The 57,304-nt window shown below is 70.4% G+C and carries 51 protein-coding genes (2 of these 51 running past the window's edge); 30 read left to right on the top strand and 21 right to left on the bottom strand.

The annotated features are described in order from the left end of the window. Together BDW27_RS20930 and BDW27_RS27570 are read left to right on the top strand one after the other, a co-directional pair. Positions 1 to 774, top strand: the 3' portion of a protein-coding gene (locus BDW27_RS20930) for a bile acid:sodium symporter family protein (RefSeq protein WP_110051203.1). Its footprint begins 180 nt before the window's first position; the window shows 774 of its 954 coding nt (coding positions 181-954); its start codon lies beyond the left edge, outside the window; it ends in the stop codon at positions 772 to 774. A gap of 76 nt (positions 775 to 850) precedes the next feature. Beyond that, positions 851 to 1,015: a hypothetical protein gene (locus BDW27_RS27570; protein WP_017547035.1), complete on the top strand. Its 165-nt coding sequence runs from the start codon at positions 851 to 853 to the stop codon at positions 1,013 to 1,015. Between the two features lie 786 nt (positions 1,016 to 1,801). Here the strand turns inward: BDW27_RS27570 and BDW27_RS20925 are convergent. From BDW27_RS20925 to BDW27_RS20915, 3 genes are read right to left on the bottom strand one after another with little or no spacing between them, the layout of a single operon-like run. After that, positions 1,802 to 2,458 carry a hypothetical protein gene (locus BDW27_RS20925; protein WP_110051201.1) on the bottom strand — a complete coding sequence of 219 codons (657 nt, stop codon included), beginning with the start codon at positions 2,456 to 2,458 and terminating at the stop codon, positions 1,802 to 1,804. A 48-nt stretch (positions 2,459 to 2,506) separates the two neighbouring features. After that, on the bottom strand, positions 2,507 to 3,436 hold the full coding sequence (locus BDW27_RS20920; RefSeq protein ID WP_110051199.1) for a 5'-methylthioadenosine/S-adenosylhomocysteine nucleosidase: 930 nt from the start codon (positions 3,434 to 3,436) through the stop codon (positions 2,507 to 2,509). Next, positions 3,433 to 5,175, bottom strand: a complete 1,743-nt coding sequence (locus BDW27_RS20915) for a hypothetical protein (protein WP_017547038.1) — start codon at positions 5,173 to 5,175, stop codon at positions 3,433 to 3,435. Before BDW27_RS20915 ends, BDW27_RS20920 begins: the two co-directional genes overlap by 4 nt. 88 nt (positions 5,176 to 5,263) lie before the next feature. Between BDW27_RS20915 and BDW27_RS20910 the strand changes: the two genes are divergently transcribed. After that, positions 5,264 to 5,977, top strand: coding sequence for an NUDIX domain-containing protein (locus BDW27_RS20910; RefSeq protein WP_017547039.1), 714 nt, complete (start codon positions 5,264 to 5,266; stop codon positions 5,975 to 5,977). A 94-nt stretch (positions 5,978 to 6,071) separates the two neighbouring features. Here BDW27_RS20910 and BDW27_RS20905 read toward each other — a convergent pair whose 3' ends face one another. The 4 genes from BDW27_RS20905 to BDW27_RS20890 all read right to left on the bottom strand — a co-directional run bounded on the left by BDW27_RS20905 (position 6,072) and on the right by BDW27_RS20890 (position 10,716). Continuing rightward, positions 6,072 to 6,950, bottom strand: coding sequence for a hypothetical protein (locus tag BDW27_RS20905; protein WP_110051196.1), 879 nt, complete (start codon positions 6,948 to 6,950; stop codon positions 6,072 to 6,074). A gap of 460 nt (positions 6,951 to 7,410) precedes the next feature. Further along, positions 7,411 to 8,715: a 7-cyano-7-deazaguanine synthase gene (locus BDW27_RS20900; protein WP_110051194.1), complete on the bottom strand. Its 1,305-nt coding sequence runs from the start codon at positions 8,713 to 8,715 to the stop codon at positions 7,411 to 7,413. A 17-nt stretch (positions 8,716 to 8,732) separates the two neighbouring features. Next, positions 8,733 to 9,293 (bottom strand): hypothetical protein, encoded by a 561-nt coding sequence (locus BDW27_RS20895; protein ID WP_233515861.1) that lies wholly within the window; start codon positions 9,291 to 9,293, stop codon positions 8,733 to 8,735. 211 nt (positions 9,294 to 9,504) lie between these two features. Beyond that, entirely contained in the window at positions 9,505 to 10,716 is a 1,212-nt protein-coding gene (locus tag BDW27_RS20890; RefSeq protein WP_110051191.1) for an MFS transporter, read from the bottom strand. A 573-nt stretch (positions 10,717 to 11,289) separates the two neighbouring features. Between BDW27_RS20890 and BDW27_RS20885 the strand changes: the two genes are divergently transcribed. Continuing rightward, positions 11,290 to 11,805: a lytic polysaccharide monooxygenase auxiliary activity family 9 protein gene (locus tag BDW27_RS20885; RefSeq protein ID WP_017547044.1), complete on the top strand. Its 516-nt coding sequence runs from the start codon at positions 11,290 to 11,292 to the stop codon at positions 11,803 to 11,805. A gap of 140 nt (positions 11,806 to 11,945) precedes the next feature. Further along, on the top strand, positions 11,946 to 12,305 hold the full coding sequence (locus BDW27_RS20880; protein ID WP_110051189.1) for an MmcQ/YjbR family DNA-binding protein: 360 nt from the start codon (positions 11,946 to 11,948) through the stop codon (positions 12,303 to 12,305). Between the two features lie 115 nt (positions 12,306 to 12,420). On the opposite strand, the gene BDW27_RS20875 is transcribed toward BDW27_RS20880, so the two are convergent. Continuing rightward, positions 12,421 to 14,202 (bottom strand): PhoX family phosphatase, encoded by a 1,782-nt coding sequence (locus BDW27_RS20875; RefSeq protein ID WP_110051187.1) that lies wholly within the window; start codon positions 14,200 to 14,202, stop codon positions 12,421 to 12,423. Between the two features lie 181 nt (positions 14,203 to 14,383). Here BDW27_RS20875 and rpmG point away from each other — a divergent pair, with 181 nt between their 5' ends. From rpmG to BDW27_RS20850, 5 genes are all read left to right on the top strand, one after another. Then, positions 14,384 to 14,548, top strand: coding sequence for a 50S ribosomal protein L33 (gene rpmG, locus BDW27_RS20870; RefSeq protein ID WP_017547047.1), 165 nt, complete (start codon positions 14,384 to 14,386; stop codon positions 14,546 to 14,548). 28 nt (positions 14,549 to 14,576) lie between these two features. Then, on the top strand, positions 14,577 to 14,822 hold the full coding sequence (locus tag BDW27_RS20865; protein ID WP_017547048.1) for a type B 50S ribosomal protein L31: 246 nt from the start codon (positions 14,577 to 14,579) through the stop codon (positions 14,820 to 14,822). An 87-nt stretch (positions 14,823 to 14,909) separates the two neighbouring features. After that, positions 14,910 to 15,080 carry a 50S ribosomal protein L32 gene (gene rpmF / locus BDW27_RS20860; protein ID WP_110051185.1) on the top strand — a complete coding sequence of 57 codons (171 nt, stop codon included), beginning with the start codon at positions 14,910 to 14,912 and terminating at the stop codon, positions 15,078 to 15,080. A gap of 121 nt (positions 15,081 to 15,201) precedes the next feature. After that, a complete protein-coding gene (locus BDW27_RS20855) occupies positions 15,202 to 17,607 on the top strand; it encodes a lysylphosphatidylglycerol synthase transmembrane domain-containing protein (protein ID WP_017547050.1) in 2,406 nt (801 codons plus the stop codon). Between the two features lie 1,202 nt (positions 17,608 to 18,809). Beyond that, positions 18,810 to 19,562 (top strand): MerR family transcriptional regulator, encoded by a 753-nt coding sequence (locus BDW27_RS20850; protein WP_110051183.1) that lies wholly within the window; start codon positions 18,810 to 18,812, stop codon positions 19,560 to 19,562. A gap of 332 nt (positions 19,563 to 19,894) precedes the next feature. Here the strand turns inward: BDW27_RS20850 and BDW27_RS20840 are convergent, their stop codons facing one another. Further along, complete coding sequence (locus BDW27_RS20840; protein ID WP_110051182.1) at positions 19,895 to 21,679, bottom strand: acyl-CoA dehydrogenase; 1,785 nt, start codon at positions 21,677 to 21,679, stop codon at positions 19,895 to 19,897. 117 nt (positions 21,680 to 21,796) lie between these two features. Between BDW27_RS20840 and aroQ the strand changes: the two genes are divergently transcribed. Next, the gene (gene aroQ / locus BDW27_RS20835; RefSeq protein WP_017547055.1) at positions 21,797 to 22,264 is read left to right on the top strand and encodes a type II 3-dehydroquinate dehydratase; all 468 of its coding nucleotides are present in this window, start codon (positions 21,797 to 21,799) and stop codon (positions 22,262 to 22,264) included. Between the two features lie 13 nt (positions 22,265 to 22,277). Here aroQ and BDW27_RS28180 read toward each other — a convergent pair whose 3' ends face one another. Next, positions 22,278 to 22,766, bottom strand: a complete 489-nt coding sequence (locus BDW27_RS28180) for a hypothetical protein (RefSeq protein ID WP_370446539.1) — start codon at positions 22,764 to 22,766, stop codon at positions 22,278 to 22,280. 234 nt (positions 22,767 to 23,000) lie between these two features. Next, on the bottom strand, positions 23,001 to 23,621 hold the full coding sequence (locus BDW27_RS20825; RefSeq protein WP_110051180.1) for a histidine phosphatase family protein: 621 nt from the start codon (positions 23,619 to 23,621) through the stop codon (positions 23,001 to 23,003). Positions 23,622 to 23,781: 160 nt separating this feature from the next. Between BDW27_RS20825 and BDW27_RS20820 the strand changes: the two genes are divergently transcribed. Next, the gene (locus BDW27_RS20820) at positions 23,782 to 24,987 is read left to right on the top strand and encodes an aromatic acid exporter family protein (RefSeq protein WP_110051238.1); all 1,206 of its coding nucleotides are present in this window, start codon (positions 23,782 to 23,784) and stop codon (positions 24,985 to 24,987) included. Between the two features lie 141 nt (positions 24,988 to 25,128). Here BDW27_RS20820 and BDW27_RS20815 read toward each other — a convergent pair whose 3' ends face one another. After that, positions 25,129 to 27,414 (bottom strand): FdhF/YdeP family oxidoreductase, encoded by a 2,286-nt coding sequence (locus BDW27_RS20815; protein WP_199560724.1) that lies wholly within the window; start codon positions 27,412 to 27,414, stop codon positions 25,129 to 25,131. Between the two features lie 151 nt (positions 27,415 to 27,565). Between BDW27_RS20815 and BDW27_RS20810 the strand changes: the two genes are divergently transcribed. From BDW27_RS20810 to BDW27_RS28035, 3 genes are all read left to right on the top strand, one after another. Then, on the top strand, positions 27,566 to 28,504 hold the full coding sequence (locus BDW27_RS20810) for a LysR family transcriptional regulator (RefSeq protein ID WP_017547060.1): 939 nt from the start codon (positions 27,566 to 27,568) through the stop codon (positions 28,502 to 28,504). A gap of 177 nt (positions 28,505 to 28,681) precedes the next feature. Then, the gene (locus BDW27_RS20805; protein WP_110051179.1) at positions 28,682 to 30,040 is read left to right on the top strand and encodes an OFA family MFS transporter; all 1,359 of its coding nucleotides are present in this window, start codon (positions 28,682 to 28,684) and stop codon (positions 30,038 to 30,040) included. Positions 30,041 to 30,114: 74 nt separating this feature from the next. After that, positions 30,115 to 30,243, top strand: coding sequence for a hypothetical protein (locus tag BDW27_RS28035; protein WP_255352590.1), 129 nt, complete (start codon positions 30,115 to 30,117; stop codon positions 30,241 to 30,243). A gap of 17 nt (positions 30,244 to 30,260) precedes the next feature. Here the strand turns inward: BDW27_RS28035 and BDW27_RS20800 are convergent, their stop codons facing one another. Further along, a complete protein-coding gene (locus tag BDW27_RS20800) occupies positions 30,261 to 30,854 on the bottom strand; it encodes a hypothetical protein (protein WP_110051177.1) in 594 nt (197 codons plus the stop codon). Positions 30,855 to 31,045: 191 nt separating this feature from the next. On the opposite strand from BDW27_RS20800, the gene BDW27_RS20795 reads away from it, so the two are divergent. After that, entirely contained in the window at positions 31,046 to 31,528 is a 483-nt protein-coding gene (locus BDW27_RS20795; RefSeq protein WP_110051175.1) for a hypothetical protein, read from the top strand. A gap of 75 nt (positions 31,529 to 31,603) precedes the next feature. Here BDW27_RS20795 and BDW27_RS20790 read toward each other — a convergent pair whose 3' ends face one another. From BDW27_RS20790 to BDW27_RS20765, 6 genes are all read right to left on the bottom strand, one after another. Beyond that, positions 31,604 to 32,086 (bottom strand): YbaK/EbsC family protein, encoded by a 483-nt coding sequence (locus BDW27_RS20790; RefSeq protein WP_017547064.1) that lies wholly within the window; start codon positions 32,084 to 32,086, stop codon positions 31,604 to 31,606. Positions 32,087 to 32,497: 411 nt separating this feature from the next. Beyond that, complete coding sequence (locus tag BDW27_RS20785; RefSeq protein WP_233515866.1) at positions 32,498 to 33,094, bottom strand: YdcF family protein; 597 nt, start codon at positions 33,092 to 33,094, stop codon at positions 32,498 to 32,500. Between the two features lie 132 nt (positions 33,095 to 33,226). Beyond that, entirely contained in the window at positions 33,227 to 34,525 is a 1,299-nt protein-coding gene (locus tag BDW27_RS20780; protein WP_110051172.1) for a YeeE/YedE family protein, read from the bottom strand. 544 nt (positions 34,526 to 35,069) lie between these two features. Continuing rightward, positions 35,070 to 35,807, bottom strand: coding sequence for a DUF4097 family beta strand repeat-containing protein (locus BDW27_RS20775; RefSeq protein ID WP_017547067.1), 738 nt, complete (start codon positions 35,805 to 35,807; stop codon positions 35,070 to 35,072). Beyond that, a complete protein-coding gene (locus BDW27_RS20770; RefSeq protein WP_110051170.1) occupies positions 35,804 to 36,439 on the bottom strand; it encodes a TetR/AcrR family transcriptional regulator in 636 nt (211 codons plus the stop codon). The genes BDW27_RS20775 and BDW27_RS20770 overlap by 4 nt, the downstream gene beginning before the upstream one ends. Positions 36,440 to 36,551: 112 nt before the next feature. Continuing rightward, positions 36,552 to 37,436: a family 16 glycosylhydrolase gene (locus BDW27_RS20765; protein WP_199560722.1), complete on the bottom strand. Its 885-nt coding sequence runs from the start codon at positions 37,434 to 37,436 to the stop codon at positions 36,552 to 36,554. Positions 37,437 to 37,901: 465 nt separating this feature from the next. On the opposite strand from BDW27_RS20765, the gene BDW27_RS20760 reads away from it, so the two are divergent. The 14 genes from BDW27_RS20760 (at position 37,902) to BDW27_RS20695 (ending at position 54,959) form a co-directional block, all read left to right on the top strand. After that, positions 37,902 to 38,900 (top strand): substrate-binding domain-containing protein, encoded by a 999-nt coding sequence (locus tag BDW27_RS20760; protein WP_110051169.1) that lies wholly within the window; start codon positions 37,902 to 37,904, stop codon positions 38,898 to 38,900. A gap of 49 nt (positions 38,901 to 38,949) precedes the next feature. Beyond that, entirely contained in the window at positions 38,950 to 40,473 is a 1,524-nt protein-coding gene (locus BDW27_RS20755) for a sugar ABC transporter ATP-binding protein (protein ID WP_017547071.1), read from the top strand. Between the two features lie 14 nt (positions 40,474 to 40,487). Then, positions 40,488 to 41,498: an ABC transporter permease gene (locus BDW27_RS20750; RefSeq protein WP_017547072.1), complete on the top strand. Its 1,011-nt coding sequence runs from the start codon at positions 40,488 to 40,490 to the stop codon at positions 41,496 to 41,498. 21 nt (positions 41,499 to 41,519) lie between these two features. Continuing rightward, positions 41,520 to 42,611, top strand: a complete 1,092-nt coding sequence (locus BDW27_RS20745) for a zinc-binding dehydrogenase (protein WP_110051167.1) — start codon at positions 41,520 to 41,522, stop codon at positions 42,609 to 42,611. After that, complete coding sequence (locus BDW27_RS20740) at positions 42,608 to 43,822, top strand: hypothetical protein (protein ID WP_110051166.1); 1,215 nt, start codon at positions 42,608 to 42,610, stop codon at positions 43,820 to 43,822. The genes BDW27_RS20745 and BDW27_RS20740 overlap by 4 nt, the downstream gene beginning before the upstream one ends. A gap of 53 nt (positions 43,823 to 43,875) precedes the next feature. Beyond that, entirely contained in the window at positions 43,876 to 44,631 is a 756-nt protein-coding gene (locus tag BDW27_RS20735; protein WP_017547075.1) for an SDR family NAD(P)-dependent oxidoreductase, read from the top strand. A 25-nt stretch (positions 44,632 to 44,656) separates the two neighbouring features. Continuing rightward, a complete protein-coding gene (locus tag BDW27_RS20730; RefSeq protein WP_110051233.1) occupies positions 44,657 to 45,388 on the top strand; it encodes a FadR/GntR family transcriptional regulator in 732 nt (243 codons plus the stop codon). Continuing rightward, positions 45,385 to 46,530, top strand: a complete 1,146-nt coding sequence (dgoD, locus tag BDW27_RS20725; RefSeq protein WP_017547077.1) for a galactonate dehydratase — start codon at positions 45,385 to 45,387, stop codon at positions 46,528 to 46,530. The genes BDW27_RS20730 and dgoD overlap by 4 nt, the downstream gene beginning before the upstream one ends. A gap of 11 nt (positions 46,531 to 46,541) precedes the next feature. Continuing rightward, positions 46,542 to 47,411 carry an SMP-30/gluconolactonase/LRE family protein gene (locus tag BDW27_RS20720; RefSeq protein ID WP_233515860.1) on the top strand — a complete coding sequence of 290 codons (870 nt, stop codon included), beginning with the start codon at positions 46,542 to 46,544 and terminating at the stop codon, positions 47,409 to 47,411. Beyond that, entirely contained in the window at positions 47,408 to 48,388 is a 981-nt protein-coding gene (locus BDW27_RS20715; RefSeq protein ID WP_017547079.1) for a sugar kinase, read from the top strand. Before BDW27_RS20720 ends, BDW27_RS20715 begins: the two co-directional genes overlap by 4 nt. Then, entirely contained in the window at positions 48,381 to 48,977 is a 597-nt protein-coding gene (locus tag BDW27_RS20710) for a bifunctional 4-hydroxy-2-oxoglutarate aldolase/2-dehydro-3-deoxy-phosphogluconate aldolase (protein ID WP_017547080.1), read from the top strand. Before BDW27_RS20715 ends, BDW27_RS20710 begins: the two co-directional genes overlap by 8 nt. Before the next feature lie 264 nt (positions 48,978 to 49,241). Next, a complete protein-coding gene (locus BDW27_RS20705; protein ID WP_017547081.1) occupies positions 49,242 to 49,940 on the top strand; it encodes a response regulator transcription factor in 699 nt (232 codons plus the stop codon). Continuing rightward, on the top strand, positions 49,937 to 53,959 hold the full coding sequence (locus BDW27_RS20700; protein WP_233515859.1) for an MMPL family transporter: 4,023 nt from the start codon (positions 49,937 to 49,939) through the stop codon (positions 53,957 to 53,959). The genes BDW27_RS20705 and BDW27_RS20700 overlap by 4 nt, the downstream gene beginning before the upstream one ends. 151 nt (positions 53,960 to 54,110) lie before the next feature. After that, the gene (locus tag BDW27_RS20695) at positions 54,111 to 54,959 is read left to right on the top strand and encodes a transporter substrate-binding domain-containing protein (RefSeq protein WP_110051163.1); all 849 of its coding nucleotides are present in this window, start codon (positions 54,111 to 54,113) and stop codon (positions 54,957 to 54,959) included. Positions 54,960 to 55,001: 42 nt separating this feature from the next. Here BDW27_RS20695 and BDW27_RS20690 read toward each other — a convergent pair whose 3' ends face one another. Then, positions 55,002 to 56,429, bottom strand: coding sequence for an acyl-CoA synthetase (locus BDW27_RS20690; RefSeq protein ID WP_110051161.1), 1,428 nt, complete (start codon positions 56,427 to 56,429; stop codon positions 55,002 to 55,004). Between the two features lie 595 nt (positions 56,430 to 57,024). Continuing rightward, positions 57,025 to 57,304, bottom strand: the end of a protein-coding gene (locus tag BDW27_RS20685; RefSeq protein WP_017547086.1) for a shikimate dehydrogenase. The gene runs 638 nt beyond the window's last position; the window shows 280 of its 918 coding nt (coding positions 639-918); its start codon lies beyond the right edge, outside the window; its stop codon occupies positions 57,025 to 57,027.

The following is a 57,304-nucleotide window of genomic DNA, read 5'->3' as shown; positions in this document are numbered from 1 at the left end:
GCCGTCGTCGCAAAGCACCCCAAGGCGGTCCTCCTCGGTGTGGCCGCCCAGTACACGGTCATGCCGCTGCTGGGCTGGGGCATCGCCCACGCGTTCGGGCTTCCGCCGCTGCTGGTGGTCGGCATGATCCTGGTCGGCGCCTCCCCGGGTGGCACCGCGTCGAACGTGATCGTCTACCTCGCTCGCGGAGACGTCGCGCTTTCAGTGGCGATGACGTCCATCTCCACCATGCTGGCGCCCTTCGTTACGCCCCTGCTCGTCCTGGGGCTGGCCGGATCGACCCTGCCGATCTCCGCCGGTGACCTCTTCCTGTCCATCCTCCAGGTCGTGCTGCTCCCCGTCGTCGGTGGTCTGCTGCTGCGCCTGTTCGCCGACCGCTACGTGGTCCCGATCCTGCCCCTGATGCCGCTGGTTTCGGTGACCGGCATCGTCCTGGTGGTCTCGGGCGTGGTCGGCGCCAACTCCGACGCCGTGCTGACCACGGGTCTGCTCCTGGCACTGGCCGTCATCCTGCACAACACCCTGGGTCTGTTCCTCGGTTACCTCGTCGGGTACTTCGGGCGCCTGCCCGACTCCGCCCGCCGCGCGGTCAGCGTGGAGGTCGGTATGCAGAACTCGGGTCTGGCCGCGAGTCTGGCCACCACCCACTTCGAGCCCATCGCCGCGCTGCCTGGTGCGCTGTTCTCGGTCTGGCACAACCTGTCCGGAGCGGCGGTGGCCACCTTCTGGGCGCGGCGGGCACCCAGCGACGCCGAGGAGCGCGAAACCGTCTGACCGGGGACGCTTGCTCCGTGCCCGGCCCTCGTGACAGGCTCTGCCTTCGACATCCCCCGGACCGAGGACGGAACACGTGGCCGCCCGAAAGAAGAAGCGCAAGCCCGGACGCGGGAGGAACGACATCCGCCGGGGACCCACGCGCGATCCCGGCCCCACGGGGAACGTGGGCTGCGTCTTCATTCTGATCGCGATGGTGGGCATCGGACTGGTCGTCCTACTGCTGGAGCTTCTCACTTAGTCGCGGAATCGTCCCGTTAGCGTCCGGATCATTCGCAAAGGGGCGTGTCAGCGCACTGGTGTGTTCCACCTAATAGCCGATTCCACACCTGCGGTACCTGACCTGAACCGGCCACCAGTCGTCACGCGAAGTAGTCACGCGGGCACGACCCGACTGTGAAGCTGTTCGCATGCGACACTTCGCCCCCTGTTCCGGCCTGCTCGTGCTCGCCCTCCTGTCGACCCCCGGCCAGTTCACCGAACGCCTCGTCGCCTCTTCGCCGCCCCCGAACCCGCCGAGTGTCGCAGCGCCCCTCCAGTGTCCGGGCCGTCTCCGGGTGCCACGCCCCCGCAGGCCTCCGTGCTGCGGATACCGGTGACCCCGCGGGGCCCAGAAAACCGCTGACCCCCGTCGCTGCGCGACGGGGGTGCCAACTCGGGAATCTGCGGGAGAAACTCGGGGCTCAAGGACCGGATGGGCCCCGCCTGGATCGGGACCCCACAGGGCACCCGAGCCACCAGGCGCCCCGCACGTCCCAACCTCCGCGTCGCGAGTAGCGCCTGGGAGGATGGGACTTCCCCGAGAATCGCAAGGACTCCCGTGGTTGGAGTACCCAAAGGGTTTCGGACCCCGATCCTGGAAAATTCCAGAACCATTTCCGAACCCTGTGGAACCAAGATCACAGAACAACGAACTCGGACGCAATCCATTAAAAAAGGGTCGTTTCCAGGGTTTCACCCCTCTGGAAACGACCCGGCCCAGAAGCTCCGCAGGCCGTGGAAAGGTGGTTCTCCGCCCAGGTCCTCCTCACCCGTCGCCACCACGTGCGGCCGCGCTGTTGGCCCATGCGAACTCGAACAGTCCGAGGGCCGCGTCGTACAGCGTTCCCGAGGAGGTCAGATGGAGGCAGGGGGAGTGGCGGCCGTGTTCGTACCTGCTGTAGAAGGTGAGATAGGCGCCCGTGTCGGTGGCGATGATCCGGAAGGTGTTGGGCAGGTCGAACAGGCGCAGATCCAGAGCGGGGTTGCGGCGGCCGACTCGGTCCAGGTAGTCGATGTTGACTCTGACCTGCGCCCGTAACAGTTCCGGCCCGAAACCAGGATCCGTGTGACCCAGGTCCGTCCCCCGGTTGGCCAGCCAGGAGCCCGAGGCCGAGTCCGGGTCGGGTAACAGTACCTGGACGGGAGTGGGGGAGCCCGACCACAACGGGGCGAAGGTGTCCCTGGTGAGCACGTTGCCCCGCCCCACCAGAACCTTCACCCACCGGGCCCGGGCCAGATCCCGCGCCAGGTCCGCCTCGGAGGACCCCTGCCGCCCGTACAGCCGTGTGATACCGGTACCCGTGAGCCGGGAGAGCAGGCCCACGAGCCACCAGCGTGGTCTGCCGACGCGGAACCACCCTGCGACAAGGACGAGTACGGTGGCCAGCAGCGAACTGAGCACTCCGAGCAGGAAGGCGGTCATGGGGATCCCTTCGTCGCGGGGCGGACCAGCGGGACGGAGCCGCGCGGTTCAGCACAGGTAGGGAAGGAGTTCCTTCACCACGTGGGCCGCGTTGTGTGCGGCCAGGTCATGGCCGTCGTCGTTCTTCTCCTGGTCGGCGTTGTCGGAGATACCCCGTACCACCACCCAGTCGGGGTTGGGCTCCTCACCCACGGAGTTTTCCTGCCAGTACTGGCTGAGCCCGCCGGACTCCATGTCCACCGCCAGGACCTTGTCGTTGTAGCCCTCCAGGAAGCGGTGGACGTCGCTGTCACCATCGGCGATGACCGCCTCACCTGAGCCGATGAGCCCCGGGTGTACCTCGAAGGTCCGTTTGCGGTGACCGTCCGCCTGACCGCGGATCATCGCCGGTTCGCCCCGGTCGGTGAAGTAGACGTTCACCGCGTGCACGATCCGGGCGGGGGCCTGCCGTTCCTCGCCCCTCCTCTGGGCGTCGCCCTCGCCCCTGATCTTGCGTGAGTCGTAGTAGACGATCCGGGTGGAGACGATGACGTTGCCGATGCGCGCGTACTCGGGATGCAGCCCACCCCCGATGCCGACGAGGATCCACAGGCGAGGGGAGAAGTGGCGTCGCAGGTGGTCCAGAGCGGACATCACGGATCGCTGACCGGGGCTGTGGGTCTGCGTCGCGACGACGGAGACGGTACCGGCGTCGGTGGTGACCTTTCCCGTGGAGAAGAACAGCCCGTCGATCTTCTCCCTGCTCCTCAGTCCGAGCTGCTCGGTGACCGCCCGCATCTCCTTGGACAGGAAGGTGACCACCCCGACGTCCCAGCTCTGTGGTTTCTCCTCCACAGGCCGGGTGTCCACAGCAGAGAGGGGAGAAGACGGCGACACCCCGTGGTTGTTGACCTGTGTTCCGCTACCGAGGTTGTTGTTGCTGATGTCGTTGGTGCCGCCGAAATTGACGATGCCGCTGTTGTTCGGGAGGTTGTTCACGTCTGGTCTCCGTTCTGTGAAGTTCCCGGCCCCTGCTGGGGGCCGTGGTTGTTGACCTGGGTTCCGTCACCGAGGTTGTTGTTGCTGATGTCGTTGGTGCCGCCGAGATTGACGATGCCGCTGTTGATGATCTGCATCGCGCGATCGTCGAACTCGGAGATGTCGACCCCCCGAGAGTGGAGGAAGTCGCTGGTGGCCTTGAGCAGTCGCAGCTCGACGTTCTTGATGTGGCTGAGGACCTGGGTCTTGTCCAGCTGGACCTTGCTCCATTCCTGAGCGCGCTCCTGGCGGATGCTGAGACGGCTGCCGATGCAGACGTTGCGGATGGGGGAGAGGGTGAGCTCTCGCCGGTACATGAAGAGGGCCTTGGCCAGGAGGGCGGGGTAGCGCACCACGCGCCAGAGGTCGGTGGTCTCACGCGGGAGCCCGCGCAGGGCCCTGAACGCGGCCCATGCCACGGCCCGCTTGCCGTGCTGGCCGAACTCCTCGGCCTTCCGGAAACTGTCCGGGGTCCGGGTCAGGGCGCAGGCGGCGAAGAAGAGGTTGAGGGTGCGCCCCCGCAGGGTGGCATGCAGGAGGACCGTGGCCACCAGCTCGGAACCCGCGTCCGGGACGCTCACTTCGAGGAAGTGTTGGTGGGTGGGGCTCTGCGCGTTGATGAGGCGTCGCATCTTCAGCGGGTCGACCCTGCCGATCAGGGAGCGGTCGGTGGAAACGTCCGTGGACGCGACGAAGACCCGGTCCCGCACGTCCACGGGGAGTCGGACGTCCTCCTCGTCGTCGCGGAGCTGGAGGACTGCCTCGCGCAGGTGATCGATGAGTTCGTCGGTCCGGAAGGGAGGGTGGCGGTGTTCCCGCTCATGGAGGGGCTGGGTGTCCCCTCCCGGGCGCAGGAGCTGGATGCCCATCGGTGGGTTCCACTGGTGTATGAGCTCGCCCGCGCCGACGAAGGGTGACTCGTCACCGAAGAGCGTGAAGAGGGGGCTGTCCTCCTTCTCCTCCTTCCCCTGGTGCGCCGGACGGCGGTAGACGACGCAGGGATGCTTCTGCTGCTCGGCGACGACCGTCTCCCGCTTCGTGAGACGCCTCGGTCGTAGTCCGACTCCGGGCCTGTGGACGCGGTTGACGCGTAGCTGACTGACGACGCCCACGAACACCGCGACACCCAGGACGGCGGCTCCCGCGTACCCCGCGATCATGGCCTGCGTGTGAAAGGAGAACACCAGGACGATCATGGTGCCCCCGACGGCCAGGCCCGCGAGCCCGACCCTCTTGAGAGTGCGGACCTCGCCCATGATTCGCAGGTCACGCGCGGTGGGGATCCTCAGAGTGGGTTTCCGCTTCCTGTTCCTGCGCCGGGGGGCCAGCGGATCCTCGGTGCGGGCGATCACGGTGGACAGGGCGATCGCGTGGTGCAGGAGCAACAGGAGCGTGAGCCCGCTCGCCGTCAGCACAGCCGCCACCGTGTGGCCCAGGAGGAAGGGGGCGACGACCGCTGCCAGCATGGTGAGCCGGAGGAGCGCGTGCAGGTGGGTGGCCCACCAGGCGTGGCGCATGACGGGGACGTGGTCGAAGCCGTAGGAAGGGGCCACACGGCGGTAGGGGGTCGTGCAGATCTCGTTGATGACGAGATCACGGAACTTCTCGTCAACGTAGACGCCGGTGCACAGATGACGGGTGGCTCCGGTGGGTTTCTCTGTGGGGACGTCCCTGTCGGGTTCCGTGTGGACGGCGGTCATGCGGATCCCTGCCTCTGGGGGATAATGGTCACAGTGACCTTAATCAGGAAGGCGGGTTGAAGTCAAGATGACCTTTAAGGAGAATGCGGTGGATGACCGGCTGAAGGGGTCCACGGGGGTCGCGTTGTCGCTGGTGACCGTGGATCTGACCATCTTCACCATCAGGGAGGGCAGGCTGATGGTGCTTCTCGTGGAAAGGGGGACCGAGCCCTACCAGGGGCGCGCGGCCCTGCCCGGAGGGCGGGTGCGCGCGGACGAGACCCTGGACGAGGGCGCCCACCGGGAACTCCTGGAGGAGACCGCGATCGACGGCGCCCTGTTGCACCTGGAACAGCTCGGTGCCTACGGGGACCCTGGCAGGGACCCGCGGGGCAGGGTCGTCACGGTCGCCTACCTCGCTCTTGGACCGAACCTGCCCACCCCCGAGGGCGGTACGGACGCCGCTCACGCCTACTGGGCGGCCGTACCCGACCTCCTCGACCAAGGCGACGCGCTGGCCTTCGACCACGCCGGCATCGTCGCGGACGCGCTGGAGCGCACGAGACGGACCCTGGAGTACACCACCGTGGCCACGACCTTCTGCCGCGAACCCTTCACCCTGCCCGAACTGCGCAACGTCTACGAGGTCGTGTGGGGTCGTGCGCTGGACCCCAGCAACTTCCGGCGAAGAGCCACCAGAGCCGAGGGGTTCCTGGAAGCCACCGGTGACCAGCGCCCCCAGGCCACCGGCCGACCGGCAGCCCTCTACCGCAAGGGGGAGGCGACCCTGCTCAGTCCGCCGTTCCTTCGCTCGGCCAGCTGAACCACCGGGACGACGACGTGTCCCCCGGCGACGCCGGAGGACACGTCGGTCCGCTCGTCCTCACCCGTGCTGAGGCGAGGGGCTCTGGTACCTCTCAGAACTGTGGGGGAGCGGGCTGCTGCTTCTGGGGCAGGAGCGTGACGATCGCGGAGGCGACCAGTGCCAGGCTTGAGAGCCCCAGGAAGATCGCCCCGGCGCCGACGGAGCCGATGCCCTGGTTGTTGACGGAGGAAGCGGTGCCGAGGCCGTTGATCGTGCCGAAGAGCCCGGCGATGATGGCGATGACCGCCGCGGTGATGAGGGCCCACTTCTTCCCCGTCACCAGTGACACGACGCCGAAGACGATGACCACTACGAAGAAGGTGAGCATGATCGCCCCCTCGCCGTCGGGGGCCTCCGGGGAGAAGTAGTTGAAGCTCTCCGAGTACCCCCTGTACGACAAGGATGCGAGCGGCAGAAACAGCGAGATGATGGCGACGAGGGCGAGCGCGGGAATCGCGAACCGGAACCAGATGGACCAGTGCACGGCCCCAGGTGCCTGGCCGGACCGCTGACTGACGGTCTGGGCCGCGCCCACGGCCGCGGGGGCGACGGTGGTGGTGAAGTAGGTCTTGGCCCCCTTGGCCAGTTCCTTGGCCCCCGAGGCGATCTGTTGCGCGCCCTGTGAGGCCTGGCCCGGCTGGCCTCCGTGCGGCGCCGGGCCCTGCGGGTGCGCGCCAGGTGGCTGGAAACCGTGCGGTGGCTGCTGCTGGTGGCCCGTGGGCTGCTGAGGCCCCTGCGGCTGGACCGCGGGAGGGGTGTTCCGCCGAATGTATTCGGCGAGTTCCCTGTCGCAATTCGGGTGGTCGTGGATCAGCCGCCACAGATCCGGGCGCACGGCGCCGATCTGCCTCAGGGTCATCGAGTCGATGCGGGGGTCGGCCAGTTCCTGAGCGGAATAGCTGGCGGGATCGCGCGGCCCAGGCGGGTTCACTCGTGCTCCTTGGGGGTGTGTCAGGTGATACCCAGTGTGTCGATTCGCCAAGGTATCACCGCGGTGTAAGTCGATTTCACCGAGAGCCTTAAGCACCTGAGACTCGCGGCCATTGCGCAGGGCTTCCAACACCAGGAAGAACTGTGTGCTCGATGTTCCCACTTGTACGGGAGTCCCGGCCACGCAGCAGGTCGATCGTGTTCCATTCGGGTGCGGGGTGATATCTCCGCTGGTCAGCATATGTACTTGAGGAACTGGGTTCCCATGCTCGACTTCTGTTTGTCAGTGGTCGCTTCGACGGCCCGCGCGGGGAGTTCTTCTGGGAGGAGGTCCGGGATCGTGAGGTTATGAAGTCGTCGGGTACGAATGGTTGGATCGGCCTTGTGTGCGTGCTCACTCGAAGAAGGGAGAACCGAGATCGAGGACTGCCAGTCTTTCGTCCGGCGTTCACCCATGACGGTCACTCCTCGGCGAACTCCTTGATCACCGCCGGGAGGTCCCACTCACTGGCGTACTCGGTGAACACCCGGAGCAGGACCTCGCGGCGCTCGGGGAGGAACGAGCGCGGGTCACACACGATGTCGGGGAACTCCCGAACCATGCGCGCCCAGTCGAATCCGTCGCGGAGAACGTGGCGCAGCCGCGCGACCTGCCACGCCATGAGCCTCGGGTGGTCGTCCTTGCGTCGGGGAACACCCCTGACCGATGTGGGGATGTTCCGCCCGGCCGCGGCCAGGGCCTGGCGACGGAGGACACAGGAACTGCACCTGCCGCAGTGAGCAGGGGCATCGCCGCCTTCGTGGTGGGAGAAGCCGGTGTCGCAGGAGACCGAGGCGGCCAGGGCCCCGTCGAAGTGTGCGGGAACCCGTCGGACCATCTCGGCTTTGGTCCTTTCGAAGGCCCGGTTCTCGATCTGGAACTCGCTGTCCCCGGTGACCGCCCTGGCGAGATGTTCCATGTACCGCAGGGTCTTCGGGTGGACCGCCTTCGCTGCCTGGGCGCCGACCTGGCCCCGAGACAGCGCCAGGTTGAGCGCCCCCGGGCCGTTCTCATAGAGGCGGAGCGAGTTCGTGCCACGCGCGATCGCGGAGAGCACCCCCGCGGTCAGGAAGACGAATCCCCGTGAACGAGCGGTGCTCTCTCGGTTGCTCAGTCGGACCTGGAGCCTGAAGGGGCTCCAGGAACGCAGTCGCGAATCCGCGTTCCGGAGGGTGTCGTGGACGCGCTTCTGTTGGTTCTCCATGCGGTTGTTGGTGCTGACGGAGATGGCGTGGAGGGGATCGCCTTCTTCCTCGAGGTCGGCGATGATGCCGCACACCGAATCGAGCCCGCCGGAGAAGAGCGCCGTCGCGCCCTCGAGGTGGAGCTCCGCGTTGCTGAACAGGGACGCTTGGTTCGGGACCGGCCCGCCCTGTGTGAACTCGATGTGCCAGGTGTCGGCGGTCAGCCAGTTGAGTGGAGCCTCCACGTCAGCCGTGCGTTGGGCCCACCACGCGGGGTTCCGTACGGGGAAGGTGGTGCTGATGGTTCGGTGCCACTCCTGGCCCTTGCGCCACGAGTTCAGTGCCGGGCGTCGAAGGTTGCGGTCGACGGCGAAGGCCGTCGCGGCGATCGTCCACAGGTCCGCTGCCAGGTGGTCCTCGTCCAGGTAGTCGACGATCAACTCGGGGATGACCTTGAGGATTTCGGTGTCCTGGTCGAACGCCCTCAGTTCGGGTTCGAGGTCGGAAGAGTAGGTGACCCTGGTGGTCGCTTCGCGTGGCACGGGGGCTCCAAGGGAGGTCAGCGCATGAGGTCACTGACCAGTCCGCGCAGGATCGTCGAGGTGAAGGTGAGGTCGGCCAGTTCGAGGAGGTCCAGTGCGTCCTGCGCGTCCGGGCCGTAGTCCCCTGTGAACGGTGAGACACGGTCCAGGGCGTAGCGGCGTATTGCTCCGCGGGCGAACTCCTCGCCGATCCGCAGGGCCAGTCCCTCGTCGGCCTCGATGAGATCCTCCGGGGTGCAGCTGGCGAGCACGGTGCCGATCGCCTGGTCGACAAGGGCTTGCGTGCCCGACTTGCGGTGGCCGGCGCACAGGTCGAGGCTCTCCGGGCCGTCGTCCCTCAGGGTCCTGGCCAGCTTCCGCGTGCGCCGGGCGGCGTGGTCGAGGTCGGGTTTCCCGAGCTTCTCCAGGATCGTGTCCAGGGTCCTCCTCAACGGGGGCCGGACCTCGGCTTCGGGGATCGTCAACTGGTCCGGAGAGGCTCCGGATTCGCGACGCTTCCTCGCCCGCTCGCGTAGTGCGATGTCGAGGGGGTCCAGGGTGCGTACTCGGTCCCGTGTGTGTCGGTCGTCGTCCGGCACGCGTTGAGCTCCGATCCGGTCGGCTGTTCCGAGAATCACCCGAGTGATCACGGAAGGCAATGCCGGAGGAGACGTTGGCAACTTTCGGCCAAGGGGCGAACTGCCCGTTACCCGGCCCGCGCCAGTGGGCAGGGTGCGGCGACACGGAGGGAGGGTTGCGTGGGGCTCGGCCGAACCGCTGGAACTCTCCTCACGACCTGTGGGAGCCGGGTCACTCGCCGGTGGTGGTCCGGTCGGCGACTGCGGCGAGGATCGCGGCGACCAGCGCGAGTGCTGCTGGTGCCAGCAGGAGCAGGAGCAGGGCGCTGGCGGAGTCGATATCGCTGAGGGCCGGGCCTGCCAGGGAGGACACCAACGCACCACCGCCGATGGAGACCGCGGCGGACACGCCCAGCGCGGTGCCGGCCAGGGCCTCGTGCTCGGACATCACCGCCGTGTTGACGACGGGGGTGGTCAGCCCGTTGCCCACCCCGACGAACGCGCAGGAGGCGAAGAGGGCCAGTGGGTGGAGGTCCCAGGTCACAGCGATCACCAGGCCCGCGAGGAGGGCCGCGCAGGTGAGGGAGCGCGCCAGGACGAGCAGACGGGCGCGGAACACACGGGGGCCGAGGGTCCCAGCGAAGTAGCTGCCCAGGACGAACCCGCCGGGAATCATGGCCATGTACAGGCCGAGGGCGACCCCCGAACCACCGAAGTCCCGGTCCATGACTAGTGGAGCGCCGCCCAGGAAGACGTAGAGGGTGCCCATGGAGCAGGCCATACAGAGGGAGTAGGTCCAAAAACGCGGTGAGGCCAGAATGCGCCGGAGCGCGGACGGGAAATCACGACCGGGCGCGTCCGAACGGATGGACGTCTCCGTCATGTGTCGCATTGACACCAGGAGAACCAATCCTCCGATGACCGCGAGCACGAAGAAGATCGAGCGCCACCCGAAGAGATCGTCGAGAGTTCCGCCGAGGATGGTTCCGAGCATGGGTGCGAGTGCCCAACCCATTCCGGCGAATCCGATTCTCCGAACGGCGTCGTCACCGCGCGACGTTTCCTTGATGGCGACCATCGCCACGGGAAAGCACGCGGCGATCGCTGCCTGCGACATTCGGCAGACGAGGAAGATCTCGATGGTGGGCGCCATCGCGCAGCCGAGGGAGGCGAACGTGAAGACCGTGACGGAGACGAGCACGACCGGGCGGCGGCCGTACCGGTCCGACAGGGCTCCGGAGGCCGCTTCGGCCGTCACGGTGGCGATCGCGTACCCGGCGATCGAGAGGTTGACCAGGGCGATGCTGGTCCCGTAGGCGGCGGCGATCTCCGGCAGGGCCGGAAGGTGCACCGTCACGGGGAGCACCGAGATCGCCGCCAGGAGAACGAGGAGGGAGCGGTGCGGAGGGGGCGTTGACCTCCGCGTGACAGTGGGGTCGGGCATGAGGTGTTCCTTCGTCGAAGCGTCGTGGGGAGCGGTCACCTGCCGTGTGGATCGGCCGTCGCACGGGAGGTGGGTGCGGCCGAGGGGGAGGCCGGGGGCGTGTCGTCCTCCGGGGCTCCCGGTGCCGGTGGTGTCGAGGTGGGACGCTTCCGGCGAAGGGAAGGGAATCTGTCTTCGAGGACAGTTCTCACTGTTGTCGAAGGTGATCCCGGAAGAGAATACCGCAGGGTTTTCAGTAGACCAGTCGCAGATCTGATAAGAGTCTTTCCAGTTTGGGGGTTCGTTCTGATGCGGTCCTGTCAGTACCAGTGGAGAAACCGGATTCTGGTACCCGGTTCCAAGGCTGGGAGAGGTCTTGACGGGCGAATTACGCGCTGCTTACTCTGCTCGGCAACAGGTTGAGGAATGACCGAGAATTCCGAATTCCTGTAGGCGCCGATCCTCGCGAACACAGGGAATTGTTCGACCCCATGGACGCGAACCGAGCCGTCCTGGGCCCGAGAACGGCCCGGGTCCCCCGCGACGACCCCGGCGCGCTCCGGGTGTTCGTGATCCCCAGAAGGGCGAGACCTGATGAAGTTCCCCAAGCTCCGTTCCACCGCCGCCGTGGCCGCCGCCACCGCCCTCCTCTTCACCCTGATGCCCGCCGGGACGGCGAGCGCCCACGGCTACATCTCCAACCCCCAGAGCCGGCAGGCCCAGTGCGCGGCCGGTGTGGTCGAGTGTGGTCAGATCCGCTGGGAGCCGCAGAGCGTCGAGGGCCCGAAGGGCCTGATGAGCTGCTCCGGTGGCAACTCGCGCTTCTCCGAGCTGGACAACAACAACTACGGCTGGCGCGTCTCGGACGTCAGCACCAACGCCACCTTCAGCTGGACGATCACCGCCGCGCACTCCACCTCCACGTGGGAGTACTTCATCAACGGCAACCGGATCGCCAGCTTCAACGACAACGGCGCCCGGCCGCCGGCGAACTTCAGCCACAACGTCAACCTCTCGGGCTACAGCGGACGCCAGACCGTCCTCGCCCGCTGGAACGTGGCTGACACGGGCAACGCCTTCTATGCCTGCGTCGACGTCAACATCCGCTGATGAGGGTGTGCTGAGACACGTCGCGCCCCGGCCCGTGCCAGTCCACGGGCCGGGGCGCCTTCTGTCACGGGGGTGGTGGGGCGGGCGCGGACGAATCGGGTGGCCGTGCCGATGTCGGTGGCGTGTGGTTGTCTCATCTCATGGGTGTTGAGATCGAGCGGTTCCTGCGGTTGGTGCGCGCGCTTCCCGAGTGTGATGACCAGGACTCGGAGCGCTACACGACGTTCCGTGTGCGAGGGCGGCCCTTCGGCTACCTGTGGCCGCTGACCGCCACGGTGGGGTTGAAGCAGTCGCTGATCGAGCAGGCGGCGTTGGTCGCCGAACGGCCCGAGGTGTTCGAGAAGCAGTTCACGGCGGGCGGGTTCGGGTGGGTGGTGGTCCGCCTGGACGGCGTCGACCTCGAGGAACTCAGCGAACTCACCCTGGAGGCCTGGTATCTGACCGCCCCCGAGGAGCTGCTCGTCGCACCGCCCACCCCGGAGGCGCTGGTGCGTGCCTGACTCGGATCACCGAGACCGTCTGTTCCCTGGTCAGCGTCGGCCGCCCCTTCTCCTGGTGGATGGGGGCCCGCCTCGCGGCCGACGGAACTGGCCGACGGTCCCTCCGGCGGCCGGGTCAGGTCCCGATGATCCCGCCGTCGTCCTTGCGCACCACCACGACCCCGCACCGGGGTCGGCCGACCGGGTCGAACCCCGGCCAGTTGCTCACCGCGCGCGGATCCTCCACCGTGGGCGCGCCCAGCTGGTCCACCGCCGAACCGGGCCCCTGCACCGTCACGAACAGGGTCCGCTGGTCGGGGGTGGCCGCCGTCCCCGCGATCCCGCAACCACGCGGGCCGGTCAGGAACCGGCGCACCTCCCCGCTCTCGGGGTCGGCGCACAACAGTGCGCTGTTGCCCACCTGTTCGCGCGCGCCCTCGGAGGTGTCGCCGAGCCGGACCACGTCGGTCCTGATCCACAGCCGGCCGTCCTCGCCGCAGTGGACCCCGCCCGGGGCGGCGAAGACCGCCGCCTCCCGTCCCTGCCCGGACGGTGCCCCGGCCCGCGCGAACTCCTGCCAGGAGAACAGGGTGGCGCCGTGGTCGCTGGCGCCCTCGGTCCACGACAGCACACGACCGCCGTCGTCCCCGGAGGCCTCGGTGCAGTAGACCGTCCCGGTCTCGGGGTGCACCGCGGGTGTCCCCGGTCCCCGCAGCTCGGTCGCCCCCACGGCGTCGGCGGCCTCACGTGCCCTCAGCAGCACGTCCGCCTGGTCGGCGAATCCGTCACCCGAGGTCAGTCCAGTACGACCATGGACGAGGGGGAGCCAGTTGCCCAGCCCGTCGGAGCCCAGGCGGGCGGCGTGGAGGACTCCCTCGTCCAAAGGACCCGGGCCCCGGGCGTTCTGTGCGTCCCGCCAGGGACGTTCGGCCACGAACTTGTAGAGGTGGGTCGGGTCGCTCATGTAGACCACCGCCCGGCCCCGTGACTCGGAGACGGCGGCGCCCCCGTGCGCGAGTCGGCCCATGGCGGTGTGCTTGACCGGGGCCGCGGAAGGGTCCAGCGGGTCGATCTCCACGGTCCAGCCGAACCGGTGCGCCTCGTTGGGCTCACGGGCCAGGTCGAACCGGTCCTCGTGGACATGCCAGCCGTAGGAGGCCTCACCTGGGCCGAGTCCGTACCGGCGCTGGGACTCGGTGGCGGTCCAGCCCTGGGTCCGGGTGCCGAAGAGGTCGGCGATGGCGTCCTCCCCGGTCAGGCAGGTTCCCCAGGGGGTGGTGGCGTGCGCGGTGCCGCCGACGACTCCGACCGAGTCGGCGGAGGTCTCCAGGCTCCGGTGCCCGGCGAGGGGACCGGACAGGGTGGTGGGGGAGGTGGCGGTGAGTCGCCTGTTGAGTTCGTCGTCGATCACCCGCCAACGGCCGTCCGTGAGTTCGACCCGCGCCACGGTCATCCCGAGGGAGGCCATCTCCTTGGCGGTGCGGGCCGCTGTGGCCGAGCGCCCTCCGTCCGCGTGCAGCAGCACCGGGTCCAGCCAGGAGTGGTTGAGTACGAGCAGTCCGCGTCGCCCGCCGTCGTGGCCGGGATGCAGGGGGACGTAGCGCAGTCCGCTGTGGCCGGTGCCCACCTGGCGCGCGGCCTCCGTCGCCGTGTCGGAGGCGTCGGGTCGCCACGCCGGGACGCCCCGGTGCAGTGGCGCGCCCCAGGGGAGCAGGACGCGGGCGGTGTACCCGGGAGGGACGGAGACACCGTCGGTGTGGGCGACCGGCACCCCGGTGAAGGTGGGGGCCGATCCGGTGTCGGGGGCGGCCATAGCGGGGCGGAAGGCGTCGCCGAACAGGGCGGCCGTGGTCAGGACCCCGAGCCCCGCTCCGCCACGCAGGACCTGACGACGGTTGGGTCCGTGTTGTGACGCCATGGTTCTCCTCCGGCCGAATGCTCGTGAACACGCTTTGTCATGAGGTAATCACAATAAGTAGTTTTTCCTGCGCATTCGGGCGTGTGGCGCTCCGTGGTGGCGTCATTGGGGGGCGTGGTTCGAGTGGGAATGAAAACCGTTATCGTGTGGTTGAAAGGCCTGACACCCCGAGGAGGCGCCCATGGCACGCAACGACGTTCGGCCCGTCATCAAACTCCGGTCGACGGAGGGCACCGGGACCACCTACGTGACCCGGAAGAACCGCCGCAACACCCCCGACCGCCTGGTCCTGAGGAAGTACGACCCCAAGCTCCGCCGCCACGTCGAGTTCCGCGAGGAACGCTGACCCAGGCCCGCACCCAACGGAGACCCACATGCAGAAGAACATCCACCCCACGTACCAGCACGTCGTCTTCCGCGACAAGGCGGCCGACTACGCCTTCCTCACCCGGTCCACCCGCGGCAGCGACAAGACCGTCGAATGGGAGGACGGCCGCACCTACCCGGTGATCGACGTCGACATCTCCAGCGCCAGCCACCCCTTCTACACCGGCAACGCCCGCGTGGTGGACACCGCCGGCCGGGTGGAGCGCTTCCAGCGCCGCTACCAGCGCAAGTAACCGCGACCCGACCGGGGCGACGGCACCGAGCCCGTCGCCCCGATCCACTGCCCGCCAGGGCTTCCCGAACAGAGAGGAACCGCTCGCATGGCCGTACCCAAGCGCAGGATGTCGCGGTCCAACACCCGCACGCGCCGCTCCCAGTGGAAGGCCAGGACCCCCGACCTGGTCACCGTCCACATCAGCGGCCGTGAGTACCGCGTCCCCCGCAACCTCGTTCGTGCCTACCAGCGCGGGCTCGCCCCCCTCCCGGACTAGAACGACCCACCCCCACGGCGCCGCCGGGAGACTCCCGGCGGCGCCGCGATGCGGAACGGGCAGGACGAAACACCCTCGGCCCTGACGACCGAATCCTCATGGGTCGGGCAGGCTAGTTTTCGTGACAACAACCCCAACCGACACACCGGCCCCCACCCCCGGCCGTGCCGCCGCGAGGGCACCACGCAGCCCCGTCGACCTCCTCATCGGGATCGCCGGGCTGTTCCTGGTCTTCGTGGTCCTACTCCTGGTGAGCGACGCCATCGCCGACGGCGCGCCCACCGACGACGCCAGCCAGCTCCGCGCGGTGATCCCGTCGTGGCTGCTGTTCGCCGTCGCGCTCGGCGCCAACCTGCTGCTCATTGTCCTGTTCGTCTACGTCGTCCTGCGCTCGCTGTTCGTCGCCGAGCTGCGGGAGCTGACACGGGCGATCGTCGCGGCGGTGGCGGCCTACGCGATGACGTCCTACGTGAACTCCGTCCTGGAGGACGCCACCTACAGTGCGGCCCCGCTGCCCGGCCTGCCCGACGACGTCCTCACCGCCGCCACCCTCGGCTACGTCGCGGCGGGAATCGCGTTCGCCCGCACCATGCCCACCGGGCAGCCCCGCGTGCGCACCCTGCTGTGGGGCACCAACGCCGCGATCGCCGCCACCTCGGTCATGGCCGGGGTCACCAGCATCCTCGCGGTCCTGTTCACCATCCTCGTCGGCCTCACCTGCGCCGCGCTGAGCCGCTACGCCGTCGGCACCAGCGTGCCGCCACCCGCAACCGGCCGCATCCACGCCGAGCTCCACCGCTTCGACCTGACCGCGGACCGCATCACCCCCGCCGGAACCGACCGCGGAGGTGACGCCCTCTACTTCGCCGACCTCGCTGACGGGCGCCAGATCGAGCTCTCCGTCCTCAACTCCGAGAACACCAGCGGGTTCTGGCTGCGCCTGCGCGACCTCCTCCTCCTGCGCGGCCCCGTCGCCCCCCGGATGCTCTACGGTGCGCGCAGACGCGCCGAACACGCCGCGCTCATGAGCGCCGCAGCCCGTGAGGCCGGGGTGGACGCCCCCCGCGTCCTGGCCCTGGGCGAACTCACCCCCGGCAGGATCCTCCTGGCCCGAGAACGCTCCCGGATCCGGGGCCTCGACACCCTGGAGCCGGGACGGATCAGCGACTCCCTGCTCGACGACCTCTGGCGCCAGCTCAGCCTGCTGCACCGACGCCGCGTGGCCCACGGAAACCTGAACGGCACCACCGTCGGGGTGCTCGACCGGCACGCGGAGGCCAGACACCCCGTCACCGCCGCACTCACCGGGGTCGACCGTGGCGCGGTGGCCGCGCCGCAGATCCGCACGGCCCTGGACACCGCAGCGATGGTCACCCTGTTGGCGCTGCACGTGGGCGCCGACCGCGCGGTGTCCTCGGCCGTGCGGGCCCTGGGCGTGTCCGCCACGGCCGCCATTCTCCCGATGCTGCAACCCGCGGGTCTGCCCCACGCGCTCCGGGCCGCACTGCGCCGAGCCGACCGCTCGCTCATGGGGGACCTGCGGCGCCACATCGCGGCGGTCTCCCCCGAGGCACCCACCGAACCCGCCCGCCTGGAGCGGATGCGCCCGCGCACCATCGTCAGCTTCGTGGTGGTCACCCTGGTCGGGCTCGTGCTGGTCTACCAGCTCTCCGGGGTGGAACTCGGAACCATCCGCTACGCGGACCCGGGATGGACCCTGGCGGCCCTGGCCATGGCCACCACCTGCATGGTCGCCGCCGCCATGGTGCTGATCGGCTTCGTCCCGGCACCCCTGCCCTGGTGGCGCACCGTCCTGGTGCAGTACGCGGCGTCCTTCGTGCGCATCGCCGCCCCGGCCGGACTGGGCTCGATCGCGATCAACAGCCGGTACGTGATCAAGTCCGGGGTGCCCACCTCACTGTCCCTGTCCGCCGTGGGCCTCACCCAGCTCGTGGGCTTCCTGGTCCACGTGCCGCTGCTCCTGGTGTGCGCGTACCTGACCGGGACCTCGTACTGGACGGGCTTCAGCCCCTCGCCTACCGTGACCGTCATCGCCATCATCGCGACCGTCAGCGTGGGCACCGTGCTGCTGCACCCCCGGCTGCGCCGAGCTGTCGGATCGCGTCTGCGCCCCTACCTCACCGGGACCCTGCCTCAACTCCTGGACCTGTTCCAACGTCCGGCCAGTCTCGTCCTCGGCGTGGGCGGAACTCTGCTGCTGACCGTGGCCTTCGTGCTGTGCCTGCACTTCTCGGTCCTGGCCTTCGCCGGGCCCGGAGTGGAGGTGAGCCTGGTCGCGGTGGCCGTGGTCTTCCTCGCTGGAAACGCCATCGGTTCGGCCGCCCCCACCCCGGGCGGCCTCGGTGCGGTCGAGGCCGCGCTGATCGGCGGGCTCACCACGCTCACCGCGATGCCCGCCGACGTGGCCCTGCCCGCTGTCCTGCTGTTCCGGGTGCTCACCTTCTGGTTCCCGGTCCTGCCCGGCTGGGCTGCCTTCAGCTATCTGCAACGCCGCGAGGCCATCTGAGCCCTCAGCGATCGGGGAGCTGGTTCGGCCGTGTCGATGTGTGTCAGGATGTGTGCCAGAGGACGCCGGTGCGATGATCAAGCGAAGATGACGGCTCGCGTTGCCGCAGGTCGTTAAGTGTGAGCCCCGCGCACGCGGGGATGGACCGACGTACACGCCCAGGTGGCGCGGGTCCATCTCGTGAGCCCCGCGCACGCGGGGATGGACCGATTCCTCGGGCGGCGACCATTCCCGCTTTCGCGTGAGCCCCGCGCACGCGGGGATGGACCGCTGTCCTAGGAAGGGCGGCGGGACGGCCTGGAACGAATCCCGCGGAGCCCGACGACGAAAACCGCCCCGTGCCAACTCAGCACGGGGTGAGAGAAGATTCCTCTGCAACTCAACGAATCTACGACGTAAAGGTCGCGACTTCAGTGTTGGTTATCGCGCCACCCCTTGCACGGCCTACCATCATGGGCATGCTTCGCCGGGCGAAACGTGGAGGTCTGGGGAACCCACTTATCGCAGGCCAGGCAGCGCATTTTTCCTCCACGCCGTTTCTTGGACTCGCTGATGGTCCGGTAGTTCGGCACGGCTCCTTGGTCGGAGGATCCTCGGCATTCCAACAGTGCGTAGGAGAGCAGCGCCCAGGCGCTCGTCTCGTTGATGTAGTGCTTCTTTCGGCGGCCGTCGGCCCGCGCGCCTATCCGGCGCTCGCAGTACGGACACACTCCGGGGGTGGTCATCCGTGCCTCCTCGTCAGCGGTTGAGAGCGGCTGCCAGGATCACCAGGCAGATGATGATGGCGGCGGTCCACGGCCAGTCTGAGTATTGGCCCTTGAAGTTGCGTGCGGCCACGGAAACCTCCGAATGCTGGGGGAAGAAAGGGCTGTACCTAGGTACCATCCGGCGACGAAGCTCTGCTGGGATTGGCCACAAGAGGTCATTGGATTGCTGGTGGATAGGCGATTCGACGACCATTTTTGTGTAGCAGTAGGGTGAAAGCGTTGCAGAATGTCATATTTCCACTGGTTACTCCCAGACTTCGTGTGCCGGAGATGAGTCGGGTGGAGACCGGGGCCAGTCGGGCTGCGAGGGCGTTCGATGAACCGGATTGAGAATGACGATCGTGACGAGGATGGTGGCCGGTTGCGGTTGACGTTGCGTCAACGCCTAGCGTCGTTTCTGGGGCCGGAAGGTCCGGTCTGACGAGGGGAGACGGGATGTCGTGGTCGATGGGTGAGGTCTGCCGGATGAGCGGGGTGACCTCCCGGACGCTGCGTCACTACCACCACGTGGGCCTGCTGCCCCCGGAGAGCACCGGGGCGGGCGGGTTGCGCAGGTACGGCGAACGTGAGCTACGCGGGCTGCAACGCATCCTGGTCATGCGCGAGCTCGGGCTGGGGCTGGCGGACATCCGCCGCGTCCTGGACTCCGAACAGGATGAGGCGGCGGCGCTGCGGCAGCACCTGCATGACCTCGAAGCCGAACGGGACCGTCTCAGTGTCCTCGTCGACACCGTGCGCCGCACGGTCGACACCCTGGAGGGAAACGACGTGACCAGCAGACCGGAGGAGCTCTTCGAGGGCTTCGACACCGCCCACTACTCCGAGCGGGCACGTGAGGAGTGGCCGGAGCAGTGGGAACGGGCTCGGGAGGCGGGGGATGCCATGACTCCCGCCGAGGCCGAGCGGATGCGCGCGGAGGCGGCCGAGGGCATGGGCCGGATGGCCGCTTTCCTCAGAGCGGGCACCCCGGTGGGGGCCGCGCCGGTGCAGGCCGAGGTCGAGTGGCACTACCGGCAGATCTGCCTGATGTGGACCCCGGACGCGGAGGCCTTCGCTCACCTGGGGAGGGTCTACGCGGAGGACGGTTCTTGGCGTGAGGTGTACGAGCGCGTCGCCCCAGGGCTGGCCGACTACCAGCGCGAGGCCATGGAGGTCTTCGCCGAGCACCGTCTGGGGGAGAGCTCGTGATCCCCGCGCACTGGACGGCTCATCGAAGGGAGGACGGGGAGGTACTCGGGTATCTGAGACCGGAGGGTGAGGGGTTCGTGCCGGTGAATGCGTTCGGCCACCCTGTCGGGGGCCCGGTTCCGGATCCTGAGGCCCGGGCTGTCCTGGATGCCTTGGGGTTGGCCTGTCTGGCCGAGCCCTGGCTCCTGACCCTGCCGGAGCGCGCGGAGCCGGTGACGGTTCGGATCGTGGAGGTCACTCCGGAACGCATGCGGGTGGCCAATGCCGACTACGGATACGAGGAAGCCGACATCGGCCACGTGTTCGTGCTGGAGGTCCCGGATACCGGACGCCTACAGAACGTCCGGGGAAGTGTCCAGTACGGTGCGGTCACGGGAGGCGACCAGGGAGAACCAGGCCTCGGTGCGGGGTAGTTCGTGGCGGAAGAAGTACGCGGCGGCGGCCCGCTTGCCCTCGTAGAAGGTGCCCTCCTTGCCGTGAGCCGCGATGAGCTGCTCCAGCCACATCCACGCCACCACCACGTGGCCGACCGCTTCCAGGTAGGGGGTGGCGTTGGCCAGGGCCGCTGCCGGATCCCCGTCGGACCAGGCGGCGGCGGTGGCCTCGGCCGTGCGGTCCAAGGCCGCTGACAGGAGTTCCGCGTACTCGGCCGGGGCGCCGCCCAGGGTGCGGGCGCGATTCACGGTGGCACGGGCGGTCTCCAACAGGAGTGACAACCGGGACCCGGCGTCCAGGACGGCCTTGCGGCCCAGTAGGTCGAGCGCCTGGACGCCGTGCGTGCCCTCGTGGATGGCGTTGAGCCGGTTGTCCCGGTAATGCTGCTCCACGTCGTACTCGCGCGTGTACCCGTACCCGCCGTGCACCTGGATGGCGAGGCTGTTGGCCTCCAGGCACCACTGCGAGGGCCAGCTCTTCACGATGGGGGTCAGCACGTCCAGGAGCAGGTGCGCCCGCTCGGCCGACTCCGGCTCTGCGCTGGCCTCCTCGTCCACGAGCCGGGCGCAGTACAGGACCAGGGCCAGAGCCCCCTCCACGTAGCTCTTCTGCGCCAGGAGCATGCGGCGCACGTCGGTGTGCTCGATGATCGGCACCTGGGGTTGTCCGGGGTCCTTCGCGCCGAGGAGGCGGCCCTGGAGCCGTTCGCGGGCGTAGCCGAGTGACTTCAGGTAGCCGGTGTAACCGGCCGCCATGGCTCCGGCCCCCACTCCGATCCGGGCGTGGTTCATCATGTGGAACATCTGCCGAAGACCCTGGTGTGGCTCTCCGACGAGGTAGCCGACCGCGCCGGGCGCGCCGCCCGGGGTGTGCCTGCCCTCGCCGAAGTTGAGGAGCGCGTTGACGGTGCCCCGGTAACCCATCTTGTGGTTGAGGCCCGCGGTGACGACGTCGTTGCGTTCGCCCTGTCCGTCGACGAGGTACTTGGGCACCACGAACAGCGAGATGCCCTTGACGCCGGGCGGCCCGCCCGGGATCTTGGCCAGGACCAGGTGGACGATGTTCTCGGTCAGCTCGTGGTCGCCCGCGGAGATCCACATCTTGTTGCCGAAGAGCCGGTATGTCCCGTTCCCGGCGGGCTCCGCCCGGGTGGTGATGTCGGCCAGGGAGCTGCCCGCGTGCGGTTCGGAGAGGCACATCGTGCCCGTGAAGCGGCCCTCGACCATGGGCCGCACGAACGTGTCGATCTGTTCGGGGGAGCCGTGCGCCATCAGGAGGGAGGCGTTGCCCGAGGTGAGGAAGGAGTAGGCGGCTGTGCCCGGGTTGGCGGCCTGGAAGTAGGCGTCGCAGGCGCTGGAGACCACCCGGGGAATCTGGCCGCCGCCCACGGAGGCGTCCATCGCGAGGGAGGACAGGCCGGTCTCGGCGTGGACGCTCAGGGCCCGGCCGACCTCGGGGATGACGTGCACGCGTTCGCCGTCGAAGCTGGGTTCGTGGGCGTCGTTGGTCTTGTTGTGCGGAGCGAAGTGGTCGGTGGCCACGCGTTCGGCCAGGTCGAGGGCGCCGTCGAGGGTCTGCCTCGAGTGGTCGGCATAGCGGGGGCGCCGGGTGAGCGCCTCGGTGTCGAGCCATTCGTAGAGCAGGAAGTGTAGGTCGCGCCTGGACAGCAGGGTGGACGCCACGGGTTGCCTCCCAGAGTGATTGACCGACTGGTCGGTATGGTATCGGCCCTTGGTGGCCGGGACCACCGCGGGTCTACGCTGGTCCCACCATCCAGAGACGAAGCCAGGGATCCGAGCATGTCCGAGAACACGCCCACCGTGCTGTTGCTGAACGGCCCCAACCTCAACCTGCTGGGCACCCGTGACCCCGAGCAGTACGGAACCGTCACCCTCGCCGAGATCGAAGGGCGGGTGACCGCCCTCGGGAAGGAACTGGGTGTGGAGGTCGTCTGCGCGCAGACCAACAGTGAGGGCGGCATGGTCGACCACGTGCACGCGGCGCGGCACTACGCGGGCGTGGTGATGAACCCCGGCGCCTACGCCCACTACAGCATCGCCCTGCGCGACGCCGTGGACGCGATCGAGGCACCCGTGGTCGAGGTGCACATCTCCAACATCTACGCCCGTGAGGAGTTCCGCCACACCTCCGTCACCGCGCCGGTCGCCGCCGGATACGTGGCGGGCTGCGGGGTCCTCGGCTACGAACTCGGCCTGCGCGCGGTCCTGTCCCGCGCGGCGGAACGGGCGGCCCAGCCGGGGGCCTGAGCCCCCGACCGGTTCAGCCCCACAGCAGTTCCTGGCCGGGGACCTGTTCACCGCCGGAGCCGGACCGCCTCGACCTGCACCGCAGACAGTTCACCGGGTGGGTGGACGGGCGCAGCCGCATGGGGTCGTCGGCGGCCGCGCACACCACCGCCGGGATCTCCACTCCCACCCAGACCCGGGTGGTCAGTTCGTGGACGATGCTGCCGTCGCCGATCCGGGCCGCCTTGGCGTCGGCCAGTTCGGACCGGCGCCGACGCAGGGTGGCGGCCAGGTGCTCGACCTCGGGGGAGGGGCCGGTCTCCGGCCCCGGACCGGCCTCCTGAGTGGGTCCGGTGGCCTCGGAGGAGCGGACCTCGGGCGCGGGGCCGAACCCCGGAAGCGGGACGGAACCCGGGACGGGCTCGGTCTCCGGCGCGGGCTGGACCCGTGGTACGGGGCCGAAACCGGGGAGGGGGACGGAGCCCGGAATGGGGACGGAGTCGGAGGCGGGGTGTTCGGTCATGCCCTCCAGAATGCCCTGCTCGACCCGGCCTCGCACACGGGCGCGCGGTCTGCTTCGGGCTGCCCGCGCGGGGGCTTGGCCGAGTTCGCTCCTACCGCATCGCGCACTCGTGGCGGGGCGCCCCGGCTCCACCGGGGCGCGCGAGCCAGCGGCGCTGGGGGCGGCCGGTTCCGGCCGCCTGCGCGGAACACAGAACCGACCGGTCGGTATGAGGCGGGTCCGAACAGGCGCCGCTCAGCGGAAGGTCATCAGTTCCGGGTCGCCGCGCTCCAGGTGGGCGTGGTCGTTGAAGGAGAGCAGCCGGGTCCCGCCGCGCCCGTGCACCAGCTTGGTCACCGATCCGTTGACCACCACCCGGTTCATCGCCACGAACACCGGATCGGGGGCGTTCAACAGGGACGCACAGGCCGCCGCGACCACCCCCGCCGAGGTGAACACCAGCGCTGTCCGTCCTCTCTCCAGGGAGGCCGCGAGCTCGTCCAGTGCCGCTCGCACACCGTCCCGGAACGCGTTCCACGAACCCTCTCCCGTCGCACCCGACGAGGTCCACGCGTGCAGGGAGGCGTCCAGCCGCTCCTGGAGCGTGCCCGCTCCGATCGGGTGGAGGGCCAGCAGCCGCAGGTGGTCGTACTCGTTCCACCGCGGGTCCGTCACGGGCTCGACGTCGAGGGCGGTGACGGCGGTCCCGCGCTGGCGGAGCAGGGTCCCGCTCACCACGGGGCCGAGGTCCAGGTCGCGCCGGGCCAACTCGGCCCCCACCAGGCGGGCCTGTTCGTGTCCGATGGGGCTCAGTTCGTCGTAGTCCGCCGCCTCAGGGGAGGCCTTACCGTGGCGGATCAGGTAGATCGTCGGCATGGCGTCACAGTACGGGCGCCCCCGCTCGGCTGGGCGGGCCGGGCCCACCTCGGCGCGAAACACCGGGCACGGTACCCACACTTCTCCCCTTCCTGCCGGTATCAATGGAACCGGCGGCCCCCCACCCCCGAAGGTGTGTCCCTTCGTCGGTGAGGAGAACATGGGAGAGCAGCCCCCTGAGGGCCACACCCCGCGGAGCCGGATCCGGGCCGTGACGGCGGAGGTCCGCGCACGCCTGTCCGCCAACTCCGCCCTGATCGTGCTGGCGGTCATCGCCGCCACCCTGGCCTGGACCATCGCGGGTGGCCTCGTCCAGGACCACCGGCCCTTCTTCGCGCCCATCGCCGCGGTGATCGCGCTGAACGCGGCCGGGGGAGAACGCGGCGCCCAGGCCCTGCGCCTGCTCATGGGCGTGTTCATCGGCATCCTCGCGGGCGAGCTCAGCCTGCTGATCACCGACTTCAACGAGGTGGCCATGGTGCTGGCCACCGCGTGCGCCATGACGGTCGCGGCCGCGATCAACGCCGAACGGATCATCATCGGCCAGGCCGCCGCCAGCGCCATCCTCACCACGATCTTCGTCGGCGGCGCCAGCCCCGGCATCGACCGCCTGGTGGACGCGCTGATCGGTGCGGGTGTGGCGCTCGCCTTCAGCCAGCTGTTCTTCCCGGCCCGGCTCGTGGCCATGCTCCGACGGATCGAGGAGGACGCGCTCAACGAGATGGCCAGCATGCTCGCCCTGGTCGGCCGCTCCCTCGAGCACGGTGAGACCTCCAGCGAGCAGGTGGTCAACCGGCTCGGGGACCTGAGCCGACCCATGGCCGAACTCAGCCGCGCACGCGAGAGCAGCAGGTCCACGATCCGGCTCTCCACCATCCGCTGGGGCGATCCGAAGCCCGTGCTGGAGGAGGACGAGGTCATCGAGCGGCTGATCCTGCTCGGCGAGAGCTGCCTGTTCCTGTCCCGGACCACCACGGCCATGGGGGTGGAGGAACAGCGGGAGCTGGCGCCGATCGTGACCGACATGGCCGAGGTGCTCACCATCCTGGCCGACGACCTCAGCAGTCGCGAGGCCCGGGAACAGGCGGTGGAACAGGCGCTGACGGCCGCGCGCGCCTACGGAGCCGGTCTGCCCGAGGACGACCCGGTCACCCACGCCACCCACCTCGCAGTGGAGATGGTCGCCACCGACATCATGGTGTTCGCCGGGATCAGGTTCGAGGAGGTCGAGGACGTCCTCCTTGGAGAACTGGAGGACCCCACCGTCCCGCACCCGCCCGGTGAACCGTGGCTGCCGTGGCTGCGCTGGCGACCCCGCTGGCGGGTCCGGGCCCGCCTCCCGTGGCGCCGTTACGGGGGTCAGTGACCGGACGCCCCGAAGACGAGGAGGCGGTGCACGGAGCTCCCCTGTGCCGGGGCGCGACAGGGGTGCGGAACCGGCGCGGAGGGCCCCCGAGTACGGATACCCGGGGACCCTCCGACAACCGGGGCGGGACGGTCGCCCGGCTCAGCTGGCCTGGGAGGACGGCTCGAAGCGCACCACCACCGACTTCGACGTGGGCGTGTTGCTCACGTCCGCGGTGGAGTCCAGCGGCACCAGCACGTTGGTCTCCGGGTAGTACGCGGCCGCGCTGCCACGGGCGGTGGGGTAGTGCACCACCCGGAAGTGCGGTGCCCGGCGCTCACGGCCGTCCGACCACTCACCCACCAGGTCCGTGTACGCCCCGTCCGCCAGCCCCAGCTCGGCGGCGTCCTCAGCGTTGACCAGAACGACCCTTCGGCCGTCCTTGATGCCGCGGTAGCGGTCGTCCAGCCCGTAGATGGTGGTGTTGTACTGGTCGTGCGAGCGCAGCGTCTGCAACAGCAGCCGCCCCTCGGGGACCTCGGGCGCGTACGTGCCGTTGGCCGTGAAGTTGGCCAGGCCCGTGGCGGTCGGGAACTTCCGGTCGTCGCGGGGAGCGTGCGGCAGGGCGAACCCTCCGCGCCGTCGCGCCTTGGCGTTGAAGTCCTCGAACCCCGGCACGACCCGGGCCACGTGGTCGCGCACGCGGTCGTAGTCGGCCATCGCCTCCCAGTCCACCGGGGCGTTCCCGAACATCCTCCGGCCCAGTTCGAGGACGATGTCCACCTCCGAGCGCATCCCCTCCGACAGCGGCGCGAGCACCCCGTGGGAGGCGTGCACCAGGCCCATCGAGTCCTCCACCGTCACCCACCGCTGATCCCCGCCGCGCTGGTCGCGGTCGCTGCGGGCCAGGGCGGGCAGGATGAGGGCGCGGGTGCCGGTCACCACGTGCGAACGGTTCAACTTGGTGGAGACGTGGACCGTCAGCCCCACCTGACGCATCGCTTCCTCGGTCACCTCGGTGTCCGGGGAGGCTGCCACGAAGTTGCCGCCCATGGCGAAGAACACGCCCACCTCACCGCGCGCCATCGCCCGGATCGCGTTCACCGTGTCGTGCCCGTGTTCGCGCGGCGGTTCGATCCCGAACTCCGCGCCCAGCGCGTCCAGGAAGGAGTCCGCGGGCCGCTCGAAGATGCCCATCGTGCGGTCGCCCTGCACGTTGGAGTGGCCGCGCACCGGGCACACACCCGCGCCCGGACGTCCCACGTTGCCGCGCAGCAGCAGGAAGTTGACCACCTCGCGGATGGTCGGCACCGAGTGCTTGTGCTGGGTCAGCCCCATCGCCCAGCACACCACGATCCGCTCCGAGGCGACCACCATCGCGGTGAGCTCCTCGATCAGCGAGCGGGACAGCCCGGTGTCGCGTTCGGTCCGGGCCCAGAACTCGTCCTCAGGCTCGGCCAGCAGCGCCTCGGCGAACTCCTCGAACCCGTGCGTGAACGAGTTCACGAACCCGTGGTCCAGGACCTTCTCCCCGCGCTGGTCGGCCTCCAGCAGGAGCCGGTTGACCGCCGAGAACAGCGCGAGGTCTCCGCCCACCCTGATCTGTGCGAACAGGTCGGTCAGTTCGGTCCCGCGCCCCACCAGGCCCCGGGCGTACTGCGGGTTGCGGAACGCCTTCATGCCCGCCTCGGGCAGCGGGTTCACCGTGACGATCCGCGTACCGCGCCGCTTGGCCTTCTCCAGCGCGGACAGCATCCGGGGGTGGTTGGTGCCCGGGTTCTGACCGGCCACGATGATGAGGTCGGCCTCGTACATGTCCTCCAGGGACACGCTGCCCTTGCCCACTCCCAGCGTCTCGGTGAGCGCGGAGCCGGACGACTCGTGGCACATGTTCGAGCAGTCGGGCATGTTGTTGGTGCCGAGCTGGCGTGCGAACAGCTGGTACGCGAAGGCCGCCTCGTTGCTGGTGCGGCCCGAGGTGTAGAACACCGCGCCGTCGGGCGTGTCCAGCCCGCGCAGCTCATCGGCGATCATGTCCAGCGCGCGGTCCCAGGAGACGGGTTCGTAGTGGGTGGCGCCCTCCGCGAGGTACATCGGCTCGGTCAGCCTGCCCTGCTGCCCCAACCAGTACCCGGAGCGCTCGAACAGGTCCGTGACGGGGTGCCGCGCGAAGAAGTCCGGGCCGACGGTGCGGCGGGTGGCCTCCTCAGCGACCGCCTTCGCGCCGTTCTCGCAGAACTCCGCGCGGTGGCGCTTGCCCGGCTCCGGCCAGGCACAGCCGGGGCAGTCGAAGCCCTTCTTCTGGTTGACGGCGAGCATCGCGGGCAGCCCGCGCAGCACGCCCGCCTGGTCGTTCACATGGCGCACGCTGTTGAGCACCGCGGGGATGCCCGCCGCACTCTCCTTGGGAGGCCCGACCTCCGGCGCGTCCTGGGCGGGGTCGGGCATGTCCGAGTCGTGGTGTGTCACAGTTCGAATTCTCTCACCGAGTCGCCCTCTGTCCAGAGGTCCCGAATAGTTATGGCCCTGAATGGGCCGAACGATATCAAGAACTTGGGTGTTGTTGTTCCCGGGGGTCTGGCGCATGTATTCTTGCGCGATGTTGCTGAGCCAGCTGAAGTACCTGACAGCGCTGGCCAAGGAACGGCATTTCGCCCGTGCGGCCCAGGCGTGCCACGTGTCCCAGCCCGCGCTGTCCGCAGCCATCCGCAAGCTCGAGGCCGAGTTCCGCGTCCCCATCGTCAGACGGAGCAACCGGTTCATCGGGTTCACCCACGAGGGGGAGCGGATCGTCGCCTGGGCCCAGCGTGTCCTGGCCGAACACGACATCCTGGTGGAGAACGTACGGAGCCTGCGGGAGGGACTGAGCGGTCGTCTGCGGATCGGGGCCATACCCACCACCCTGAGCTCCATCTCCCTCATCACCAGCGCCTTCTGTGAGCTCCACCCGCTGGTGACGCTGTCGGTGGTCTCCATGACCTCCAAGGAGATCGAGCGGGGCCTGGCCGACTACCAGATCGACGTCGGGCTGACCTACATCGACAACGAGCCCCTGGAGAACGTGCGCCAGCAGCCCGTCTACCGGGAGCGTTACGCCCTGCTCACCGACGAGCAGGGCCTGCTCAACGGCCGTGAGACCATCACCTGGGCCGAGGCCGCCGAGGTACCGCTGTGCCTGTTGTCCCCGGACATGCAGAACCGTCGCATCGTCGACCAGGCGTTCCGTCGGGCGGGCGTCGAGGCGGTGCCCAGGGTCGAGACCAACTCGGTGAGCGCGCTGTGTTCGTACGTCAACGAGACCCGCTGGTCAGCGGTCATGCCGCACGCCTGGTTGTCCCTCCACGCGGTTCCGGACGGCATGCGCGCCATCCCCCTCGTGGAACCCGAGGTCAGCAAGCAGATCGGCCTGGTCGTCGCCGACCGGGACCCCGAACCCGTGCTGGCCCGCGCCCTCCTGGACACCGTGGCCGTCGCCGACCTCCAGGCACGGCTGGACCACCACCACCCGGCCGGGCTTGCTCCCGGAGTCACACTCTGAGCCCCGCCAGGGCCCGCTTCCGGGCCCTCGATAACCAGAACCTATCGTTCGACAATGAACGTGTATTTGATTCTCGTCACACAAGGTGTGACGATGGCGCATGCTTGTGCCGCTTCCCCGGAATACCCGGGAAAGCGGAAGCGCATTCCGGTCGGAAATCAATCATGAGGATGAGTAGTGCTGTCGTTTCTCGATCGTGACAAGAGTGTCGCGCCGCCCGGATACAGCCGCTGGTTCATCCCACCCGCCGCGCTCGCCGTACACCTGTCCATCGGCCAGGTGTACGCCTTCAGCGTGTTCAAGACCCCGTTGGTCGAACGCTTCGACACCACGCTGACAGCGATCGGCGTGGTCTTCAGCATCTCCATCGTGATGCTGGGCCTCTCGGCGGCCTTCGGCGGCAAGTGGGTGGAGCGCAACGGTCCACGCAAGGCGATGTTCGTCTCCGGACTGTGCTGGGGCACCGGCTTCCTGATCGGCGCCCTCGGAGTGGCCACCGGCCAGCTGTGGCTGCTCTACCTCGGCTACGGCGTGGTGGGCGGGATCGGCCTCGGTATCGGGTACATCTCCCCGGTGTCCACCCTGATCAAGTGGTTCCCGGACCGGCCCGGCATGGCCACCGGTCTGGCCATCATGGGCTTCGGCGGCGGCGCGCTGATCGCCTCGCCGCTGTCCGCCGCGCTCCTGGACCGCTTCGGCGACACCCCCGCCGACGCCATCGTCCCCGCGTTCCTCATCCTCGGCGCCGTCTACTTCGTCGCCATGATGCTCGGCGCGATGACGGTCAAGGTCCCGGCGCCCGGGTGGCGCCCGGACGGATGGCAGCCGCCGACGGAGTCCCCTGGCACACCCGCCGTGGACCCCGCCACCGAGGGCGTCAGCGTCGAACGGGCCTTCCGCACCCGCCAGTTCTGGCTGCTGTGGATCGTGCTGTTCTGCAACGTCACCGCGGGGATCGGCATCCTCGAACAGGCAGCGCCGATGGTCCAGGACTTCTTCACCGGGGTCGGACCCGCCGAGGCCGCGGGCTACGTCGGTTTCCTGTCCCTGTGCAACATGCTCGGGCGCTTCGTGTGGTCGTCCACGTCGGACCTGCTCGGCCGCAAGCGCACCTACATCGGGTACCTCGGACTCGGCAGTCTGCTCTACGTGCTGATCGCCGTGGCGGGGACCAGTTCGGTGGTGCTCTTCGTGGCGGTCACCGGAATCATCCTGTCCTTCTACGGCGGCGGTTTCGCGACCATCCCCGCCTACCTCAAGGACCTGTTCGGCTCCTTCAACGTCGGTGCCATCCACGGCCGCCTGCTCACGGCCTGGTCGTGCGCCGGAATCGCCGGGCCGCTGATCGTCAACGTGATCGCCGACCAGCAGCTGGCGGCGGGCCGCTCCGGTGCCGACCTCTACACCTTCTCGCTCTACCTGATGGTGGGCGTGATGGTGGTCGGTTTCGTGGCCAACGCTCTGGTGCGCCCCCTGCCCAAGGCCGCCCCCGAGGCGACGCCGCAGGACGCCGACCCGTCCCGGGCGCGCGTGTGAGCGCCGACGGCCGCGGGGCCGTGGACCACAGTGCAGACCGAGGGGCCCCGTCGGGGTCGGTGAAGGAGGATCCGATGGAACAGAGCACACGTGACCGGGCGTCGAAGGCCGCCGCACTCTTCCTGTGGGCGGTCGTCATCATCGCGCTGGGTTACGGGGTGGTGCGGACCGCGATCCAGGCGGCGGCCCTGTTCACCGGGTAGGACACGACCCGCCGGTCTCAGTCGACGGATCCCGCGAAGGTGACCGGCGGGTACAGGGGGACGAAGTCCTGGTCGTGGAACTCGACCGTGTACTGGACCTGGTGGTCGTCCTCGTCGGCCCAGCAGTCCTCGTCCCAGGCGCCGGACTGGCCCGGGGCCAGACTCTCCGGCGGGTTCACGCTGTCGCCCAGCACCGGGGAACCTGACTCGCGGAGCGGGTCGCCCACCGAGCACGACCTGGTCACCAGACCGGACAGCACGGTCTCGGACCCCTCGTTGACGACCTCCACCGTCCACGACAGGTAGGGCAGGTCGCCCTCCCCGCCGGTGGCCGGGTCGACCCCGCCCTCCTCGACACGGCGCTCGAACCCGCTCAGCCCGATGGAGAACCCGTCACCGAAGTCGTGGGTCTGGTCCAGGTCGACGACGACCGCCTCGAACCCGTCCTCGGGCCGCTCCTCCACGTCGTCGGGGTGGGTGCTCCGGGCGGAGGGCGGGGTCGGGTCCGGTTCCGCCGACGACGACCCCTGGACCCACCATCCGGCGCCGAACCCGACGATCAGGGCGACCACGGTACTGATCGCGGTCACGATCCAGCCGGTTCTGGTCATGCGGGGGTGTCCTTCCCAGGGCGGGCCCGAGGGCCCGGGGCTCAGGGCGACCGTACCGTACACGGACGCGCGGGGGAGGTCCTGTGGTGAGGGTGCGCGAGGCAGGGCGGGGGAGAGGTGACGCTCCCTGGCGTAGGTGGTCGATACCTGGGGCGGACGCGCGCGGAGTCCCGGTTACCCAGCATGGGGGCATGAACCCAGCAGACAACCCCACCCCGCCCCGCCGAAAGCGTCCGGGGCTCCCGTTCCTCGCCGTCGTCCTCCTGGCCCTGCTCGCCGCGCCCCGGGTGGTGCTGCACGACCTCGGGATCATCCAGGAGGGCACCCTCGTCAACGCGGTGTTCGTGTTCGTCCCGCCGCTCGTGTGGATCGCCGTGGTGCTGTGGCGCCGGGTCCCGAACCCGTTCCTGACGCTCCTGGTGGTGGGGGTCGTGTACGGGTTGTTCCTGATGGTCGGCCACCAGATCCTGTGGACCACGGCCTGGGACGGCGATCCGCCGACCCTCGGCGGCAACCTCAGCGAGCTCCCGCCCGTTGCCCACGCGATGGTCACACGCGGTTTCGCGGCGCTGAGCAGCGTCGTCACGGGGACCCTGGTGGGTGCGGTGTGCGGTCTCCTGGCCTGGGGCGCCAGCAGAGTGATCCATCGGCGGCGACGCGCGCCCACCGCCTGACGCGCGGCCGCTCCGACTCGGGGCCGCTCCGACGCGCGGCCGGACCGGCCCCGCGGCCCGGCCCACGGGGCGGTGTCAGTTGACCTCGACGGAGGTGCCGCCGGTGATGCGGAGCAGTTCGGCGTGGTCGGTGGGGAAGATGGTGTTGGGGGTGCCGCCCGCCGCCCACAGCTGGGGGTAGTCCGCCAGGGCGGGGTCCACCACGGTCTCCACGGGGGAGGGGTGGCCGATCGGCGCCACCCCACCGATGGCCTGGCCGGTGGCCTCCCGGACCTGCTCCGGGGTGGCGCGTTTGATCTTCGTCCGGCCCAGGCGTTCGGCCAGGAGGGCGACGTCCACCTTGTGCCGGCCGCTGGTCATCACCAGCAGGGGCGCGCCGTCGGCCATGAACACCAGGCTGTTGGCGATCGCTCCGACCTCGCACCCCAGGGCCTCGGCCGCCTCGGCGGCGGTCCGGGTGGAGGCGGGCAGCGCGCGCACCCGGCCGCTTGCTCCCAGCGAGTCGAGCGCCCGCGTCACCTCGCGACTGCGTTCGGGTAGGTCCTGGACCTGGTCCATTTCGATCCCTTCGTCGATTCCCGCCGCAGGTTATCGGAGAGGGGACGGACCGCGCTCGCGTACCGCCGCCTCCGAACCCGCCGAACCCGCCGACCCCCTGACGCCCGGCCGACCTCGTCGGGGCCGTGCCCGCCTTCGCCCAGGGACGCCCCAGCCTTCCGGACGCTGCTCGCCCGGACTCCGCCGGGAACACCACGCCGCACCCGCCACCGGTCCACCGCCGCGCGCCTGCCCGGGCCGTCGGACAGGGGCTCCCTTCTCCCAACCCCGGCCCCACCCGGGACCCGCAGTGACCAGGACTGATGTTGCGCCCTCACCCGGGTCCTGTGGCGGGACCCCGGGCGCGGTGTACGTGGAGAACGGAGAGAGGTTCCTCCCACCCTTCCCCTGAGCCCGAGTACCGCGCCCCGTTCAGGGCGTGATCAGGTGGCCGTCGAACCCGGCCGCGACCAGGAAGGTGTAGGCCTCACGCACGCGGTCGGGGACCTCCTGCGGGATGGAGAAGCCCCGGGCGGGGTACTCCATCACCCGTTGCAGGTCGCCCACCATCGTGTCCATCACGAGCCAATCGTCCCCCACCGTCTCCAGGTAGTCGTCGAACCCGGTCCGGGCCGAGGCGCGCACCGTGTCCGCCTCGGGCCAGAGCACGCGCGCGGTGGCGTGCGCGCGCCGCTCCATGTAGGGCTTGCACACGAGCATGACCGAGCCGACGCTGATCCCCGCCTCCGCCAGGAGCGCCCGTGAGTACCGGAGGTTCTCCCCGGTGTTGGTGGCCCCGTCCTCCAGCAGGACGGCCGAGTCCGGAACACCCAGCTCCAGGACGTGCTCGCGGTAGTGCACCGCCTCACCCCTGGGGAACCGCGCGAGGGTGGAGGGGCTGTTGGCGCCGGTGATCACCATGCGGGGGAAGAACCCCTGCCGGTACAGGTCGGCGGCGCACGTGGCCACCCCGAGGTCGTGGCTGCCCAGGACCACCGCCACGTCGCACCCGTGCGGCTCCTGGCCCATGCGCAGGTAGTCCCAGACGATCCGGGCCCGCTGATGGACCTCCCCGGTCAGCTCCACTCGCGCGTTCGCTTCCACACCGATCCCTCCGCCGCCGTTCCGTGTCCCTCGCACCCTAGAACGGCGGCGGGGAGGTCAGCAGACGCTGTCGCCGGGCTTGGGCACACCCAGGCCGAAGAGGGTGCGGGCGCGCAGACCGGCCCAGGTCCCGGCCAGGGCGAAGGCCGCCCACAGCCAGCCGTGCAGGCTGCCCGAACCGATCCCGGCCAGGTAGGCGCCGATGTTGCACCCGCCAGCGAGCCGCGCGCCGACGCCCATCAGGATGCCGCCGACCAGGCCCGCGGCCACGAGGTTCCAGCTCAGACCGGTGTGCCACTTCCAGGTGCCCGCCGCTCCGGCGGCCACGGCCGCGCCCAGGATGATGCCGATGTTGGTCAGGCTGTTCTTGTCCTGGAGGATCGGTCCCGCCAGCTGCTCGGCCTGGCCGGGCTGTGACCAGAACGCCCAGGTCTCGGGCTGGAGCCCGACCAGCTGGAGGGCCTTGGCCCCCCACAGGTTGAAGGCCGAGGTGATCCCCCACGCTCCGCCGGAGACGACCAGCACGGCGGCGCCCAGGGCGGCCAGCACCAGGGCTCCGGCCACCAGCGGCCAGCTGCCGCGCACGATCCGCGCCACTCCCTCAGCGGAGGGCGGGGCGCCCACGGGCGGCGGGACGCGCCGGTTCTGCACGAAGCGCGTGAGGACCACCATGGCGACCAGGGCGGCGATGGTGATGAGCCAGGAGCCGCCCCAGCCGACGTGGTCGGAGAGCAGCACCGGCGGGATCGCGGGCAGGTCGGACACCAGTGGCCAGGCAACGCTGTAGATCTGCGATCCGACGATGAAGCCGAAGAGCGTGATGAGGATCGCGGACTGGCCGGAGCCCACGGCGAAGAGCGTGCCCGAGGCGCAGGCGCCGCCGAGCTGCATGCCGATTCCGAACAGGAACGCCCCCGCGAACAGGGCGATGCCGATCGGTCCGGCCGAGGGTGAGGGCTCGTTGCCGAACAGGCCGGTGCCGGTACCGATGACCAGCGCGAAGAGGGTGGCGGTGGTACCGAGCAGGACCGCGTGGGCGCGCAGGCCGGTGCCGTTGCCCACCGCGAGGAACTGGCGCCAGGCGGAGGTGAAGCCGAATCGTGAGTGGAACAGCGTGAAGCCGAGGCCGGTGCCCAGGAGCAGGAGGACGGCGGGCAGGGCGCCGTGCTCCGACCAGACGAAGGCGGCCAGGCCGAGGGCGCCGAGCAGGGCGATCCCCAGCGGCCACCAGCGGACCGGTTCGGCGGAGGGGGCCTGCGGTGGCGGCACCGAGAGAGTGGGGTTCCACTTCAGGGCCAGGGCGGGAGAGACGTCCGAACCGGAGTTCCCGGTCGGTTTGGTGGGTGTTGCGGTCACAGGGATGTGTCCAAACGTGACGGGGTGGGGCGACTCGGGGTCGCGGGAACGCCAGGGGCACACCGGTGCCGCGTCGGAGCGCGGGAGACGGGTCGGGTCAGCGCACGCGGAGACGGCACCGGCGGCGACAGAGGCCGTCATCGGTGCTCGTGAGCGACATGGAGATCAGAGCCATGCGCAGGAAACGGGTGGGGCCGGACATGGGGGAGATTCTAGGGCATGTCCCGGACCGGCCCCGGTGGTGGGGTCCTGGCCGGGGTGTGCCCGGGGTGCGACGGAGCCCGGACCCCGGCGACATCCCGTCCTTGGGCTCCGGTCCCGGCCGCTCCGGCGCCCCTGCGGGGTACGGAGGGGGAGCGCTACGCGGACCGGTGTCCCGTCCGGGGTGGACGGCGGGAACCACGAGACCACCGGGACCGGGGCGTGGGGGCGGAGGGGCCTCGCACGCGGAACGGGGCGGACGTCGGCCTGGGTGGGAGAGGGGAGACCGCCGCCGGGGTCAGGGGCGGTCAGGGCGGGGTCGGTGCGGCGCGGCCCCCGCTCCTCAGCCGATCGGGTCCAGGGTGATCGTGCCGTTGTCGGTCCGCGCGGTGACCGTGCTCGTGCTGGAGTCGTCGGTGGGCAGATCGTTGACGACCTCGCCGTTGTCGGAGGTCTCGAACACCGCGTAGGGCCCGCCGGGCATCGCGACCGTCGCGGTCCCGTTGTTGGTGCTCACCTCCACCTCCGTGGGCGCCTCGCTGAAGACGGCGTCGATGCTGCCGTTGTCGGTGGCGGCGCTGACGGAGTCCGAGCCGATCTCGCTGAGGTTCATGTCGCCGTTGTCGGAGGTCAGGGTGAGCGGCCCCGTGACGTTCGCGACGTCGACCGTCCCGTTGGCCGAGGTGACCTCCAGGGGTGCGGTGAAGCCGGACACGGACACGGTGCCGTTGTCGGTGTCCACGGCCAGCGCGGTGTCGGCCGGGACGAACACCTGGTATCTGACCCGGCAGTTGGAGACGGCGCCGCACGTCATCTCCAGGGAGAGGGTGTCCCCGGTCAGCTCCCAGTCCCCGCCGGCGTCGCCGGTGTCCTGACGGACCACCCTGACCTGGTCGGTGTCGTGGGGGACGACTTCCAGGGAGGCGTTGTCGACCTCGACGATGAGGAGTTCGGGAACGTCGTCGTAGGTCTTCTCCTCAGCGTCGCCCAGCTCGGCGGGCTGACCGCACGCCGTGAGCAGCCCCAGGGCGAGGAGGGTCCCGCCTGTGGCGAGCGCGGCGCGGGTGATGGGCGGGTTCATGGGGTCTCCTCGTGTTCGGCGCGGGCCGTGAACCCGGCCAAGGTGGCGATCAGGGTGTCCTCGATGGCCAGCGCGTCCACGGCCTCGGGGTCGGCCAGATGTTCCATGGACAGGCCGTTGGTGAGGCAGTGCAGGGCCAGAGCGACGGTCTCGGGAGAGGCGGTGAGTCGGACGCCGTGCCGCTCGGTGAGTTCGGTGACCAGCGCGGTCACCGTCTCGCGCTGGGTGCGGCGCATCCGGGTCATGGCGCCCGCGGTCGGGCCGTGCCGGGTGGCGTGCGCGGCGAACTCCAGCCCGAGGCGGCCGCGCTGGGTGTCCTCGGTGAGGAGCCGGGCGATCGTCCGGGCGATCCCGGCCACCGCGTCCTCGGGCGCCTCGGACCGTTCCAGGTCGGCGGCGGCCGAGGCGAACCCGTGGACGGAGCGGTCGCCGAGCACGGCGGCGAAGAGGTCCTGCTTGCCGCCGAAGTTGGAGTAGACGGCCCCCTTGGTGAACCCGGCGGCGCGCGCCACGTCGTCCAGGCGGCTCTCGGCGTACCCGTGCTCGGCGAATACGCGCGCGGCGGCGGCGAGCAGGCGGCGGCGCACCTGCGCGCGGGGCACACGGGAGATGGGTTCCGGTGGGCCGTCCATGGGGCGAACCTAGCATGCCCGTCGGTACCGGATACCCGCTGGTATCGGGGTGTCCGGACACCAAGAGACGGGGCCCGTGGTCGACGGGCCCCGTCCCTTCACTCTGCGGGATCTACTCCGTGTCGTAGACGCGGACGTAGTCCACGACCATCTCCTGCGGGAGCTGGGTGGAGTCGTCCGGGTAGCCGGGCCACTCGCCGCCCACGGCGACGTTGAGGATCATGAAGAACTCCTGGTCGAACACCCAGTCGCCGCTCACGTCGGCGGGGGTGACGGTGTTGAAGGGAACGTCGTCGACCGACCAGGTGATGGACTCGGGGGTCCAGTCCACCGCGTACACGTGGAAGTCGTCCGGGAACGCCCCGCCGTCCGGGTGGTCGTAGGAGGCGCCCACGCCCCCGCCGCCGGAGTAGCCGGGACCGTGCACGGTGCCGTGAACGGTGCCGGGCTCGCTGCCGATGTGCTCCATGATGTCGATCTCGCCCGAGTCCGGCCACGGGGTGTCCGGGAAGTCGGAGCCGAGCATCCAGAAGGCGGGCCAGACGCCCTGGCTGGTCGGCACCTTGATCCTGGCCTCGATGCGGCCGTAGGCGTGCTCGACGTTGTTCTGGGTGGTCAACCGCGCGGAGGTGTAGCCGCCGTCGGCTTCCTGGCGCGCGGTGATGACGAGGTTGCCCTCGCCGTCCAGGGCGGAGTTGTCCCGGCTGGTGGTGTAGTTCTGGAGCTCCTGGTTACCCCAACCGTGGTCGCCGGTCTCGTGGTTCCAGTTCGCGGGGTCGGGGGCGTCGCCCGCCGCGCCGTCGAACTCGTCGGACCACACCAGCGCGGCCTGTGAGGCGTCGGTGGAGGTCAGTTCGCTGTTGTCGGTCACGTCGCTTCCGGTCCAGGTCAGGGCGGTGACGGTGAGAGCGAAGGCGGCTCCCAGTCCCACCGTGGTGGTGACGGTGCGGCGGGCGGTGCCGCCGCTGCGGGGGTTCGCGGTCGATCGGTGGCCCATGGTGGTTCTCCAGGGGGTCAGGGGGCGGGGCCGGACCCGGGGCACGCGCGGGCTAGCGGGTCTCGCGCGGATCCGAGGGGCTCGGCGCACTCTGCTGAATGAGTGTTAAGCGACTGTACGGTCGCGCTCCGTGTTGTTTCAAGGGGGTGTCGGGAAGATTCTGGGAACGCTCCCACTCCAGGGGTCGGGTGTCGACCGCACAGGGTCGCCTCTCGGGTGTCCGGCGGGGTGGCCGAGGGTGTGGGTTCGCCTGCCGCCTGCCGTCTGCCGCCTGCCGCCTGCCGCCTCGCGCACCGCCCGGTCGGCAGGCCCGTTCACGTCCGGAGTCGGGCCCCGTGGCTCCCCAAAAATAATTAATTAGTATTTATTGTTGACGTTACCTGGATCACTCTGACATTCTCGACTCCAGTCGAAGTGGCTGTTCACGCAGGTCAAAAGCGTGTGCCCAACGCCAAGGAGTAGGCCATGGTCAGGCGACCACCACCCCCGACGAGCCGAGCGCTCGTGTCCCTCGCCGCCGCCCTGTGTGTGCTGGTTCTCGCCGGATGCGGCGCGCGACTGGGAGAGGACGGCCGTATCGGCGTCGTCTACATGGACGCCCAGGGCTTCTACGCGGGAGTCCGGCAGGGCATGCAGAACCACGCCGAGAACTCCGGACGCGAACTCCAGCTACTGGAGCTCAACGCCCGCGGAGACGCCTCCGAGGAGAGCACCTTCGTCGACGTGGCCTCCTCCGCCGACGTCGACGTCCTGGTCCTGTCCCCGGTCTCGGCCACCGCCTCCATCCCGGCCCTGCGCCTGGCACACGAGAGCGGGATACCCGTCGTGTGCTACAACACCTGCGTCGAGGACGAGGCCGCTCGGGAGTACGTGACCTCCTACATCCTGGGGGACCCCCACGAGTTCGGCCGCCAGCTCGGCGACGCCGCGGCGGAGCACTTCGAGGACGAGGGCGTGCACGACCCGGAGATCGCCGTCCTGAACTGCGAGTTCGTCGAGGTCTGCGTCCAGCGCCGCGAGGGGTTCGAGGAAGCCCTCTTCGCCCGCCTGCCCGACGCCCGGATCGTGGCCAACCAGGAGGGCGCCACCATTGACGACGCCGTCGACGTGGGCGAACGGCTCCTGACCGCCCACCCCGACCTGGACGCCTTCTACGGCGAGGCGGGCGGCGCCACGATGGGCGCGGTCCGAGCCGTCGGCAACCGGGGCCGCGTCGGGGACGTCGTGGTCTTCGGCAGCGACATGTCCACGGACGCGGCCCGGGCCCTGGCCGACCACCGCGTCCTCAAGGCCAACGTCGACATCTCCGGCACCGCCGTCGGACTCCTCGCGGGAGAGACCGTCGAGCGCATCATCGCGGGGGAGGAACCCGAGGAGTTCGTCACCCCGGCCCCCATCGACCTCTACACCACTCCCGAGCACGGCGAGGAATGGCTGGAGGAACACCCGGACGGTATCCCGTGACCGGCCTCCGAATCCCGTGAACGCCCCCCGTCCGACCTGTGGAGCACCCATGAGTGACATCTCCGCCGACACCGCGGCTCCCGACACCGAAGTCGTGGCCCGCGTCCGCGGCGCCACCAAGAGCTACCCCGGAGTCACCGCGCTCGACCACGCCGACTTCGAGATCCGCGCCGGAGAGGTCCGGGCGCTCCTCGGGCGCAACGGCGCTGGCAAGTCCACCCTGATCCGCCTGCTGGCCGGTGTCGAGACGCCCGACGAGGGCCGGATCGAACTTGGCGGAGTCCCGTTCGACGGCGGGGGCGTCCGGCGTGCCACCGAACTCGGAGTCGGAACCGTCTACCAGGAACTCAGCCTGGTGCCGGAACTCTCGGCCGCCGAGAACCTCTACCTCGGCTCCTGGCCGACGGGCGGCGGACGCGTCGACTACGCCGCGATGCGCGCCGGCGCGAAGGAGATCTTCGGCGAACTCGGCGTCGACATCGCCTCTGACACCCGGGTCGGGGAACTGCCCCTGGCCCAGCAGCAGCTCGTCGAGATCGCGCGCGCCTTCCTGGCGCGGCCCCGCCTGCTGATCCTGGACGAACCGACCAGCGCACTGGCGGCGGCCGAGGCCGAGGCCGTCCTGGACGCCGTCACACGCGTGGCCTCACACGGGGTCGGTGTCATCTACGTCAGCCACCGGTTGGAGGAGATCCGCCGCGTCGCCGACTCCGTCACCGTCATGCGGGACGGCGCGGTCGTGGAGACGGTGCCCGTCCGCGGCGCCACCACCGCCCGCATCGTCTCCCTCATGCTCGGCGACGGGGGCGAGCGGGCACAGTCCCCGGCGGTGCGGACCACCGCGGCCAAGGGACCCCCGCTGTTGTCGGTCCGCGACCTGTCGGTCCCACCCAAGATCGAGAAGGTCTCCTTCGACCTCCACCAAGGGGAGGTCCTCGGGCTCGGCGGGCTGATGGGGTCGGGCCGCACCGAACTCCTTCGGGCGCTGGCCGGTTTCACCCCGGCCCAGGGCGTCGTCGAGGTCGACGGCACCACGGTGACCCGCCCGACCCCGCACGAGATGCGTCGCCTCGGTGTGGGCATCACACCCGAGGACCGCAAGGGAGAGGGCGTGGTTCCTCTTCTGGGTGTCTCGGAGAACATGGTCATGAGCTGGTTCGGAGGGGCGTCCAGGGCGGGAACGGTACTGCCCTCACGTGTGTCCTCCCTCGGGCGCGCGCTCATCGAGCGGTTGTCCATCAAGGCGGCCGCGCCCGACACCCCGATCGTCAACCTGAGCGGCGGCAACCAGCAGAAGGCCGTCATCGGCCGCTGGCTGCACGCGGGGAGCCGCATCCTGCTCCTCGACGAGCCCACCCGCGGTGTGGACGTGGAGGCCAAGGCCCAGATCTACGGCATCGTGCGCGAACTCGCCCAACAGGGCGCGGCGGTTCTGTTCGTCTCCAGTGAGCTGGAGGAACTGCCGCTCGTGTGCGACCGCGTTCTGGCCCTGCGCGGAGGACGCCTCGAGGGCGAGTTCTCCGGCGACGACATCACCCTGGACAACATCATGGCCGCCGCGATGGCGGCGTGAACGGCGAGGTAGGAATGACCACCACCACCAAGGTCACCGGCGAGGCGGTCTCCGCCCGCGGCGACCTCATCGGCCGCTACGGCCACCGTCTCAACGAGATCGGCCTCCTGGCCGCCATCCTCATCCTCTACGTCGGTCTCGGCCTGTCGGCCTCCGGCTTCCTGAGCCTGGACAACCAGCTCGGCCTCCTGCGCAACGCGGCCACGATCGGCATCGCCGCGTGGGGTGTCACCCTGGTGATCATCGCCGGTGAGATCGACATCAGCATCGGCCCGGCCGTGGCCTTCGCCTCGGTCATCGTCGCCACGGGTGCCACCGAGTGGAACCTCGGAGTGATCGGCGCCATCCTGCTCACCCTGGCCATGGGTGTGCTCTGGGGTGGCCTCGCCGGATGGCTCAGAGCCCGGTTCAACGTGCCCTCCTTCATCACCACGCTGGGCCTGTGGAGCGTGCTCGGCGGTTTGGCGCTCTACATGACCGACGCGCTGCCCGTGCCCCTCCCCGAGAGCGCGCTGCTCGACGTGCTCGGCGGCTCCGTCATGGGCGTGCCCACAGCCGCGATCGTCATGCTCGTCCTCTTCGCGGTCTTCGCCTACGTCGCCAAGTACACCGCCTACGGGCGCTCCGTCTACGCCACCGGTGGCAACGCCGCCGCCGCGCAGCTCGCGGGCATCAACGTGGCTCGGGTGCGCGTCCTGCTGTTCGCCACCACCGGCCTGCTGTCCGCCATCACCGGTGTGCTGCTCGCGGCCCGTCTCGGCTCGGGGAACGGCGGCGCCGCCTCGGGGCTGGAGTTCGACGTCATCGCCGCCGTGGTGATCGGAGGGACGGCGCTCGCGGGTGGGCGCGGATCGCTGGTCGGCACCCTCCTCGGAGTCGTCTTCATCACCGTCATCGCCAACGGGCTCGTGCTGCTCGGCGTCAACTCCTTCTTCCAGGACGTGGTCCGCGGCCTCATCATCGTGGGGGCCGTCCTCATCAACGTCATCATCAGCAGGCGCAGTGCGGCCAACCGGCTCGCCTAGACCGAACAGGGGGACACCACCATGAACGCAACCGCCTTCGGCGCTCCGCCGCCCGCCACCATGCGCGGGGTGAGGCTTCCCGGCGACTCCACCGCGGTCGTCGACACTCTCCCCGTGCCGGAACCGGGGCCGGGCCAGGTTCTCCTGAGAGTGGGCGCCTCCGGGATCTGCGGCAGCGACATCGGGTTCATCTACCACGAGCACAGGACGCACCGGGGGATCGACGGCCCCGCCTACCGCGGGGTCGTCGCCGGACACGAGCCTTCTGGCACGGTCGTGCAGGCGGGCCCCGGGTGCCGCAGGTTCGGTCCCGGCGACCGGGTCATCGTCTACCACATCGCGGGATGCGGGCTGTGTGACAACTGCCGCCGCGGCTACATGATCAGCTGCACGGACCCCGGCCGGGCCTCCTACGGCTGGCAGCGCGACGGAGGCCACGCCGAGTACCTGCTGGCGGAGGAGTCCACCTGTGTCCCCCTGCCGGACGAGCTCTCCTTCGTGGACGGCGCGCTCATCGCCTGTGGGTTCGGCACGGCGTACGAGGGGCTGCGGCGCATCGGAGTCAACGGTGACGGCGACCTGCTGGTCGTGGGTCTGGGCCCGGTCGGGCTCGCGGCGGGCATGATCGGCCGCGGCATGGGCGCGTCCCGCGTCATCGGGGTCGAACCCAACGGCAGGCGCCGGGACTGGGCCGCCACTCTGGACGTGTTCGACGCCCTGGCCTCCCCGGAGGAGGCGGGCGAGGAGATCGGCCGGGCCACCTCCGGCCGGGGCGCGGCGACGGTCATCGACTGCTCGGGATCGCGCGCGGGCCGCTCGCTGGCGCTGGAACACGCGGCGGAGTGGGGGAGGGTCTCGCTGGTCGGCGAGGGAGGCACCCTGGAGACCGAGGTGTCCGACACCCTCCTGCACAAGCAGCTCACGCTGTACGCCTCCTGGGTCACGTCGCTGCCCGCCATGGCCGAACTGTCGGTGAACCTGGTCCGGTGGGGCGTCTCGCCCGAGCGCGTGGTCTCCGACCGCTTCGACCTCGCCGACGCCGACACCGCGTACCGGCTGGCCGCGGGGGAGAGCCGGGGCAAGGTGTGCCTGGTGAACCGGGAGGAGGGGTGAACGCCCGCGTCCGCGTCCGGCGCGAGGGCTCGGAGGCACACGAGCGGATCGTCCTCGACAACGGAGTGGTGCGGGTCGTCGCGGCGCCCGGTCTGGGCGGCCGGGTGCTGTCCGTGCGCCACCGTGACCGGGAGCACCTGTACCGCAACGGCAGTCTGCTGGGTGAGGACCTGCGTCCGGTGGAGGGGGTGTCGCTCGGACCGGTCGACGGACCGATGAGCGCCTGGAACAACGTCGGCGGAGACAAGACCTGGCCCGCGCCGCAGGGGTGGGACGGGCCCGGACAGTGGGCCGGTCCGCCCGACCCCGTCCTGGACTCGGGCGCCTACGGAGTCCGGCTCCAGGACGGCCCGGGAGGCTCCGTCGTGCTCACCCTCACCAGCGGGGACGATCCGAGGTCCGGTCTGCGGCTGTCCCGTCGGCTCACCATGGAACCCGGGGTCGCCGGGTACCGGTTGGACCTGGAGGCGTTCAACGCCTCCACGACGGACCGCCGGTGGGCGCTGTGGAACGTGACCCAGATCGACGGGTCCGGATCCGCGGGCGAGGCCACCGACGGTGTCTTCGTGGGAGTCAGGGGCGGGGGCCCGCACACGGTGCCGATCGTCTCGGGCAACGGCTACCCGCGGGTCGTGGAGCACACGCGCGCCGCTCTGCGGGTGCCGCCACAGGACGTGGTCGGCAAGGTCGGCTTCCCCACCGCCTCCGGCTGGTTGGCCAACGTGGGGGCCGCGGGCACCCTCACCCAGCGCTTCGACGTGACCGAGGGGGCCGACTACCCGGACGCGGGGTCCCCTGCCGAGGTCTGGCTCGAAGCCCCGGTGAGCCGACCACTGGAGCACCTGGGCGGCCTGTGCCCGGTGGACCGCGTGATCGAGGTCGAGGCACTGGGACCCCTCACCGAACTGGCCCCCGGGGAACGGGTGGGCCTGGGGATCGACTTCGGCTTCGGTACGGGCCGGGAGCCCGTCTCCGAGGTCACTGCCGACGGCTTCTGGAGCGAGCGACCCCACTGGGACGGTCGCGGGCCCGAGGGAGCGCGGCTGGTCGGCTCGTTCACCTCCACACGGCACGGCGCCCTGGTCCACCGCCGGTCCGGGCGCACCGTCGCACGGGTCGCACCGGGTGAACCAGCCGGGTTCGCCGTTCCGGTTCCGGAGGCCGACCCGCGTACCGACCCCGACGTCGTGTTCACGGCGGCGCGGCCGTGACCGAACCGCGGACCGGCGCCTCCGTGACGCACCCACCAACTGATGGAAGAGACATGACGAACACCAGGCACGAGGGAACCACGGCCGTGGTCACCGGAGCGGCCCAGGGAATCGGTGAGGCCACCGCCCGACGCCTGGCGGCGCAGGGCGCCTCGGTGGTGCTCACCGACCTGTCACCCCGTGTGGAGGAGGCCGCCGAACGCATCCGCTCCGAGGGCGGACGGGCCCTGGCGATCCTGGCGGACGTGAGCGACGAGGGCTCGTGGGAGCGTGTGGTGGAGCGGACCCGCGCCACCTTCGGTCCCGTGGGGATCCTCGTCTCCAACGCCTACACCTTCGAACAAGCGCCCGCCCACGAGACCGCGCTCGCCTCCTGGGAGCGCCAGATCGGCGTCAACCTCACCGGCGCGTTCCTGGGCGTGCGCGCCTGCCTGGACGACCTGACCGCCTGCGGCGGCAGCGTCGTCATCGCGTCCTCGGTCCACGCCTGGTTCGGGCTGCCCGGCCGACCGGCCTACGCCACCAGCAAGGGCGGACTGACCGCCCTGACCCGCCAGCTCGCCGTCGAGTACGGTCCGCGCGTGCGGGTCAACTGCGTACTTCCCGGCCCGGTCCTCACCGCTGCCTGGGAGGGCGTGAGCGAGGAGGACCGCCGCGCCAGTGTCGCCCAGACCGCCGCCGGGCGTTTCGGCGATCCCGACGAGGTCGCGTCCGTCATCTCCTTCCTCGCATCCTCCGAGGCCTCCTACGTCACGGGGGCGAGCCTTCCGGTCGACGGAGGGTGGAGTATCTACAAGGCGTCGTCGTGACCGGGCGCCTGGAACGGAGGACATGATGTCGGCCTATTCGGGGCGCGGTGTGCACGGCCAGACGGTGCGCTTGCTCGGTGAACGGGTCCTCGCCGGGGAGTTCGCGGAGGGGCAGACCATCGACCTGGTCGAGCTCAGCGAGGAACTCGACCTGAGCCTGACGGCCCTGCGCGAGGCGATCAAGGTGCTCGCGGCCAAGGGGCTGGTGGGCTCACGCCAGAAGAAGGGCACCTTCGTGCGCCCTCGCGGTGACTGGAACCTGCTCGACCCGGACGTGGTCCGTTGGCAGGTGGCGGCGGGCGCCGGTGACGTCTTCTTCCGCGATCTGGCCGAGCTGCGCGACGCCCTCGAACCCGCCGCCGCCCTGCTCGCGGCACGGCGGCGTGAGGACGGCGACGTCGCCGAGCTGCGGGCCGCTCTCGGCGAGATCGCCGACACCGTGGACGGCCAGGCCGAGGACGCCGTCCGGGCCGACCTGCGCTGGCACCGCGCGTTGTTGGCGGCCACCCACAACGAGCTGTTCACCCGCACCGACGTCTTCTTCTCCGCGGGGCTCTCCGAACGCGACCGCCTGGTCCACGAAGGCGACCACGATGACCCGGTGCCCAGCCACGAGGCGGTCACAGAGGCCATCGCGGCCGGAGACCCCTTCGCCGCCGAGGCCGCCATGCGCTCCCTGCTGACACAGGCCAGGCAGGACCTGCTCCGCGTCACCGAACACGACGTGCCCGAAGACAGTTTGGAGAGACCCGAGTGAGAATCACCCGTATTGAGACCTTCCTGGTCCCGCCCCGGTGGCTGATGTGCCGGGTGGAGACCGACGAGGGGATCGTCGGCTGGGGCGAGCCTGTGGTCGAGGGGCGGGCGGAGACCGTGCGGGCGGCGGTGGAGGAGCTGTCCGAACTCCTCCTGGGCCAGGACCCCGCCCCCATCGAGCACCATTGGCAGCGTCTGACCAAGGGCGGTTTCTACCGGGGCGGCCCCGTGCTGTCCAGCGCGGTCGCCGGGCTCGACCAGGCCCTGTGGGACATCGCGGGCAAGAGCCTGGGCGTGCCCGTGCACCGCCTCCTCGGCGGTCCCGTCCGCGACAAGGTCAGGGTCTACGGTTGGGTCGGCGGCGACGACCCGGCCGAACTGGTGGACAGGGTCAGCGCGCGGGTGGAGACCGGCCTGACCGCGGTGAAGATGAACGGATCCGGGGTGATGGGGCGCTCGGCGACCGTGCGCGAGATCGACGGGATCGTGGACCGGCTGGCGAGCGTGCGCGAGGTGCTCGGCCCGGACCGTGACGTGGCGGTGGACTTCCACGGCCGCTTCAACGCGGCCACGGCCCGTCGCGTCCTGCCCCTGCTGGAGCCGCTGCGTCCCATGTTCGTGGAGGAGCCCGTGCTACCCGAGTACGGTCACCTGCTCGGCGACGTCGTGCGGAGCAGCCCCGTGCCCATCGCCACCGGTGAGCGCCTGTTCAGCCGGACCGACTTCCTGCCCGCCCTCCAGGCCGGTATCTCGGTGGCCCAGCCAGACCTCTCGCACGCGGGCGGGATCTCGGAGGTCCGCAGGATCGCCTCCCTGGCCGAGACCTACGACGTCCTACTCGCCCCGCACTGCCCGCTCGGTCCGCTGGCCCTGGCGGCCAGCCTCCAGGTCGCCTTCGCCACCCCCAACTTCCTCATCCAGGAACAGAGCATCGGCATCCACTACAACCAGGACGCCGAACTGCTCGACTACGTCCTGGACGCCGGGGTCTTCGCCTTCCCCGACGGGCACATCCACCGGAGCGACGCCCCGGGCCTGGGAGTGGAGGTGGACGAGGCCGCCGTGCGCCGCGCGGACCGCACGGGCCACCGCTGGCGGTCGCCCGTGTGGAGCCACGAGGACGGATCGTTCGCGGAGTGGTGATGAGGGAGGAGATGACACGCGTGTCGAGGGAACCGTGGAGCGCGGACCGCTTCGAACTGGGAGAGGGGCTGCGCCGACACGGTCGGCACCTGCTCATGGTGGACATCCTCACCGGGAGGCTCCTGCGCCTGGACCCGGGCTCGGCCGGTCCGGCCGAGGTCGTACTCTCCCTGGACGCGCCGCTGGGGGCGGTCGCCCCCGTACTGGACCGTCCGGACTCCTACGTCGCGGCCGTCGGAACCGGGGTCGCCGTGGTCTCCGCGAACGGCGGTGTGGAGTGGCTGGCCAGGCCGGAGGACGGCGCGGCCGCGCCGATGCGGATGAACGACGGTTCCTGCGATCCGTCGGGCAGGTTCTGGGCCGGGTCGATGGCCTACGACGGTACCCGGGGCGCCGGTTCCGTCTACCGCGCCGACCCCGATGGCGGATTCACCCGTGTCCTGGAGGGCTACACCGTTCCCAACGGCCCGGCCTTCAGCGCCGACGGCTCCCGCATGTACCTGGCGGACAGCGCCGACGGGCGTATCGACGTCCACGACGTGTCCCCTGGAGGAGAACCCGGGGCTCGGGCGGTCTTCGCCCGTGTCACGCAGGGCAGTCCCGACGGCATGCAGGTCGACGACGAAGGGCACCTGTGGGTCGCGGTCTGGGGTGCCGGTGAGGTGCACCGCTACGACCCCGACGGAACCCTGGAGAGCGTGGTCGCGGTCCCTGCCGCCCAGCCCACGAGCGTGTGCGTCACCCAAGGTCCGCGGCCGCGGCTGTTCGTCACCACCGCGACGGTCGGCCTCGACCGTCCCGGCCCCGGTGACGGCGCCGTGTTCTCGGTCCCCGTGGGGGTCGGCGGACCCCGGGTCCAGCAGTTCGGGGGTGCGGCGTGAGCGCTCAGATCGCCTGTGTCGGCGAGACCATGCTGCTCCTCACCGCCGCCGACCCGACCCCGCTGGACCGGGCGCCGCTCCTGACGATGGGGGTCGCGGGTGCCGAGTCCAACGTCGCCTCCGGCCTCGCCGCCCTCGGGCACCGGGCCGCCTGGATCAGCGCCGTGGGGGACGACCCCTTCGGCCGCCTGATCACGCGCACCCTCCGTGAGGGCGGCGTGGACGTGACGGGGGTCCGGGTCGACCAGGACCGTCCCACGGGCGTGTTCGCCAAGGACCCCTCGCCCGCGGGGAGCACCGTGCACTACTACCGGACCGGGTCCGCGGCCTCCGCGCTCGGCCCCGAACTGGTCGGGGACCCGAGGGTGCGGGCCGCTGGCAGGGTCCACCTGTCCGGGGTCACCCCCGCGCTGTCACCGGCGTGCGACGCCCTGGCCCAAGGGCTGCTGGAGGCCCCGGGCCTGACGGTGAGCTTCGACGTGAACCACCGGCCCCGACTGTGGGGGCCGAACGAGGCGGCCCCGCGTCTGCTCGCGCTGGCCCGGCTCGCCGACACCGTCTTCGTCGGCAGGGACGAGGCCGAGGAGCTGTGGGGGACCTCCACCGACCACGACGTGCGAGCGCTCCTGCCCGACGTCGAACGCCTCGTGGTCAAGGACGCCGAGCACGGCGCCAGCGAGTTCCACGGCGACACGCGGGTGTACGTGCCCGCGCCCACCGTCGAGGTCGTCGAGCCGGTCGGGGCGGGGGACGCCTTCGCCGCGGGATACCTGGCGGGGGACCTGCGCGGCCTGGACGGCCGGGGACGTCTGCGCCTGGGGCACCTGTGCGCCGGACGCGTCCTTCGGGTGACGGGGGACCTGGCCGACCCGCCTCCCCCGCACGAGGTGGACGCGCTGGTGGCGGTGGCCGACGAACACTGGCCCGTACAAGCCTCCGCGGCCGTGGCCGCGGTGAGAGGAGACAACAGTGAGTGACAAGGGTCTGGACGGTCTGTTCGCCGATCACAGCGTGCTGGCGATCCTGAGGGGCATGCCGGTGCGCACCACGGTCGAACTGGCCGAGCGCGCCTGGGACCTGGGTGTGACCGCCATCGAGGTGCCCGCCCGCGACGCCCGGGGGCTGGAGGCGCTGCACGCCACGGTCAGAGCGGGCGCGGAGCGCGGACACCCGGTCGGCGCGGGCACGGTGATCACCCCCGACCAGGTCCGTGCCGTGTCCGAGGCGGGCGCCGCGTTCACCGTCGCGCCGGGGTTCGACGCCGAGGTCATGGGCCTCTCGGAGGCCGCGGGTATGCCCCACCTACCCGGTGTGGCCACGCCCACCGACATCCAGAAGGTGCTCAGGGCGGGCGGTCACTGGGTGAAGGCCTTCCCCGCCACGTCGCTCGGCACCGACTGGTTCCGGGCCATGGCCGGCCCCTTCCCCGACGTGCGGATCGTGGCGACCGGCGGCATGGACGCCCGCAACGCCCGTCAGTACCTCGACGCGGGGGCGCGGATGGTGGCGGTCGGCTCCGCGCTGACCGATCCCGAGCAGATCCCCCTCCTGGCCGCACTCGTCTGAGTCCTCGCGGGCGCGGTCCTGGAGCGCGCCCCCCGGCGACGGTGTCCGCGCCGGTACGGGGGGCGCGCCACACACTCGGTGGGGCTCCGGGAGCGGGCCCGGAACGCCGGGGACGACCACCGCGGCCAGGGAGCCGGGACAAGGCCGGGCGGCCGTGCGGGTCCAGCGGCGGGGTTACCATCGGGCCGGGGTCCGACGCCACCGCAACCCTGTGACCTGGGCTCTCATCGCTCTCTCATCCCTTTCGGCTGTGATGGACGGACCATGCAAGCCAAGATCCTCGTCGTCGACGACGAACCCAACATCCTCGACATGGTCGCGACCGTGCTGGAGTTCCACGGATTCGAGGTGCGGACCGCCGCCACCGCCGCCGAGGCCCACACCGCCGCACACGTGTTCGGACCCGACCTGGTCGTGTTGGACGTCATGCTCCCGGACGGGGACGGGTTCGACGTGTGCCGGGCACTGCGGCGTTCGCGGCCCGACCTGGGCATCGTCTTCCTCACCGCCAAGGACGCCCACAGCGAGCGGATCGCGGGGCTCACCTACGGTGGGGACGACTACGTCACCAAGCCGTTCAACACCGACGAACTCGTGGCCCGGGTACGGGCGGTCCTGCGCAGGACACGACCCGGAAACGGCCCCGAACCGGGCGAGGGCGTCCTGCGCTTCGCCGACGTCGAACTCGACGAGCGCGCCTGCGTGGTGCGTCGGGCAGGGAACCCGGTGCCGTTGTCGCGCACCGAGTTCGACCTGCTCCGCTACCTGATGCTCAACAGCGGGCGCGTGCTCTCACGCCCGCAGATCATCGACGAGGTGTGGAGCGACGGATACTCGGGCGGCTCCAACATCGTCGACACCTACGTCGGCTACCTGCGCCGCAAACTCGGCGCGCACGGCCCCAACCTCATCCGGACCCAGCGGGGGTTCGGCTACGCGCTCCGTGAGGGTGACCCCGGATGAGGGCACCGTGGCGCACCCTGCGCGGCCGCATGGTGGTGGTCAACGCCGTCCTGATGTTCCTGGCCCTGAGCGTCGTCGCCGTGGCCAGCTCCATGTTCCTCGCGTCCTACCTGGTCGACCGGCTGGACGAGCGTATCGAGACCAGCGCGTCGTTCGTGCGCGCCAACCAGGACGAGATCTTCGCCAAGAGCCCCGACCAGCTCGTGGAGCAGATCCGCGCCCCCAGCGAGTTCGTCGCCGAGTTCGTCACCCGAGTCCCGGGCGACAGCCACCCCAAGGTGCACCGGCTCCAGGGATCGGGCCCCACCCTGGTCCGTGACATCGACACCGACAGCGCGCCCGAGGGCGTGTTCACGGTCGAACACGACGGTGCGGAGTACCGGGTCAAGGTGCTCCACCTGCCGGAACAGGACACCGTCGTCCTCATGGGCGAACCCCTGCGTCCGGTCACCGCCACCGTCCACCGGCTGGTGGCCATCCAGGTGTCGGTCGGCCTGGGCATGCTCGGGATCGCGCTGATCGCCGGAACCGCGGTCATCCGCCGGGGTCTGCGTCCCCTGGACGACGTCGTGGAGACGGCGGAGGCCATCGCCCTGGGCGACCTGGAACGCCGTGTCCCCGAACCCGCTCCGGGCGCGGCCGACGAGGTCAGCCGCCTCACCCTGTCCATCAACCGCATGCTCGCCCGCCTGCGCGGAGCCCTGTACGCGCACGAGCACTCCGAGGAGCGGCTGCGCCGGTTCGTCTCGGACGCCTCCCACGAACTGCGCACCCCGCTCACCTCGATCCGGGGCTACCTGCAACTCGTGGCCCAGGGGGTGGTCGACGTCGCCCGGAGACCGGACGTCATCACCCGCTCCCAGCAGGAGTCCGAGCGCATGGCCGCCATCGTGGACAACCTCCTCTACCTCGCCCGGCTCGACGAGGGGCCCGCGCCCCGGCACGAGGTCGTCGCCCTCGGCCCGATCGTGTCCGACAGCGTCTCCGATGCCCGCGCCGCCCAGCCCGAGCGGGACTGGCGGACCGAGGTCACCGCCGACGGTCTGGTGGTCGGGGACGAACAGGAGTTGCGCCAGGCCGTCTCCAACCTGCTGGCCAACGTGCGCGTGCACACCCCGGCCACCAGCCCGGCGACCGTCCGGCTGCACCGCCGTGACGGACGCGTGGTCCTGGAGGTGGCCGACGAGGGCCCCGGCGTGGCCGAGGAGAACGCGGCCTTCGTGTTCGAGCGCTTCTACCGGGCCTCCGCCGCGACGGGCCGCCCCGGCAGCGGGCTCGGGCTGCCCATCGTCCGCGCTGTCATGCGGGCCCACGGGGGAGAGGCGGAGTTCGTCTCCACCGCCGCCGAGGGCACCACGGTCACCCTCCGCTTCCCGTCCCCGCCCGACCCGGACACGGGCTCCCGAGCTGGTCAACGTGACGACGATCTCACCGGTGGTGCGGCGTTCTCATCGAACTCTCATGATCCTCGGCATTTCACCTCATCGGCGTCGTATGAGCTGGAAGGCAAGCGTAAGTCGGGGTTGAGAGGAATGAGTATGGCTGGGCTGCTCTATCGTCTGGGTGGGTTCGCCTACCGACGACGATGGCTGGTCGTGTTCTCGTGGCTGTTGGTCCTGGTGCTCGCGGGCGGTGCGGCGCTGATGTTCCGCGCCCCGCTCAACGACGCCCTCAGTATCCCCGGCACCGAGTCGGAACAGGCCACCGACCTCATGGAGGCGCGGTTCTCCACCACCGGTGAGTCCGTCACCGCCGTGCTGCGCGCCCCCGACGGCTCCGACGTCATCGAGGACGAACAGTACGCCGACGCCGTGCGCGCCACCGCCGACGAACTGGCGGAGATCGACGGTGTCGACGAGGTCTTCAGCCCGCACGGCATCCTCGAGGACGCCCGTCAGCAGTACGACGACGGGATCGCCGAGGGTGAGGAACAGGCCCTGGAGGCCGCCCGCGAGCAGGTCGAGGGACTGGTGCCGCCGGAGACACCCGGCCGCGACCAGGCCGTCGAGGAACTGATGGTCGAGGCCGAGGAACAGGCGCTCGCCGCCGTCGCCGAGCAGGCCCCGGACTTCGACGAGGAGGAGGTCCTCGAGCAGGTTCCGCAGCTCTCGGACGACCGCGACAGCGTGATGATCCAGGTACAGCTGGAGTTCCGCAACGGCGAGGTCCCGTCCGAGACCGTCGAGGCCATTCTCGACACCGGTGACGAGGCCCGCGCGGCCGGCATGGACGTGGAGTTCAGCGGCCCCTCCATCACCCAGCAGGTGCCCGCCATCATGGGCCCGAGCGAGGTCGTCGGCCTGGTCGCCGCCCTCGTGGTGCTCATCATCAACTTCGGCGCCCTGGTCACCGCCGGTCTGCCGATCCTGCTCGCGCTGATCGGCGTGGGCGTGGGCATGCTCCTGCTCTACGCCTCGTCCAGCCTGATCGAGCTCACCAGCACGGCCCCGATCCTGGCGCTCATGCTCGGGATCGCCGTGGGCATCGACTACTCGCTGTTCGTGCTCTCCCGCCACCGCAAGCAGGTGGCGCAGGGCTGGGACCCCGCGGAGTCGGCCGCCCGCGCCATCGGCACCGCTGGCAGCGCCGTGGTCTTCGCCGGGATCACGGTCATCATCGCCCTGCTCGGTCTGTCAGTGGTCCAGATCCCGTTCCTGACCCTCATGGGCGTGGCCGCCATGGTCACGGTGGCCGTGGCGGTGCTCGTGGCGATCACGCTGCTCCCCGCCCTCCTCGGGTTCGTGGGCCACCGTGTCACGGCAGGGCGTCTGCCGGTGCTGGGCCGCCGCGCCGAGAGGGCGATGGTCTCCGAGCGCACCATGAGCGCACGGTGGATCGGCATGGTCATCAAGCGTCCGGTCATCGCGATCGTCGGCGTGACCGCCGTCCTGGGGACGCTCCTGCTTCCCCTCGGCAGCATGCACCTGGGCCTGCCCAGCGACGAGACCAGCTCGACGGACACCACCCAGCGCCAGGCCTTCGAGATCATCAGCGACGAGTTCGGGCCCGGACACACCGCGCAGCTCGCCGTGGTGGCCGACCTGACCGGCCTGCCGGACATGCCCGCGGCCGCGGACGAGGTCGCCGAGCGCATGGAGGGGGTCGACGGGGTCGCGGAGGTGTTCCCGCCCCAGCTCAGCGACGTGCGGGACACGGCGATCATCGTGGTCATCCCGGAGACCGGCCCCTCGGACACCGCCACTGAGGACCTGCTGCACGACGTGCGTGGACTCCAGGGCGAGATCGAGGACGAGATCGGTGCGAAGATCGTGGTGGCCGGTGCCGCCGCCATGGCGATCGACGTCTCCGAACGCCTCGCCGACGCGCTGCCGGTGTTCGCCGCCGTGGTCATCGGCCTCGCGCTGGTGCTGATGACCGTCGTGTTCCGCTCGATCCTGGTGCCGGTGAAGGCCGCGCTGGGGTTCGTACTCAGCGCGGGCGCCTCCCTGGGACTGACCGTGGTGGTCTTCCAGTGGGGCTACGGCGCCGGGCTGTTCGGAGTGGAACCCGGTCCGCTCCTGGCGTTCATGCCGACCCTCATGATCGGCATCCTCTTCGGTCTGGCCATGGACTACGAGGTCTTCCTGGTCTCCCGTATGCGGGAGGACCACGTCCACGGCGCCGAGCCGATGGCCGCGATCTCCACCGGCTTCACCCAGGGGGCGCGCGTGGTCACGGCGGCCGCGGCGATCATGATCAGCGTCTTCGCCTCGTTCGTCTTCGGCCACGTGGAGATGCTGAAGCCGATCGCGTTCGTCCTGGCCGTGGGCATCCTCATCGACGCCTTCCTGGTCCGGATGACGCTCGGCCCGGCGGTCATGGCGCTGTTCGGCCGGGCCACCTGGTGGCTGCCGACGTGGCTGGACCGCCTGCTCCCCAACGTGGACATCGAGGGCGACCGGCTCGCCCCGGTCGCGCCCGTCACCGCGGAGGGCACGCGTGAGGGTGAGAGCTCGGCGAACGACGCGGACGACGGCGACCCCCGGGAGGCCGACGCCGCCGCCGGAACCTCCCGGTAGGGAGAGCCGAACCGGTCGCGACGGAACCCCGGAGAACGGCCCCGCCAGGCTCGGCGGGGCCGTTCCCGTTCCCGGGGGCCCGGCCGCGGTGCGCGCTGCGGGCCGTGACTAATATGACCCGGATCACCCACCAGACGCCGGGAGTCCGCACGTGCCAGTAGCGCCAGCCCGACCGCGCACCGTCCTCGCCGCCTCCGCCGCCTCGCTGGCCGTCCTCCTCGCCGCCGGTTGCTCGGGGGCGGACTCCGACGGCTCGGCCCACCCCGAGACCACCACTTTGGAGGGGAGCAGGCTGGACGAGGTCCTGGAACGCGGCTCGCTCAACGTCTGCACGACCGGCGACTACCGGCCCTTCACCTACCTCGACGCCGACCCGGACGAGTTCACCGGCATCGACGTCGACATGGCGCGCGACCTCGCCGACGAGCTCGGCGTGGAGATCGAGTGGACCCGGACCACCTGGGACGACCTGATGGACGACTTCCTCGCCGGTTGCGACATCGCGGTCGGCGGCATCTCGGTCAGCACCGAGCGCGCACAGCGGGTGTACTTCTCCGCGCCGCTCATGGAGGACGGCAAGACCCCCATCACCCTGTGCGAGAACGTCGACGACTACCGCACCATCGAGCAGATCAACCAGCCCGGGGTGCGTTCGATCATGCCCAGCGGCGGCACCAACCAGGTGTTCGCCGAGAAGCACTACCCGGACGGCGAGCTCGTCACGCACGACAACAACACGATCTTCGACGAGATCGTCGCGGGCAGGGCCGATGTGATGACCACCGACGCCTCCGAGGTGCTGTGGGTGGCCAACGAGTACGAGGAGCTGTGCGCCGTCAACCCCGAGGAGCCCTTCGACTTCTTCGAGAAGGCGTTCATGCTGCCCCGGGGCGACGAGGTGTTCAAGCACTACGTGGACCAGTGGCTGAACATGGCCCTGAACGACGGCACCTACGACCGCATCGTCGAGCCCTGGTTCGGAGAGGACGTCCGACTCTGACCGGGTGACGGGGTCCGGGCGCGCCGCACCCGGACCCCGTGGTCACACCCCCAGCTTCCGTTTGAGGACCTTGCCCATGTCGTTGCGGGGCAGTGCGTCCACCACGTGCAGACGGCGGGGGCGCTTGTGCGGGGCCAGCCGCGAGGACACGAGTTCCGCCAGTTCCTCCAGGGTCGGCGGTACCGGGCCGGTCGCGACGATCCAGGCGACCACGCGTTCGCCCAGGTCCGGATCGGGCTCCCCGGTGACGGCCGCCTCCGCCACCCCCGGGTGGTCCAGCAGCGTGTTCTCGATCTCCCCGGCGCCGATCTTGTACCCGCCGCTCTTGACGAGGTCGGTGCTCCGGCGGCCCACCAGCCGCACCCGCCCCTCGGCGTCGCGCACGGCCATGTCGCCGGTCCGGAACCAGGTGCCGTCCATCGCCTCGGCGGTGGCCACGGGCCGGTTGAGGTAGCCGCTGAACAGGTTCGGGCCGCGCACCTGGACCTCACCGATCTCCTCGGTGCCGAGCCCCAGTTCCGCGCCGTCGTCGTCGACCAGGCGCAGCTCCACCCCGTCCAGCGCGACGCCCACGGTGCCGTGCCCGGACGGGTCCCCCGGACGCACGCTGGTGTTCATGAGGGTCTCGGTCATCCCGTACCGCTCCACCACCCTCTGTCCGGTGGCGGAGGTCAGCCTCTCGTGATCGGGCAGCGGCAGCGCGGCCGAGCCGGAGACGAGCAGCCGCGCCCGGGACAGCCCCTCAGCCAGGGCGGGGTCGTCCTCCACGGCCAGCGCGAGCCGGTGGTACATGGTCGGGACACCGAACACCATGGTCGCCCGCGCCGTGAGGGCCCGGGTGAGCTCCTTGGTGTCGAACCGGCCCAGGTGGATCAGGTCGGCGCCCAGGCGCAGCGGCCCGAGCACGCCCAGGACCAGGCCGTGCACGTGGAACAGGGGCAGGGCGTGCACCAGGACGTCCTCGCCGGTCCAGGCCCAGGTCCGGGCGAGGGAGTCCAGGGTCGCCGCCACCGCGCGCCGGGAGAGGAGCACCCCCTTGGGCGGCCCGGTGGTCCCGGATGTGTAGACGACCAGGGCGGTGGCCTCGTCGTCCATCTCGCGGGTGAACGGAGGCGTGCCGGGGCCGGGGGCGGCGTCCACCTCCAGTCGGGGTAGCGCTCCCAGGGCCTCCGGGGTCCGCTCGCCGGGCGCGTGGAGCAGGAGTTCGGGGGCGCTGTCGTCGATCACGTGCCGCAGCTCCTGGTCGCCGGAGCGCGGGTTCAGCGGGACCACCGGTACCCCGGCCAGGAGCGCGGCGGTCACGGCGACGCAGGTCTCGAGGGTGGGGGTCGCCCACACCGCCACCCGGCCGTCCCGGGGGAGTCGGGCGGCGAGCCGTGACGCCGCTCCGGAGAGCTCCTCGTAGGAGAGCGCGCGTTCGCCGAAGGTCAGGGCGGGGCGGCCGTCTGGCTCGGAGACGTAGGGGAGCACGGGGGCGCCTTTCCGTGAGAAGGGGCTGGCCGGGGCTGCCGGGAGGTGGTCAGCACGAGCGTACGCTCCCTCTCGCGGGGCCCACTCCTTTCCGGAACAGAAGCCTGCCGCAAGAGCCAACACGCTGTGGTGAACTGCCAACCTGGATTCGGTGTCCCAGAGGAAGAGGAGCAGGAACGGCGATCTCCAGCACTCCTGGGGACTGGACGTCCACCCCTTCTATCGGGACGGCGCGTTCATCGTCGCCCGGTTCGAGGCCACCCACGAGGGAGTTCCCCGTCCCCTCCACGACCAGCCCCTTCGGATCGGGTCGTACTTCGAGTTCAGCGCCTTCGACCCCGCCACCGGGACCGTCCACACCCAGGCCTTCGACGGTGAGGACCCGTCCTTCATCGAGCGGGTGGGATCGCCCCTGTGGCCCGCCGCCACCTCCCCCGGGTCCACCCAGTACGGCTACCTCCACCTGACCGCGCCCCGGTGGAGGCCACCGAGTTCACTTCGACGCGGGGCCGTTCGGGATCCCGATCGAGGGGTGACGGCGGGCCCGGCCCTGGGACCGGTGCCCGCCCGGGACCGACCGGTCACCGCACCCGTGTCAGCCCCGCGCGACGGCGGCGAAGTGCGCCATCATCCGGTCGTGGTCGGGCACCATGCCCGTGATCAGCTCCAACGCCTGGGCGGCCTGGAACACCGCCATGCCGCCGCCGTCCAGAGTGGCGCACCCGATCCCCTCGGCCTCGGCGAGCAGCGCGGTGCGCAACGGCCGGTAGACCACGTCGGCCACCCACAGGTGCGGGCGCAGGAGCTCCGGGGACACGGGAGGAGCCGGGTGCTGGGCCATCCCGGCCGGGGTGGCGTTCACCAGCCCGTCCGCC

Source organism: Nocardiopsis sp. L17-MgMaSL7 (assembly GCF_003182025.1).
Lineage (GTDB): Bacteria > Actinomycetota > Actinomycetes > Streptosporangiales > Streptosporangiaceae > Nocardiopsis > Nocardiopsis prasina.
The sequence above is the reverse complement of the archived record's forward strand: the minus strand, read 5'-3'. Positions and strand labels throughout refer to the sequence as shown.

Excerpts from the sequence above, each read along its gene's own strand:
- BDW27_RS20775 (WP_017547067.1), bottom strand. The coding sequence starts at position 35,807 with ATGAACCCGCCCATCACCCGCGCCGCGCTCGCCACAGGCGGGACCCTC.
- BDW27_RS20795 (WP_110051175.1), top strand. The coding sequence starts at position 31,046 with ATGAACCCAGCAGACAACCCCACCCCGCCCCGCCGAAAGCGTCCGGGG.
- rpmG (WP_017547047.1), top strand. The coding sequence starts at position 14,384 with ATGGCACGCAACGACGTTCGGCCCGTCATCAAACTCCGGTCGACGGAG.
- rpmF (WP_110051185.1), top strand. The coding sequence starts at position 14,910 with ATGGCCGTACCCAAGCGCAGGATGTCGCGGTCCAACACCCGCACGCGC.
- BDW27_RS28180 (WP_370446539.1), bottom strand. The coding sequence starts at position 22,766 with ATGACCGAACACCCCGCCTCCGACTCCGTCCCCATTCCGGGCTCCGTC.
- BDW27_RS20850 (WP_110051183.1), top strand. The coding sequence starts at position 18,810 with ATGTCGTGGTCGATGGGTGAGGTCTGCCGGATGAGCGGGGTGACCTCC.
- BDW27_RS20800 (WP_110051177.1), bottom strand. The coding sequence starts at position 30,854 with ATGACCAGAACCGGCTGGATCGTGACCGCGATCAGTACCGTGGTCGCC.
- BDW27_RS20730 (WP_110051233.1), top strand. The coding sequence starts at position 44,657 with ATGTCGGCCTATTCGGGGCGCGGTGTGCACGGCCAGACGGTGCGCTTG.
- BDW27_RS20890 (WP_110051191.1), bottom strand. The coding sequence starts at position 10,716 with ATGCCCGACCCCACTGTCACGCGGAGGTCAACGCCCCCTCCGCACCGC.
- BDW27_RS28035 (WP_255352590.1), top strand. The coding sequence starts at position 30,115 with ATGGAACAGAGCACACGTGACCGGGCGTCGAAGGCCGCCGCACTCTTC.
- BDW27_RS20700 (WP_233515859.1), top strand. The coding sequence starts at position 49,937 with ATGAGGGCACCGTGGCGCACCCTGCGCGGCCGCATGGTGGTGGTCAAC.
- BDW27_RS20745 (WP_110051167.1), top strand. The coding sequence starts at position 41,520 with ATGAACGCAACCGCCTTCGGCGCTCCGCCGCCCGCCACCATGCGCGGG.
- BDW27_RS20765 (WP_199560722.1), bottom strand. The coding sequence starts at position 37,436 with ATGGGCCACCGATCGACCGCGAACCCCCGCAGCGGCGGCACCGCCCGC.
- BDW27_RS20720 (WP_233515860.1), top strand. The coding sequence starts at position 46,542 with ATGACACGCGTGTCGAGGGAACCGTGGAGCGCGGACCGCTTCGAACTG.
- BDW27_RS20705 (WP_017547081.1), top strand. The coding sequence starts at position 49,242 with ATGCAAGCCAAGATCCTCGTCGTCGACGACGAACCCAACATCCTCGAC.
- BDW27_RS20810 (WP_017547060.1), top strand. The coding sequence starts at position 27,566 with ATGTTGCTGAGCCAGCTGAAGTACCTGACAGCGCTGGCCAAGGAACGG.
- BDW27_RS20815 (WP_199560724.1), bottom strand. The coding sequence starts at position 27,414 with ATGCCCGACCCCGCCCAGGACGCGCCGGAGGTCGGGCCTCCCAAGGAG.
- BDW27_RS20925 (WP_110051201.1), bottom strand. The coding sequence starts at position 2,458 with ATGACCGCCTTCCTGCTCGGAGTGCTCAGTTCGCTGCTGGCCACCGTA.
- aroQ (WP_017547055.1), top strand. The coding sequence starts at position 21,797 with ATGTCCGAGAACACGCCCACCGTGCTGTTGCTGAACGGCCCCAACCTC.
- BDW27_RS20885 (WP_017547044.1), top strand. The coding sequence starts at position 11,290 with ATGAAGTTCCCCAAGCTCCGTTCCACCGCCGCCGTGGCCGCCGCCACC.
- BDW27_RS20750 (WP_017547072.1), top strand. The coding sequence starts at position 40,488 with ATGACCACCACCACCAAGGTCACCGGCGAGGCGGTCTCCGCCCGCGGC.
- BDW27_RS20820 (WP_110051238.1), top strand. The coding sequence starts at position 23,782 with ATGGGAGAGCAGCCCCCTGAGGGCCACACCCCGCGGAGCCGGATCCGG.
- BDW27_RS20755 (WP_017547071.1), top strand. The coding sequence starts at position 38,950 with ATGAGTGACATCTCCGCCGACACCGCGGCTCCCGACACCGAAGTCGTG.
- BDW27_RS20880 (WP_110051189.1), top strand. The coding sequence starts at position 11,946 with ATGGGTGTTGAGATCGAGCGGTTCCTGCGGTTGGTGCGCGCGCTTCCC.
- BDW27_RS20825 (WP_110051180.1), bottom strand. The coding sequence starts at position 23,621 with ATGCCGACGATCTACCTGATCCGCCACGGTAAGGCCTCCCCTGAGGCG.
- BDW27_RS20865 (WP_017547048.1), top strand. The coding sequence starts at position 14,577 with ATGCAGAAGAACATCCACCCCACGTACCAGCACGTCGTCTTCCGCGAC.
- BDW27_RS20760 (WP_110051169.1), top strand. The coding sequence starts at position 37,902 with ATGGTCAGGCGACCACCACCCCCGACGAGCCGAGCGCTCGTGTCCCTC.
- BDW27_RS20770 (WP_110051170.1), bottom strand. The coding sequence starts at position 36,439 with ATGGACGGCCCACCGGAACCCATCTCCCGTGTGCCCCGCGCGCAGGTG.
- BDW27_RS20875 (WP_110051187.1), bottom strand. The coding sequence starts at position 14,202 with ATGGCGTCACAACACGGACCCAACCGTCGTCAGGTCCTGCGTGGCGGA.
- BDW27_RS20735 (WP_017547075.1), top strand. The coding sequence starts at position 43,876 with ATGACGAACACCAGGCACGAGGGAACCACGGCCGTGGTCACCGGAGCG.
- BDW27_RS20785 (WP_233515866.1), bottom strand. The coding sequence starts at position 33,094 with ATGGGCCAGGAGCCGCACGGGTGCGACGTGGCGGTGGTCCTGGGCAGC.
- BDW27_RS20915 (WP_017547038.1), bottom strand. The coding sequence starts at position 5,175 with ATGACCGCCGTCCACACGGAACCCGACAGGGACGTCCCCACAGAGAAA.
- BDW27_RS20790 (WP_017547064.1), bottom strand. The coding sequence starts at position 32,086 with ATGGACCAGGTCCAGGACCTACCCGAACGCAGTCGCGAGGTGACGCGG.